We start from the raw sequence: 55,910 nt of genomic DNA on the forward strand, positions 1-55,910 counted from the left end.
CGCCGTGCACCTCGACCAGTCCGGCGAGGCGGGCGGTGTCCCAGTCGGCGCGGATCTGAGCGGCGCTCAGGCCGAGGTCGGCGGCCGCGCGTTCGGCGGTGGCGTCGGAGAGGGTGGCCTTTCCGTCGGCGGTGGCACCGTCACGGCCGGGACCGAGTGCGGCGTCGGCCCAGCGGGCGAGACGGGCCGCGCCGGCCAGACCGGTGCGGGCCATTCCGGCCAGTTCGGCGGGGGCGGGCGTGCCCTCCGGCGGCCGGGGTGCGGGGCGGCCAGGGCGCCGCTGGTTCACAGCTCTGGGGGCGGCGGCCAGGGGTCGCGGTCGGACGAGTCGGAGCCTGGAGTCGCGCGGGATACGGGACGTCACGGGTGCAGTCTTCCGGTTGACGGTCCGAAAACCCAAACGGAATGTCACGGCGGGCGACGGGGCTGGCCAAGGCACGGGGTGCGGTCAGGGTGGCACGGACGCGATCAGGCCAGTCGTACGGCCTTAAACGGAATGGTTCGCACCGGCGCCGGACGGGCCTGCGGGAGCCACGCCCCGGGCACCCGGCCGTCACATCAGCGGGACCAGGAAGCGGCGCAGCCGTTCCTCGTACTCCTCGGGGTCGGCGTTCCACATCGCGGCGTGCGGGGCGTGCGGGACGGTGTGCAGGGCGACGAGGTCGGGGCGGCTGCGGGTGAGCCGGCGGGAGAACTCCCAGGGGGCGACCTGGTCGTCCGGGCCGTGGACGATCAGCGTGGGGACCTGGAGCAGGCCGGGGTCGGTGGTCTCGGCGACCCGGTCGGCGTGCAGTCCGGCGCGGCCCTGCGCGGCCCGCACGGCGAGCGGCAGCAGCGGCTGCGGGGTGTGGCGGGCCCGGGCCAGGGCGCGCAGCGTCGCCTCCCAGCTGAGCACCGGCGAGTCGAGGACGAGCCCGGCGATGCGGTCGCGTACGGCGGAGTGCTCGGCGGCGCGCAGGGCCATGGTGGCGCCGGTGGACCAGCCGAGGAGGACGACCCGGCGGGCGCCGTAGCGGACGGCGTAGCGGATCGCCGCCTCGACGTCCCGCCACTCGGTCTCGCCGAGGTGGTTCAGTCCGTCCGGCGGGCGTGGGGCGCCGAGGTCGCCGCGGTAGGCGAGGGCGAGGACCGGCAGCCGGCGGCCGTGCAGGAAGCCCAGCACGTTCAGGACCTGTTCCCGGGTGGTGCCGAGACCGTGCACGGCGATCACCCAGGTGTCGCGGTGGCCGGGCACGAACCAGGCGGGCAGGGCGCCCAGGTCGCCGGGCACGTCGACGTCGGCGTGATCCAGGCCGAGGGCGGTGCGGGGGTTGCCGACGTACAGGTTGGGGGTGAGCCACACCCCGTCGCCGGCCTCGAAGGTGCCGTGGGTGACGCGCTCCAGGCGCCGTACGACGGTGTCGGCGGTGTGCGCGGCGTCCTGCAGCACGGGGCCGACGACGGCGTGGGAGCCGTCCCCGGCGAGGCCGTAGGTGCCGGGGCGCAGGGCGGCCAGGTCACGGGTGAGCGTGATCTGCCCGGCGGCCGTGCCGTGCACGGTGAGACGGGGCTCGGTGGGCAGGGGCCGGCCCGCGGGCGCCTTCAGCGCGGCGTCGCTCGCGAGCCGGCCGGCGGCCACGGAAGCCGTGCCGGCGGCCAGGACGGCGGTGAGTGCGGTGGCGGTCGCCTTGACGGTGCGCACGGCTCCAGTGTCGTGGGGGTTCGCGCCACCGGCCAGCGGAAGGGCCGGGCGGGGTGAGGGCCACCGGGGAGCGGGGGGGCTCGGCAGCGCCGGCCAGGTGCGCCGCGGCCGGGCGCCGGCGCGGCGGAACAGGGTGGGCCGACTCGGACCGGTGCGCCTGGCAAGGGTGCGGCGGAGCAGGGCGAGCGAAGTCGGCAGGGTGCGGAAGGGGCTGTTGCTCGGCAAGGGGTCACCTCCGTTGGCCGTACCCCTTCAAGCGTTCCCCGACCTCCGCGAGTTGTGCCTCGGTCAGCAAAGACGGTGTCAGGCCCGGCACCGAGGACGCCGTCAGCCACAGGCGGCACATCCACTCCAGCTGGGCGGTGCGGTCGTACGCCTGGCCGAGCGTGGCGCCGTAGGTGATCGTGCCGTGGTTCTGCAGCAGGCAGCCGGAGCGGCCGGCGAGGGCGCGGAGCATGTGCTCGGCCAGCTCGTCGGTGCCGTAGGCGGCGTAGGGGGCGACCCGCACGGGGCCGCCGAGAGCGGCCGCCATGTAGTGGACGAGCGGCAGCTCGGGCACGAGGACCGAGACGGCCGTGGCGTGCACGGCGTGGGTGTGGACGACGGCGCGGGCGTCGGTGGTGCGGTAGACCGCGAGGTGCATGGGCAGCTCGCTGGTCGGCACGAGCGTGCCGAGCACCTGGCGTCCGGTGAGGTCGACGCCGGTGATGTCGGCGGGGGTGAGCCGGTCGTAGGGGACGCCCGAGGGGGTGACCAGCACCAGGTCCCCGGTGCGGGCGGAGACGTTGCCGGAGGTGCCGACCACCAGCCCGTCGGTGACGCTCCGGCGTGCGGTCTCGACCAGATCCGCCCAGAGCCGTGCCGCGTCCTGCGGCACGACCGGCCGCGCTTCGGGACGCGAGGCCGTACGCGCGTCCCGCTGCGTGTCCTGTCGCCCGTCTGCCGTGTTCCGCCGCGGTTCAGCCATGCGGCGATCCTGCCAGCCGGGCCGGCGAAGAGCGGGCGGGCGGGCCGTACCGGGCCGGAATCCGTACGGCCGAACGGGCGCATTTCATGGCGAAACGCCTGAATTCTGCGCGTTTTCCGTGACCAGCGGGCCTTCAATGATCCCCCTTGCCCACTGGACGATCGCGGGGAGACGCATGGCTCGTGCACACACCTCGGTCCGTCGTCGCGCCGGCGTCCTGGCGACGGCCACGGCGGCGGCCCTGGCCCTCACGGGCACCGCGACCGCGTCGGCCGGGCCTCCGGGGTCGGCCGAGCCTCCGCTGTCGGGCGAAGCTCCGGGGTCCGCGGTGACCCGGCCGTTCTGGCCGACCGGACCGATGGAGCAGGCCGGGCCGACGGTACCCGCCGGGCTGCTGCCGGTGCCGGCCTCGGGCCGGTCCAAGGCGCCCAAGGGGCACGACGTGTCGTCCCACCAGAAGAGCGTGAACTGGGAGGCCGCCCGGGCCGAGGGCGCACGGTTCGTCTACATCAAGGCGACCGAGTCCACGGACTACCGCAACCCCTACTTCTCCGGGCAGTACACCGGCTCCCGCGCGGCCGGCCTGCTCCGGGGCGCGTACCACTTCGCCCGGCCGGACCGGTCCTCCGGCGCGAAGCAGGCCGGGTACTTCGTGCGGCACGGCGGCGGCTGGCGGGCGGACGGCTGGACGCTGCCGCCCGCGCTCGACATCGAGTACAACCCGTACAGCGCCACGCACAAGTGCTACGGGCTGGGCAAGGCGCGGATGGTCCGCTGGATCCGGTCCTTCAGCGACGAGATCGAGCGGGAGACCGGCCGCCGCCCGGTGATCTACACGACGACCCAGTGGTGGAAGCAGTGCACCGGCAACAGCCGCGCGTTCTCCTCCAGCCACGCACTGTGGATCGCCCGGCACGGCACCTCGCGGCCGGGGGCGCTGCCGGGCGGCTGGCGGTACTGGACGTTCTGGCAGTACGGCACGAGGGGAACGCTGCCGGGTGACCAGAATCTCTTCAACGGGTCGGTCAGCCGGCTGCGGATCCTCGCGCGGGGCCGGTAGCCAAGGGGCGTCTGGGCCGTCGGAGCAAAGCGGAACCCCCAACCCGCGTTACCGACACTCCCACGCCTGCCTCAGTTCATCTTCCGTTCACCCAGGTTGCCTACGTTCATCCAACCAATGACCTCGAACGATTGCCTGGGTAAATGGAAAGCTTCTCGCTGATCCTCGCGATTGTGGTGGTAACCGCACTCGCGTTCGATTTCACGAACGGTTTCCACGACACCGCCAACGCGATGGCCACCACCATCTCCACAGGCGCCCTGAAGCCCAAGATCGCGGTGGCCATGTCCGCCGTCCTCAATCTTGCGGGCGCCTTCCTCTCCGTGGAGGTCGCGAACACGATCTCCAAGGGTCTCGTCGACGAGACCGGCATCCGTCCCGAGGTCATCTTCGCCGCCCTGGTCGGCGCGATCCTCTGGAACCTGCTGACCTGGCTGGTCGGCCTCCCCTCCAGTTCCTCGCACGCCCTGATGGGCGGCCTGGTCGGCGCCACCGTCGCCTCCGCCGGCTTCGGCGCCGTCCACGGTGACGTCCTGGTCACCAAGGTGCTGCTCCCGGCGGTCGCCGCGCCGCTCGTGGCGGGCCTGGCCTCGATGCTGGCCACCCGCTTCTCCTACGGCATAGCCGGCAAGGCCGAGGGCGAGGCCACCCGCAAGGGCTACCGCGTCGGCCAGATCGCCTCCGCCGGCCTGGTCTCCCTCGCGCACGGCACCAACGACGCCCAGAAGACGATGGGCATCATCACGCTCGCGCTGATCGCGGGCGGCTCGATCGCCCCCGGTTCCAACCCTCCCACCTGGGTGATCCTCTCCGCCGGCCTGGCCATCGCGCTCGGCACCTACATCGGCGGCTGGCGCATCATCCGCACCATGGGCACGGGCCTGACCGACCTGGAGCCGCGCCAGGGCTTCGCCGCGCAGACCAGCGCCGCGACCGCCATCCTGGCCTCGTCCCACCTCGGCTTCTCCCTCTCCACCACGCACGTCGTCTCCGGCTCGGTGATGGGCGCGGGCCTCGGCCGCAAGGGCGGTGTGGTCCGCTGGTCCACCGCGACCCGCATGGTCGTCGCCTGGCTGCTCACCCTCCCGGCCGCCGCGCTGGTCGGCGCGGGCGCGGAGTCGGTCACCGACCTGGGTGACTGGGGCACCGCCGTCGTCGCCGTCTTCCTGATCGCCTCGAGCGCCGCGATCTGGAAGATCTCCCGCCGCGAGGTCGTCGACCACACCAACGTCGTCGCCGAGAACGCGGAGCCGGCCGGTGTCGTCACCACCGCCATCGCCGCCGTGACGCCGCCGCCCACGGGCACGGTCACCGAGGGCCTCACGGCCACGATCCCCGCACCGGCCGCCGAGCCGGCCTCCGCCACCCCGCCGGCCGCCACGGTCTGACGCCGGCCCCCGGTTACCGAAAGAAGCATCCCCATGAAGATCGACTGGGCGGCCATCGGCTCCGTCTTCGGCGTCAGCCTCGTGTTCACGGTGGGCCTGGTGGCCCTGTTCACCCTCGGCGTCAACGGTCTGGCCCGGCGCGAGAAGGCCGCGGCCGAGGGCGGCTCCGCCGGCCTCGCCGTCACCGGCGCCTACGTCTGCTTCGCCGCCTGCGCGGCGGCGGTGGCGTACGGCATCTACCTGATCGTGGCCAAGCCCTGACCTGCCGTTGAGCGGGGCGCGGGCCCGGCCCAGGCCGTGGCCGCGCCCCGGCCGCACATCTTTGAGGCTCCCCTCCGGTTGCTCCGGAGGGGAGCCTTCGGCATGCCCGCACGCCCCGTGATGTGGGGATCGGCACACTCTCCCTCCGCAGGTCAACGGCAAGTTGACGGCCCTTCCGGGCGCATGGTGGACTGCCCACGCCATGTACGGCGGCAAGAGAGGAAGCCGGTGCGAATCCGGCGCGGTCCCGCCACTGTGACCGGGGAAGAACCCCCGGGAGCCAGGAACTCTCACCGCCGAATCACGTCGAACCAGGGCGCGGACACCCTGAGTGAGGACACCGATCGCCATGCCCGGCTGCCGAAGGACCAGTACCAGGACCGCTCCTGTGCCCACGGCCGGCTGAGCCGATGGGTGCCGATCGCACATACGCGTACGGTGCCGCCGCCGGCGTTCTCGGTGACCTGCTCCTCGGCGATCCCCGCCGCGGGCATCCGGTCGCCGTTTTCGGCCGGGCGGCCGGAGCCGTGGAAGGCGCCTTGTGGCGCGACCACCGCGGCTGGGGCGCCCTGCACACGACTGTGTGCGCCGGCGGCGCCGTCGCTCTCGGCGCGCTGGCCGCACGTGCCGTACGCCCCTCCCGTTCCGCTTCCGTCGCGCTGACCGCCACCGCCGTCTGGGCCGTCGTCGGCGGCACCTCGCTGGCCCGGGAGGCCCTTACCGTCACACGCGCCCTGGAGGCCGGGGACATCGAGGCCGCCCGGGCCCGGCTGCCCCATCTGTGCGGCCGGGACCCGCAGGCGCTGGACGCCGACGGGATCGCTCGGGCCGTGGTCGAGTCGGTCGCCGAGAACACCTCCGACGCCGTGGTCGGCGCCCTCGTCTGGGGCGCCGTGGCCGGAGTCCCCGGACTCCTCGGGTTCCGGGCGGTCAACACCCTGGACGCCATGGTGGGTCACAAGTCGCCGCGCCACCGGCGCTTCGGCTGGGCCTCCGCCCGCCTCGACGACGTCGCCGGCTGGCCGGGCGCCCGGCTGACCGCCGTACTCGCCGCCGTGGCCGGACCCGATCCGCGCGGCGCCCTGCGCGCCTGGAAGGCCGACGCCCGCAGGCACCCCAGCCCCAACGCCGGGCCCGTTGAGGCCTCCTTCGCCGGTGCCCTCGGCGTCCGGCTGGGCGGGACGCTCTCCTACGGCGGCCGGGTCGAACACCGGCCCGTGCTCAACGGCGCCTCCGGACGGCCGGTCCGGGTCACCGACATCGACCGGGCCGTACGGCTCTCCCGCCGGGTCGGGCTGCTCGCGCTCGGCACCACGGTCGCCGCCCGCGCACTCCTGAAGGGACGTGGCAAGTGAACGGTGGTCTGCTCGTCGCCGGCACCACCTCCGACGCCGGCAAGAGCGTCGTGACGGCCGGCATCTGCCGCTGGCTGGTGCGCCAGGGCGTGAAGGTCGCGCCGTTCAAGGCGCAGAACATGTCCCTCAACTCCTTCGTCACACGGGAGGGCGCGGAGATCGGCCGGGCGCAGGCCATGCAGGCCCAGGCGTGCCGGATCGAGCCGACCGCGCTGATGAACCCGGTGCTGCTCAAGCCCGGTGGCGAACAGAGCAGCCAGGTCGTGCTGCTGGGCAAGCCGGTGGGCGAGATGAGCGCGCGGGGGTACCACGGCGGGCGCCAGCAGCGGCTGCTCGGCACGGTGCTGGACTGCCTGGCCGAGTTGCGGGGCACGTATGACGCGGTGATCTGTGAGGGGGCGGGAAGTCCGGCCGAGATCAATCTGCGCCGGACCGACATCGTCAACATGGGCATCGCGCGGGGTGCGCGGCTGCCCGTCCTCGTGGTCGGCGACATCGACCGCGGGGGCGTCTTCGCCTCGTTCTTCGGGACCGTGGCCCTGCTCTCCCGGGAGGACCAGGAACTGGTCGCCGGTTTCCTGGTGAACAAGTTCCGCGGGGACGTCTCCCTGCTGGAGCCCGGCCTGGACATGCTGCACGGGCTCACCGGGCGGCACACGTACGGAGTGCTCCCCTTCCGGCACGGGCTCGGCATCGACGAGGAGGACGGACTGCGCGTCTCGCTGCGCGGCACGGTCCGGGAGTCCACCGTGGCGCCCCCGGTCGGCGAGGACGTGCTGCGGGTCGCCGTGTGCGCGATCCCGCTCATGTCCAACTTCACGGACGTGGACGCGCTGGCCGCCGAACCGGGGGTCGTGGTGCGGTTCGCGGACCGCCCGGAGGAGCTGGCGGACGCCGACCTCGTGGTGGTCCCGGGCACCCGCGGGACCGTACGGGCCCTGGAGTGGCTGCGCGAACGCGGGCTGGCGCAGGCGCTGGTACGGCGGGCCGCCGAAGGACGTCCGGTCCTCGGCATCTGCGGCGGCTTCCAGATCCTCGGCGAGCACATCGAGGACGAGGTCGAGTCGCGCGCCGGCGCGGTCGACGGGCTCGGGATGCTGCCCGTGCGGGTGCGGTTCGCCCGCGAGAAGACCCTCACCCGGCCGAGCGGGGAAGCCCTCGGCGAGCGGGTCGACGGCTACGAGATCCACCACGGGGTGGCCACCGTCGAAAGCGGCGAACCCTTCCTGGACGGCTGCCGGGCCGGCCAGACCTGGGGCACCCACTGGCACGGTTCGCTGGAGTCGGACGGTTTCCGGCGGGCCTTCCTGCGCGAGGTGGCCGCCGCCGCGGGCCGCCGCTTCGTGCCCGCGCCGGACACCTCCTTCGCCGCGCTGCGCGAGGAGCAGCTCGACCGGCTCGGCGACCTGATCGAACAGCACGCGGACACGGACGCGCTCTGGCGGCTCATCGAGTCGGGCGCGCCGCAAGGACTGCCTTTCATTCCACCGGGAGCGCCCGCATGAGCACAGTGTTGTTGTTGTCGACCGCCGACACGGATCTGCTGGCGGCCCGGGCCTCCGGCGCCGGGTACCGCATCGGCAACCCCACCCGGGTCGACGTCGCCGGGGAGCTGCCGGGCCTGATCGAGGGCGCGGACCTGGCCGTCGTACGCCTGCTGGGCGGCAAGCGGGCCTGGGAGGACGGGCTGGCCGCGCTGAAGGCGGCTGGCATCCCGACCGTGCTGCTGGGCGGCGAGGCCGTGCCGGACGCGGAGCTGATGGCCGAGTCCTCCGTGCCGGCCGGCGTGGTCGCCGAGGCGCTGAAGTACCTGGTCGAGGGCGGCCCCGAGAACCTGCTGGAGCTGTCCCGGTTCCTGTCGGACACCGTGCTGCTGACCGGTGAGGGCTTCGAGGAGCCGCGCCGGATGCCGGAGTTCGGCGTGCACGGCTCGTACGAGACCCTGGACGGCCGCCCGACCGTGGGCGTGCTCTTCTACCGGGCGCACGAGCTGAGCGGCAACACCGCCTTCGTGGACACCTTGTGCGAGGCGATCGAGGCGCGAGGCGCCAACGCCCTTCCCGTCTACTGCGGTTCGCTGCGCGGCGCGGACCCCGCGCTGTACGCGCTGCTGGGGCGGGCGGACGCGCTGGTGGCCACCGTGCTCGCGGCCGGCGGCACGCACGCCTCGCAGGCGTCGGCGGGTGGCGACGAGGAGGCCTGGGACATCGGCGCCCTCGCCGACCTGGACGTGCCCGTCCTCCAGGGGCTCTGCCTCACCTCCTCGCGGGCCGCCTGGGAGGAGTCGGACGCCGCCCTGTCCCCCATGGACGCGGCGATGCAGGTCGCGATCCCGGAGTTCGACGGCCGCCTCGTCACCGTGCCCTTCTCCTTCAAGGAGCAGGGCCCCGACGACGTGCCGGTGTACGCCGCCGACCCCGAGCGGGCCGCCCGCGTCGCCGGGATCGCCCTCCGGCACGCCCGGCTGAAGCACAAGCCGAACGCCGAGAAGAAGGTCGCGCTCGTCTTCACCGCGTACCCGACCAAGCACTCCCGCGTCGGCAACGCCGTCGGCCTGGACACGCCCGCGTCGGCGGTGCGGGTGCTGGACGCGCTCCGGGACGCCGGGTACGGGCTGACCGAGTACCCGGACGCCGGCGACGAGTTGATCCACCGGCTCATCGAGGCCGGCGGCCACGACGTGGAGTGGCTGACCGAGGAGCAGCTGGCCGCCGCGCCCGCGCGGGTGCCGCTGGCCGACTACCGGGCCTGGTTCGAGAAGCTGGACCCGGAGCTGCGGGACGCGATGACCGAGGCGTGGGGCGAGCCGCCGGGCAGCCTGTACGTCGACGGCGACGACATCGTGCTCGCCTCCTTGCAGTTCGGGAACGTCGTCGTGATGATCCAGCCGCCGCGCGGCTTCGGCGAGAACCCGATCGCGATCTACCACGACCCCGACATGCCGCCCTCGCACCACTACATGGCGGCCTACCGCTGGCTGGACAACAGCTTCGGCGCCGACGCGATCGTGCACATGGGCAAGCACGGCACGATGGAGTGGCTGCCGGGCAAGGGCCTGGGACTGAGTTCCGGCTGCGCGCCGGACGCCGTCCTCGGCGAGCTGCCGCTGATCTACCCGTTCATCGTCAACGACCCCGGCGAGGGCACCCAGGCCAAGCGGCGCGGGCACGCCACGGTGGTCGACCACCTGGTCCCGCCGATGGCGCGCGCCGACACCTACGGCGACCTGGCCAAGCTGGAGCAGCTGCTGGACGAGTACGCGCTCGTCTCCGACCTGGACCCGGCGAAGGCCCCGGCCGTCCGCGCCCAGATCTGGACCCTGGTCAAGGCGGCCGAGCTGCACCACGACCTGCATGTGGACGAGCAGCCGGACGACGACGCCTTCGACGAGTTCGTCATGCACATCGACGGCTATCTGTGCGAGATCAAGGACGTGCAGATCCGCGACGGCCTGCACATCCTGGGCGGCGGACCCGTCGCCGAGCCGCGCGTGAACCTCGTGCTGGCCGTGCTGCGCGCCTCGCAGGTGTGGGGCGGCCAGGCGAACGCGCTGCCCGGTCTGCGGGCCTGTCTGGCGGCTCACTTCGGGCTGGACGAGAAGGAGCTGCTGGCCGAGCCCGGCGCTCCGGTGAAGGTGCCGGCCGAGCTGACCGGCCTGGCCGACGGCCCGTCCCGGACCGCCGCCGACGCGATCGACCTGCTGGAGCAGCTGTGCCGGGGGATCGCCGAGGGCATGGAGGCGCGGGCGTGGGGCCGTGCGGTCGTGCCCGCGGTGCTGCGGGGCGTGCTCGGCACCGAGCTCCCCGAGGCGGTCGCCGTGCTGGAGTTCGCGTGCGACGAGGTCGTCCCGCGGCTGGCGCGGACCACCGACGAGATCGGGCACATCCTGCGGGCCCTGGACGGCGGATACGTCCCGGCCGGCCCCTCGGGCTCGCCGACCCGCGGTCTGGTGAACGTGCTGCCGACGGGCCGCAACTTCTACTCGGTCGACCCCAAGGCGATTCCGTCCCGGCTGAGCTGGGAGGTCGGCCAGTCGCTCGCGGACTCCCTGATCGCCCGCTATCTCCAGGACACCGGCGAGTACCCGAAGTCGGTGGGTCTGACGGTGTGGGGCACGTCCGCGATGCGCACGCAGGGCGACGACATCGCCGAGATCCTGGCGCTGCTGGGCTGCCGGCCGGTGTGGGACGAGGCCTCGCGCCGGGTGACCGGTTTCGAGGTGATTCCCCTGGCGGAGCTGGGGCGTCCGCGCATCGACGTCACCGTCCGCATCTCCGGCTTTTTCCGGGACGCGTTCCCGCATGTGGTCGGGCTGATCGACGACGCGGTGCGGGCGGTGGCCGAGCTGGACGAGCCGGCCGAGTCCAACCACGTGCGGGCGCACGTGGAGGAGGACACCGCCGGGCACGGCGACCGGCGCCGGGCCACGGCCCGGATCTTCGGCTCCAAGCCGGGGGCCTACGGTGCCGGTCTGCTGCCGCTGATCGACGCCCGCAACTGGCGCTCCGACGCCGACCTGGCCGAGGTGTACGCGGTGTGGGGCGGGTACGCCTACGGGCGCGGGCTCGACGGGCGGGCGGCGCGCGGGGACATGGAGACCGCGTTCCGGCGGATCGCGGTGGCGGCGAAGAACGTCGACACCCGTGAGCACGACCTGGTCGACGCCGACGACTACTTCCAGTACCACGGCGGCATGGTCGCCATGGTGCGCCATCTGACGGGGGCCAGCCCCGAGGCGTACGTGGGCGACAGCGCCGTCCCCGACCAGGTGAAGACGCGCACGCTGGGCGAGGAGACGCACCGTGTCTTCCGCGCGCGCGTGGTCAACCCGCGCTGGATGGCGGCCATGCGCCGGCACGGCTACAAGGGCGCCTTCGAGATGGCGGCGACCGTGGACTACCTGTTCGGGTACGACGCGACGGCCGGTGTGGTCGACGACTGGATGTACGAGAAGCTCAGCGCCGAGTACGTCTTCGACCCGGAGAACCGGGACTTCATGAAGAAGTCCAACCCGTGGGCGCTGCGCGGGATCACCGAGCGGCTGCTGGAGGCGGCGGACCGCGGGCTGTGGGCGGAGCCGGACGCGGACACGCTGGAGCGGCTGCGTGCCACCTATCTGGAGCTGGAAGGCGACTTGGAGGGCGACCAGTGACCACCCCGTTCCCCTTTACGGCCGTCGTCGGTCAGGACGACCTGCGGCTCGCGCTGCTGCTGAACGCCGTGTCGCCGGCGGTCGGCGGTGTGCTGGTGCGGGGCGAGAAGGGCACCGCCAAGTCGACGGCCGTGCGCGCCCTTTCGGCGCTGCTGCCCGAGGTGGCCGTGGTGCCAGGCTGCCGGTTCTCGTGCGACCCGGCCTCCCCCGACCCGACCTGCCCGGACGGACCGCACGAGGCCGGCAGCGGCGGCGAGCGGCCCGCGCGGATGGTCGAGCTGCCCGTCGGCGCCTCCGAGGACCGGCTGGTCGGCGCGCTCGACATCGAGCGGGCGCTCGCCGAGGGCGTGAAGGCGTTCGAGCCGGGCCTGCTGGCCGACGCGCACCGCGGGATCCTGTACGTCGACGAGGTCAACCTCCTCCACGACCACCTGGTCGACCTGCTGCTGGACGCGGCGGCGATGGGTGCCTCGTACGTCGAGCGCGAGGGCGTCTCGGTGCGGCATGCGGCCCGCTTCCTGCTCGTGGGCACCATGAACCCCGAGGAGGGCGAGCTGCGCCCGCAGCTGCTGGACCGGTTCGGGCTGACCGTGGAGGTCGCGGCCTCGCGGGAGCCCGAGCAGCGGGTCGAGGTGGTGCGCCGCCGGCTGGCGTACGACGACGACCCGGCCGCGTTCGCGGCCCGGTGGGCCGAGGAGGAGGCCGCCGTACGGCAGCGGATCGTGGCGGCACGGCGGCTGCTGCCGCAGGTGCGGCTCGGCGACGGCGCGCTGCGGCAGATCGCGGCGACCTGCGCGGCCTTCGAGGTGGACGGCATGCGGGCCGACATCGTGATGGCGCGGACCGCCACCGCGCTGGCGGCGTGGGCCGGGCGGACCGAGGTGCTCGCGGAGGACGTACGGCAGGCTGCGCTGCTGGCGCTGCCGCACCGGCGCCGGCGCAACCCCTTCGACGCGCCGGGCCTGGACGAGGACAAGCTGGACGAGACGCTGGAGGAGTACTCCGGCGAAGGCGATGGCGAAGGCGACGACGACCCCGGTCCGGACGGTCCCGGGGGCGGCGGCGGACAGCCGGCGCCGGACAGCGGCCCGGGGGCCGACGGCGGCTCCGCCGCGCAGCCCGAGGCCGGTGAGGACGGGCAGCCGCAGGCGTCCGGCGCGCGGGAGCAGTCGGCGGTACGCGCCGCCGAGCCGTTCCGGGCCAAGGTGCTGAGCGTGCCCGGGATCGGCGAGGGCGCCGCCGGGCGGCGGTCGCGGGCGCGGACCGAGCACGGCAGGACCACCGGGGCCCGGCGGCCCCGCGGGACGCTGACCAAGCTGCACCTGGCCGCCACCGTGCAGGCCGCGGCCCCGCACCAGCGGGCGCGCGGCCGGTCCGGGCCGGGGCTGGTGATCCGCCGGGACGATCTGCGGCAGGCGGCCCGCGAGGGGCGCGAGGGGAACCTCGTGCTGTTCGTGGTGGACGCCTCCGGATCGATGGCCGCGCGGCAGCGGATGAGCGCCGTCAAGGGTGCCGTCCTGTCGCTCCTCCTCGACGCCTACCAGCGGCGGGACAAGGTCGGTCTGGTGACCTTCCGGGGCTCCGCCGCGGACGTGGCGCTGCCGCCGACGTCCTCCGTCGACGCCGCCGCCGCGCGGCTGGAGTCGCTGCCGACCGGTGGCCGTACGCCGCTGGCCGCCGGGCTGCTGAAGGCGCACGAGGTGCTGCGGGTGGAGCGGCTGCGGGATCCGGCGCGGCGGGCGCTGGTCGTGCTGGTGACCGACGGGCGGGCCACCGGTGGCCCGGAGCCGGTCGCCCACGCGGGGCGGGCGGCACGGCTGTTCGCGGCCGAGGGGATCGCCTCGGTGGTCGTGGACTGCGAGTCGGGTCCAGTGCGGCTCGGGCTCGCCGGGCAGCTCGCGGGTGAGCTGGGCGGTACGGCGGTGACGCTGGACGAGCTGCGGGCCGACTCGATCGCCGGGCTGGTCAGGAATGTGCAGGGGACGTCGAGGAGGGCCGCGTAATGCCGCAGGGACAGCCGAGTGTCGTACCGGACGACGGCCTGACGACCCGTCAGCGGCGGAACCGGCCACTCGTCGTCGTGCACACGGGCGTCGGCAAGGGCAAGTCGACGGCCGCGTTCGGGCTCGCGCTGCGCGCCTGGAACCAGGGGTGGCCCATCGGGGTGTTCCAGTTCGTCAAGTCGGCGAAGTGGAAGGTCGGCGAGGAGAACGCGCTACGGGTGCTCGGCGCCTCCGGCGAGGGCGGCACCGTCGACTGGCACAAGATGGGCGAGGGCTGGTCGTGGGTCCAGCGGGACGCCCAGATGGACAACGAGGAGAAGGCCCGGGAGGGCTGGGAACAGGTCAAGCGGGACCTGGCCGCCGAGACGTACCGGCTGTACGTGCTGGACGAGTTCGCGTACCCGATGCACTGGGGCTGGGTCGACACCGACGAGGTGGTCGAGGTGCTGCGCGGCCGGCCGGGCACCCAGCACGTGGTGATCACCGGGCGGAACGCACCGGAGAAGCTGGTGGACCTCGCGGACCTGGTCACCGACATGTCCAAGGTCAAGCACCCCATGGACGTGGGGCAGAAGGGCCAGAAGGGCATCGAGTGGTGACTGCCGTTCCCCGGCTGGTCGTCGCCGCGCCCTCCTCGGGCAGCGGCAAGACCACCGTCGCCACGGGGCTGATGGCCGCGTTCGCCGCGCGGGGGCTCGCCGTGTCCCCGCACAAGGTCGGACCGGACTACATCGACCCCGGCTATCACGCCCTCGCGACCGGGCGGACGGGGCGCAACCTGGACGCGTACCTGTGCGGGCCGGAGCTGATCGCTCCGCTGTTCCTGCACGGGGCGCGGGGCTGCGACCTGGCCGTGGTCGAGGGCGTGATGGGGCTGTACGACGGGGCCGCCGGGGAGGGCGAACTGGCGTCCACCGCCCATGTCGCCAAGCTGCTGCGCGCGCCGGTCGTGCTGGTCGTGGACGCGTCCTCGCAGTCGCGGTCGGTGGCGGCGCTGGTGCACGGGTTCGCGTCCTGGGATCCGGAGGTGCGGGTCGGGGGCGTGATCCTGAACAAGGTGGCGTCCGACCGGCACGAGGAGCTGCTGCGGGAGGCGCTGGATTCCGCCGGGGTGCCGGTGCTGGGGGTGCTGCGGAGGGTTCCCCAGGTGGACACGCCGTCCCGGCATCTGGGGCTGGTGCCGGTCGCCGAGCGGCGGTCGGCCGCGGTCGACGCCGTCGCGGCGATGGCTGCGCAGGTGGCCGCCGGGTGTGACCTGGACGCCGTCGAGGCGCTGGCCCGGGCTGCCGGGGACCTCCCAGGGGGCTCCGCCCCCTGGACCCCCGCCGGCCCACCCATCCACCCGACTCGCTCGGCTGAACGGCGGGACGAGGAGTCGGCCCGGTCGGCCGAAGGGCGGGACGGGCAGCGGGGGCAGTCCGCCGAGGGGCGGGGGGTGTCGTCGGTCCGGGGGCCTGTTGTCGCCGTCGCCGGGGGGGCCGCGTTCACCTTTTGCTATGCCGAACACACCGAGCTGCTCGTCGCCGCCGGTGCCGAAGTGGTCACCTTCGATCCGCTGCGGGACGAGCGACTGCCCGAGGGTACGGCCGGGCTGGTCATCGGCGGCGGCTTCCCCGAGGTGTACGCGAGTGAGCTGTCCGCCAACGAGCCGTTGCGCAGGGCCGTCGCCGAACTGGCGCTCTCCGGGGCGCCGGTGGCGGCGGAGTGTGCCGGACTGCTCTACCTGTGCCGGGAGCTGGACGGCCGCCCCATGTGCGGTGTGCTGGACGCCACCGCGCGGATGAGCGAGCGGCTGACCCTCGGCTACCGGGACGCCGTGGCCGTCGGCGACAGCGTGCTGGCGGTGGCCGGGACACGGATGCGCGGGCACGAGTTCCACCGCACCGTCGCCGAGCCGGGCGCCGGTGCCGCTCCCGCCTGGGGCGTACGGGCCCCGGTCCGGCGGGTCGAAGGTTTCGTACAGCAGGGCGTGCACGCGAGTTATCTGCACACGCACTGGGCGTCCGAGCCCGGTGTCGCCCGTCGGTTCGTGGAGAGGTGCCGGACGTCATGAGCAGCAGGCTGGTCGGAGTCGGGGTCGGTCCCGGTGACCCGGAGCTGGTGACCGTCAAGGGGGTCAACGCCCTGCGGGCCGCCGACGTCGTCGTCGTACCCGTGATGGACACCCTCGAGCGGGGGCGGGCCGAGGCGACCGTGTTGCACTACGTGCCCGCGGAGAAGGTCGTCCGGGTGGTGTTCGCGCTGAACGAGCGGACCGACCGGGCACGTCGGGAGGCGGCCTGGGACGCGGCCGGTGCGCAGGTCGCCGAGCTGCTCGGCCGGCACGGGTCCGTCGCCTTCGCCACCATCGGCGACCCGAACGTGTACTCCACGTTCACCTACCTCGCGCAGACCATCGTGGAGCTGGTGCCCGGCGTCGCCGTGGAGACCGTGCCCGGGATCACCGCGATGCAGGATCTCGCGGCGCGGTCCGGGGCCGTGCTGACCGAGGGCACCGAGCCGCTCACCCTCGTACCGGTCACCGCCGGGTCCGCCGTGCTGAAGGAGGCGCTCGCCGGGCCGGGGACGGTCGTGGCGTACAAGTTCGGCCGGCAGGCCGCCGAGGTCGCCGAGGCGCTCGCGGAGACCGGACGGCTCGGCGGCGCCGTGTGGGGCTCGGCACTCGGGCTGCCGGAGGAGTCCGTGCGGCCGGCCGCCGAGCTGGACGGGACGCCGCTGCCGTATCTGTCGACGCTGATCGCGCCGCCGCGGCGGGACGGCGGCCGGGGCGGGAAGCTGTGACACCGTCCGCGGGGTCAGCCGGAGATGCCGACCACCAGCCAGATGAACGCGGCGCCGGCCACCGTGCACAGCAGGGTGGAACGGGCCGGGTGCTCGTGGTGGGCCTCGGGCAGGATCTCGGCGGCGGCGAGATAGAGCAGTACGCCGCCGAAGAGGCCGAGATAGCCGCCGAGCACCGGCTCGGGGATGTGGAAGAAGGCCGTGGACAGCGCGCCCAGCACCGGTGCGCAGGCGTCGGCGACCAGCATCCCGATGGCCCGGCGGCGCGCGTTGCCGTACAGGCTGGTGATGGTGAAGGTGTTGAAGCCGTCGGCGAAGTCGTGGGCGATCACGGCGAGCGCCACGGCCGTGGCCATGCCGCCGCCCACCTGGAAGGCCGCGCCGATGGCCACGCCGTCCATGGCGCTGTGGCCCACCATCGCGCCGGCCGCCGCGAGCCCCACCTCGGGCGCCCGGTGGTGGTGTCCCTCGGCGCCGCCGTGCGCCGCCTGGCGCGCGGCCAGGGTGCGCTCCACCAGGTGGGCCAGCAGAAAGCCGGCCACGAAGAGCAGCAGGGCGGCGGGGACGCCGAAGATCTCGCGGTCGGCCGCGTGCAGTGCCTCCGGCAGCAGGTCCAGGCCGACCACGCCCAGCATCAGCCCGCCGGCCAGGCCCAGGACCAGGTGGCGGCGGTCGGTCACGCGCTGTGCCGTCCAGCCGCCGGCCAGCGTCATCAGGAACGCGCCGAGCGCGACGAAGACCGCCATAGGCCCTTGGTATCCGATGGACCGGCGTCCGCGCATATCCGACCGCAGCAGCCGCAGTACTCGTAGCACTTGTAGGAGAGGACCGATTCCCATGGCCGATGCCCCCACCGGCAAGGTGACCTTCGTCGGTGCCGGCCCCGGCGCCGCCGACCTGCTGACGTTCCGGGCCGCCCGGGCCATCGCCGAGGCCGACGTGGTGATCTGGGCCGCGAGCCTGGTCCAGGCCGAGGTGCTGGAACACGCCCGGGAGGGCGCCGAGATCCTGGACTCGGCGACGATGTCGCTGGAGGACGTCGTCGCCGTGTACCGGCGTGCGCGCGAGGAAGGGCTGAAGGTCGCCCGGATCCACTCCGGCGACCCGGCGCTGTGGGGCGGCACCCAGGAGCAGCTGGACCGCTGTCACGAGATCGGCATCGCGACCGAGGTCGTGCCGGGGGTGTCCGCCTTCTCCGCGGTGGCCGCGCTCGCGCAGCGCGAGCTGACGATCCCGGAGGTCGCGCAGTCCGTGGTGCTGACCCGGCTGGGCGGGGGCAAGACGCCGATGCCGCCCGGTGAGGAGGTGCGCGAGTTCGCCCGTCACGGCACCACGATGGCGGTCTTCCTGTCGGCGGCGCGCAGCGGGCAGCTGGTGCGGGAGCTGCTGGAGGGCGGCTACCCCACCGACACCCCGGTGGTGGTGGCGTACCAGGCGACCTGGCCGGAGGAGCTGGTCGTGCGGTGCACGGTCGGCACGCTGGAGGAGACGGTCAAGGAGCACAAGCTCTGGAAGCACACCCTGTTCCTGGTCGGCCCGGCCCTGGACGCGCGCGGCACCCGTTCGCACCTGTACCACCCGGGTCACTTCCACGGGTACCGCAAGGCCGACCCTCAGGCGCGGCGGGCCCTGCGTGAGCAGAGGGCGAAGAGTTGATCACGGTCGTCGGGACGGGGACGGGGGCGCCGGTCGCGGAGGACGTCCTCGCGGGGGCCGCGCTGGTCGTGGGCGGGCGGCGGCACCTGGACTCCGTGCGGGTGCCGGAGGGCGCCGGACGGATCGTGCTCGGGCCGCTGGCGCCCGCCCTGGACACCGTCGCGGAGTACGTCGGCAAGGAGCTGCCGGTCGTCGTGCTGGCCTCCGGTGACCCGGGGTTCTTCGGGATCGTGCGGGCGCTGGCCGAGCGGTTCGGTACCGGGCTGCTGGACGTACGGCCCGGGGTGTCCTCCGTGGCCACCGCCTTCGCCAGGATCGGGCTGCCCTGGGACGACGCGGTCGTGGTCAGCGCGCACGGCCGGGACCTGCGTACGGCGGTGAACGTGTGCCGGGCGCGGCCGAAGGTGGCCGTGCTGACCGGCCCGGGGGCCGGTCCCGCCGAGCTGGGCGGCGCGCTGCCCGGTGACCGGGTCCTGGTCGTGGCGAGCGCCCTCGGCGACCCGGAGCGGGAGCGCGTGGAGCGGGTGACGGCCGCCGAGGCGGCTTCCCGGGACTGGGGTACGGCGGTGAGCGTGGTGCTGTGCCTGGACGAGGCCCGGGCGCTCGGCGCGGTGCGTACGGTGGCCGGGGTGCCGCAGGCGCCGGACCGGTGGGCGCTGGACGAGGACGGGTTCACGCACCGGGACTCGATGATCACCAAGTTCGAGGTGCGGGCGCTGGCCCTGGCCCGGCTGGGGCCGCGCCTCGGCGACCTGGTGTGGGACGTGGGCGCCGGGTCGGGCTCGGTCGCGGTGGAGTGCGCGCGGCTCGGCGCGGCCGTCGTCGCCGTGGAGAAGGCCGCGGACGGGGTCGAGCGGATCCGTGCCAACGCGGACGCCCACGGCGTGGACGTGGACGTGGTGCACGGTTCGGCACCGTCCGCTCTGGCGGAGCTGGCGGATCCGGACGCGGTGTTCGTCGGCGGCGGGGGCCGGGAGCTGCCCGCCGTCGTCACCGCGTGCGCGCGGCGGGCCCGGCGGACGGTCGTCGTCGCCATGGCCGCGCTGGACCGGGTGCCGGCGGCGCGTGCGGCGCTGACGTCGGCCGGGTTCACCTGCGACGGGGTGCTGCTGCAGTCCTCGCGTCTGGCGCCGTTGCCGGGGGACGTGACCCGGCTGGCGGCGACCAATCCTGTGTTTCTGCTGTGGGGCGACAGAACCCCTGCCTCTAGTGAAGGAGTTGCCCAGTGATCGGCCTCATTTCCGCCACCGCGGCGGGAGCGGCGGCGCGGGACCGGCTGGCCGCGGCCTGGCCGGACCGTACGCGCGTGTACGAGGGTCCTGTCGGGGAGGCCGTGCGCGCCGCGTTCGCCGAGTGCGAGCAGGTGGTGTGCTTCCTGGCGACGGGGGCGGTGGTACGGCTGCTCGCGCCGCTGCTCGGCGACAAGGCGGCCGACCCGGGCGTGGTGTGCGTGGACGAGGGCGGCCGCTTCGCGGTGTCGCTGGTCGGCGGGCACGGTGGCGGGGCCAACGAACTGGCCCGCGAGGTCGGGGACCTGCTGGGCGCGGAGCCGGTGGTGACGACGGCGACGGACGCGGCCGGACTGCCCGGCCTGGACACGCTCGGGCTGCCGTACGAGGGATCGGTGGCCGTGGTCTCCCGCGCGCTGCTGGACGGCGAGCCGGTCGCGCTGGAGGCGGAGGTGGCGTGGCCGCTGCCGCCGCTGCCCCTCGCGGCCGAGGGGCGCTACACCGTGCGGCTCACCGACCGGGCCGTCGCGCCCGGCGAACGCGAGGTGCTGCTCAGGCCGCCGTCGCTGGTGGTCGGGGTCGGCGCGTCGAAGGGCGCGCCGGAGGCCGAGGTGCTGGGCCTGATCGAGGAGGCGCTGGCGGAGGCGGGGCTCTCGCCGAAGTCCGTGGCCCTGCTCGCCACCGTGGACGCCAAGGCCGGGGAGCCGGGCATCGTCGCCGCCGCCGAGCGGCTCGGGGTGCCCCTGGTGACGTACTCCGCCGAGGAGCTGGCCGGCGTCGCGGTGCCCAACCCGTCGGACGCGCCGCTCGCGGCCGTCGGTACGCCGTCGGTGGCGGAGGCCGCCGCGCTGGCGCAGGGCGGTGAACTCGTCGTCCCCAAGCGGAAGTCGGAGCGGGCGGACGGGCGGCCGGCGATGGCGACCTGTGCCGTGGTACGGCGTCCGGGGCGCGGGCGGCTCGCGGTGGTCGGGCTCGGGCCGGGCGCCCGGGACCTGCTCACCCCGCGCGCGGCGGCCGAGCTGCGGCGGGCGTCGGTGCTGGTCGGGCTCGACCAGTACGTGGAGCAGATCCGCGATCTGCTGCGGCCGGGCACCCGGGTGCTGGAGTCGGGGCTCGGCGCGGAGGAGGAGCGGGCCCGTACGGCGGTCGCGGAGGCCCGCAAGGGGCACGCGGTGGCGCTGATCGGCAGCGGGGACGCGGGCGTCTACGCGATGGCCTCCCCGGCGCTCGCGGAGGCGTCGGACGACATCGACGTGGTCGGGGTGCCCGGGGTGACGGCCGCGCTGGCCGCCGGGGCGATCCTGGGCGCGCCGCTGGGCCACGACCATGTCTCCATCAGCCTGTCCGACCTGCACACGCCGTGGGAGGTCATCGAGCGCCGGGTGCGCGCGGCGGCCGAGGCGGACCTCGTCGTCACCTTCTACAACCCGCGGTCGCGGGGCCGCGACTGGCAGCTGCCGAAGGCGCTCGGCATCCTCGCCGAGCACCGCACGCCGGCGACGCCCGTCGGCGTCGTCCGCAACGCGTCCCGGCCGGACGAGTCGAGCCGGGTCACCACGCTCGCCGCACTGGACCCGGCGACGGTCGACATGATGACGGTCGTGACCGTGGGCAACACCGCGACCCGGGACATCGCGGGACGCATGGTGACCCCGCGCGGCTACCGCTGGCAGGAGGAGCCGAAGTGAACCGTGTGGCCCGTGTGGTCCATCCCATCGAGCAGGAGTCCTACCGGCGGCTGCGCACCCGCCTGGACACCTCGCACTTCCCGCCGCTGACCCGGGCGGTGGTGGAGCGGGTCATCCACTCCGCGGCCGACCTGGAGTACGCGACCGACCTGGTCATGGCCGAGGACGACCTGGTGAAGGCGCACGCCGCGCTGCACGCCGGGGCGCCGGTCGTCGTGGACGTCGAGATGGTCGGCGCCGGCATCACGCGCCGGGAGACCGTCTGCCGGCTCGGGGACGCCACGGCCGGCCCCGGACTGACCCGTTCGGCGCACGGGATCCGGCTCGCCTACGAACAGGTCGGGCCCGGCGCCCTGTGGGTGATCGGCAACGCCCCGACCGCCCTGGAGGAGCTGCTGACCCTGGACGCCTCCCCCGCGCTCGTCATCGGCCTGCCCGTCGGCTTCGTCGGCGCGGTCGAGTCCAAGGAGGCGCTGCGCGCGAGCGGGCTGCCCGCCGTGAGCAACGTGTCCGAGAAGGGCGGGTCGGCGGTCGCCTCCGCCGCGCTCAACGCCCTGCTGTATCACCCCGTTTCGTCTGAGGAGACCCCGTGACCACGCCGCCCGCCCTGCTGATCGCCGGACACGGCACCCGTGACGACGCCGGAGCCGAGGCGTTCCGCGACTTCGTCCGGGAGCTGGGCCGCCGCCACCCCGAGCTGCCCGTCGCGGGCGGCTTCATCGAGCTGTCCCCGCCGCCGCTGGGCGAGGCCGTCACCGAGCTGGTCGAGCAGGGGGTGCGCCGGTTCGCCGCGGTGCCGCTGATGCTGGTGTCCGCCGGGCACGCCAAGGGTGACATCCCGGCCGCGCTGGCCCGCGAGAAGGAGCGGCACCCGGGCATCTCGTACACCTACGGCCGCCCGCTGGGCCCGCACCCGGCGCTGCTGAACGTGCTGGAGCGGAGGCTGGACGAGGCGCTGGGCGACCTGGACCGCTCGGAGGTGACCGTGCTGATGGTCGGGCGCGGCTCCACCGACCCCGACGCCAACGCCGAGGTGTACAAGGCCGCCAGGCTGCTGTGGGAGGGCCGCGGGTACGCCGGGGTGGAGACGGCGTTCGTGTCGCTGGCGGCGCCGGACGTGCCGAGCGGCCTGGACCGGTGCGTGGCGCTGGGGGCGCGCAGGGTCGTCGTCCTGCCCTACTTCCTGTTCACCGGGATCCTGCCGGACCGGGTGCGGCGGCAGACCGAGGAGTGGGCCGCCGCGCACCCGGGGACCGAGGTGCGGTCGGCCGATGTCATCGGGCCCGAGCCGGAGCTGCTGGACCTGGTGATGGAGCGGTACGCGGAGGCCGTCAAGGGCGATCTGCGGATGAACTGCGACTCGTGCGTGTACCGGATCGCGCTGCCGGGCTTCGAGGACAAGGTCGGGCTGCCGCAGCAGCCGCACTTCCACCCGGACGACGACGGTCACCACCACGGGCACGGGCACCACCATCACGGGGGGCACTCGCACAGTCATGCGCACTGAGGACACCGGCGCGGCCGGGCTGGATCTGCGGCATCACGGGGACGCCGAAGTGCGGGACGACGGGGCCGAGTTGGTGGACCTCGCCGTCAACGTCCGCGCCGACACGCCCCCGGCCTGGCTGCGGGAGGAGATCGCCGGGTCCCTGTCGTCCCTCGCGGCCTACCCGGACGGGCGGGCCGCGCGGGCGGCGGTGGCGGCGCGGCACGGGCTGCCGGTGGAGCGGGTGCTGCTGACGGCGGGGGCCGCGGAGGCGTTCGTGCTGCTCGCCCGCGCGTCGAAGGTGCGCCGGCCGGTGGTGGTGCATCCGCAGTTCACGGAGCCGGAGGCCGCGCTGCGGGACGCCGGGCACACCGTGGAACGGGTGCTGCTGCGGGAGGAGGACGGGTTCCGGCTGGATCCGGCGGCCGTGCCGGAGGAAGCCGATCTGGTCGTGATCGGCAACCCGACCAATCCGACGTCGGTGCTGCATCCGGCGGAGACGGTCGAACGACTGGCCCGGCCGGGGCGGACGCTGGTGGTGGACGAGGCGTTCATGGACGCCGTGCCGGGTGAGCGGGCGGCGCTGGCCGGGCGGACCGACGTGCCGGGGCTGGTCGTGCTGCGCAGCCTCACCAAGACGTGGGGGCTGGCCGGGCTGCGCATCGGGTACGTGCTGGCCGCGCCCGAGGTGATCGCCGAGCTGGAGCGGGCGCAGCCGCTGTGGCCGGTGTCCACGCCGGCGCTGGCCGCGGCCCGGGCGTGTGTGGCGCCGCGGGCGCTGGCCGAGGCGGGGCACGCGGCGCACCGCATCTCCGCGGACCGGGCGTATCTGGTGGCCGGGCTGGCGTCGTTCGCCGACCGGGGGGTACGGGTGGTGGCGCCCGCGGAGGGGCCGTTCGTGCTGATCCGGGTGCCGGACGCGGCCGGGGTACGGCGGCGGTTGCGCGACCTCGGCTACGCGGTGCGGCGTGGGGACACGTTTCCGGGGCTCGGTGCGGAGTGGGTACGGGTGGCCGTGCGGGACCGCGCGACGGTGAACGCCTTCCTGAAGGCCCTGTCGGCGGCCCTCACTCCGCCCACCGCCCCACCCGTCCCGCCTGGCTGAGAGGCCGGACTACGGGCACACCACCGCCCAAGAGCCCGAGCCCTGCGCGGCCGAGGCGGTTACGAGATCGCTCTGAGTCTCGGGCGTTCCCGGAGGCGGGCGATGGCCGTCTCCGTCTCCTCGTCGGCCGGGAGGAACACCACGATCTGCTGGGCGTCCGCCGGGACGTCCAGCGTCTCGCGGGTGAGCCGGAGTCCGGGGCCCGCCGGGTGGTTCAGCCGGAGTGTTCCCCGCCGCGGCACCACATGCCGGTTCAGGCGGCTGGTGAAGTCGGGGCCGGCCACGGGGGCCAGTTCCGCGCTGAGCCACTCGGAGTTCTCGACGGACGGGCCGAGCCACAGGTCGAAGGCCTGCTCGTCGGCGACGTCGTCCCAGTCGGCGAAGAACGCGCGGGCGCGCGGATCGGTGAAGACGTACCGGGTGAGGTTCGGGACGCCGTCGCCGTCGCCGGCGTGGGCGTGGGCGTCGAGCAGCCCGGTGCCGCCGGTCAGCGTCGCGTAGCCGGTGGTGTGGGCGAGGATGTCGCCGAGCCGGTTCGTGACCACGGCGATGCCCGGTTCCAGCAGGTGCAGGGTCCGCAGGACCGAGGGGCGGACGTCCCGCCGGGGCGGGGCCGGGCGGGCGTGCGCGGTGCACTCGCCGCCGGTGATCTTCGCGAGGTAGCGCAGATGGCCGCGCTCCGCCGCATCGAGGCTGAGCGCGTCCGCGAGGGCGTTGATCACCGCGATCGAGGGGTTGCGGTCCCTGCCCTGCTCGATCCGGGTCAGGTACTCGACGCTGATCCCGGCCCGCGCGGCCAGGTCCAGCCGGCGCAGTCCCGGCGACCGGCGGCGGCCGCGCTCCGGCAGCCCCAGCGTCTCCGGCTGGATGCTGTCGCGCTTGGTCCGGACGAAGTCCCCCAGTGGTGTGCCCATGGGGCGAGGGTAGTGGGGCCCTCCGGCTCCGGTGGAGGGCTCAGCGTGGCCCTGCGGGGGCCAGCCTGAGCCCGGCCTGGCTACCGGGAGCCCGGGGCTCGATCGTGGTCGGCATGGAGAACACCACGCACAAGCTGCTGATCATCGTCGGAAGCGTCCGGGAGGGCCGGTTCGGTCCGGTCGTGGGCTCATGGGTGGCCGAACAGGCCCGGACCCACGGCGGGTTCGAGGTGGACGTCGTCGATCTCGCCGACATCGAACTGCCGTTGGCGCTGCCGGCCGCCCCGCCGAAGTTCGCCGGCGCCGGCTACCCCCGGCCCGCCGGGATGGCCGCGCTGACCTCGGCCCTGGAGGAGGCCGACGCGTTCGTCGTCGTCACCCCGGAGTACAACCACAGCTACCCCGCCTCCCTGAAGGCGGCCATCGACTGGCACTTCACCCAGTGGACGGCCAAGCCCGTCGCGTTCGTCAGCTACGGCGGCGCGGCCGGCGGCCGGCACGCCGTCCTGCACCTGGAGAACGTGCTGAGCGAACTGCACGCGGTGACCGTCCGCGACGGACTGGCCTTCCCGAACTACTTCACCGCCTGGCAGGACGGCGAGCCGCTCGACACCGAGGCCCCGGGGTACGCCAAGGCCCTGCTGGACCAGCTGGCCTGGTGGTCCGCCACGCTCCGGGCGGGCCGGGAGGCCGCTCCCTATCCGGGGTGACGCCGGACGGGAGCGGCCGGGGGGACGTCAGCCCTTGCGGCGGCGGGCCACCGTCACCGCTCCCCCGCCGGCCAGCAGCAGGGCCAGCGCGCCGCCCGCGAGATAGGGGGTCGCCGAGCTGCCGCCGGTCTCCGCGAGGTCGGCCTGGGCCGGGGCGCCCTGCGGGCGGACGTCGGCGGCCGGGTCGTGGCTCGGCACCGGCTTCCCGGTGGGCGGGACCGCCGGGGACTCACAGGTGGCCCTGGCCAGGGTGACGGTGCCCTCGACGTCGGCCACGTTGAGCTTCAACGGGTTGACGGAGACCTTGAGTTCGAGGGCGGTGGCGGCGGCCGTACGGGTCGTGGTGGTGCGCTGGGCGAGGTCGAGGCGGACCTCGCCGACGCCGGGGACCTTCACCTCGGTCGGGCCGCCGGCGGTGAGCGTGACACGCTTGCCGAGGACGGTGACGGTGCCGAGGACGTCCGCGGCGGCGGCCGGTGCCCTGCCGGCCTCGCAGGTGGCCTTCGCGGTGATCGTCTCGGCCTCGATCAGGGACAGCAGGGGCAGGCCGGGGACGTGCAGCTTGGCGTGGGCGAGCCGGACCGAGCCCTCGGCGCGCTTCGCCGTGACGGTGGCCCTGGCCTCGGCGACGTCCGCGCCGAGGACGGTGAACGGCTTGCCGCCGTTGATGCCGTCGAGCCGGGCGGAGAGCGCGGTTCTGTCGGCGCTGTGCGGTGCCTGGACCTCGTTCAGGGTGACCGCGAGCGGGACGTTCACGGTCTTGTCGAGCAGGGACACGTCGAGCCCGGTGCGCAGGACGACGGCGGATGCGCGGCCGTGCGCGCCGGTGGCGTGCGCCGCGCCCGCGCCCAGGACCACGGGCGCCGCGGTGAGGGCGGTGACCGTCGCGAGGGCGGCGAGGCGGCGTGCGGGCATACGGAAGTTGTTGCTGTTCAAGGCGGTGGGACCCCCCAGACGGGACATGCTTGGGACCCGTCAACCTTGTACGCACTGCGGGTGAACGGTCAGCGTTCCTGGGTCACTTCACTCAAACGTGGATAATCAGCACGCCGATTCGAATCACGGGCACATCTACTCGATGACATGTCCGTTGAGCACCACCCGTCGCGGCGCCGCGAGCACCCGTACGTCCGCCCGGGGATCGGCCTCGTACACCACCAGGTCGGCCGGGGCGCCCTCCTCCAGACCCGGCCGGCCGAGCCAGGCGCGGGCGCCCCAGCTCGTCGCCGAGAGGGCCTCGACGGGCGGAATGCCGGCCGTGACCAGCTCGGCGACCTCCTCGGCGACCAGGCCGTGGGCGAGCGAGCCGCCGGCGTCCGTGCCGACGTAGACCGGAATGCCCGCGTCGTAGGCGCCGCGGACCGTGTCGTAGCGCCGCTCGTGCAGCCGGCGCATATGGGCCGACCAGCGCGGGAACTTCTGGTCGCCGCCGTCCGCGAGCCGGGGGAAGGTGGCGATGTTGACCAGGGTGGGGACGATCGCGACGCCCCGCTCTGCGAACAGCGGGATCAGGTCCTCGGTGAGGCCCGTCGCGTGCTCGACGCAGTCGATGCCCGACTCGACCAGGTCGCGCAGGGAGCTCTCGGCGAAGCAGTGGGCGGTGACGCGGGCGCCGAGCCGGTGGGCCTCGGCGATGGCCGCCCGCACCGCCTCGCGGGGCCAGCAGGGAGACAGGTCGCCGAGGTCGCGGTCGATCCAGTCGCCGACCAGCTTGACCCAGCCGTCGCCGCGCCGGGCCTCCTGGGCGACGTACGCCACCAGGTCGTCGGGCTCGATCTCCCAGGCGTAGTTGCGGATGTAGCGGCGGGTGCGGGCGATGTGCCGGCCCGCGCGGATGATCTTCGGGAGGTCGTCCCGGTCGTCGACCCAGCGGGTGTCGGAGGGCGAGCCCGCGTCGCGGATCAGCAGGGTGCCGGCCTCCCGGTCGGTGAGTGCCTGCTTCTCGGCGGTCTCCGCGTCGACCGGGCCGTGCGCGTCGAGGCCCACATGACAGTGGGCGTCGACCAGGCCGGGCAGCGCCCAGCCCTCGACGGTCCGGACGTCCCGGGCACCGGCGGGGCGGTCGTAGGAGACCCGGCCGCCCACCACCCACAGTCCGTCACGGACGTCGTCCGGCCCCGCCAGGACCCGGCCCTTCACGTGCAGCACCGTGCGATCGCTCATGTACCGCACCTTAGGGCCTCCCGTTCGGACCGTGCCGGGCCCGGGGGCCCGGTCCGCACGAGAGGCCCTGGTGAGCGGGCTACTCGCCGGACTTCCCCACCTGGTCGGAGGTCTCCTCCTCCACCTCGGCCATCGCCGGGTCGAGGAGGCGGGAGAGGAAGTGCCGGGTGCGTTCGTGCTGCGGGTCGCCGATGACCCGCCCGGGGCTGCCGTCCTCGACGACCACACCACCGTCCATGAAGACGACCCGGTCGGCGACCTCGCGCGCGAAGGTCATCTCATGGGTGACGACCATCATCGTCATGCCCTCCCGGGCGAGCATGCGCATGACGGCGAGGACGTCGCCGACCAGCTCGGGGTCGAGGGCGGAGGTCGGCTCGTCGAAGAGCATCACCTCGGGGCCCATGGCGAGCGCGCGGGCGATGGCCACGCGCTGCTGCTGGCCACCGGAGAGGGAGGACGGGTAGGCGTCCGCCTTCTCCGAGAGGCCGACCCGGGCCAGGTTCTCGGCAGCGATCCGCGCGGCGGCCGCCTTGTCCCGCCCGAGGACGCGGCGCTGCGGCAGCGTCAGGTTCTCGGTGACGCTCAGGTGCGGGAAGAGGTTGAACTGCTGGAAGACCATGCCGATGCGGCGGCGTACGGCGTCGATGTCGACGTCCGGGTCGGTCACCTCGGTGCCGCCGACGAAGACCTGGCCCTCGGTGGGCTCCTCCAGCAGGTTCACACAGCGCAGCAGCGTCGACTTGCCGGAGCCGGAGGGGCCGATGACACAGACGACCTCGCCCTGGCCGATCTCCAGGTCGATGCCGCGCAGCACCTCGTTGTCGCCGAAGGACTTGTGCAGTCCGCGTACCTCGATCTCGGGGCGGCTCACCGGATCGCCTCCTGGGCCTTGGACTCCATACGGCGGACGACGAAGCTGAGCGGGACGGTGACCAGCAGGTAGCACAGGCCCGCGACCAGGATCGGCGTGGAGTTGGCGGTCGTACTGGCGAGGTCCCGGCCGAACTTGGACAGTTCCCGCTCCTCCAGGGTGACGCCGAGGAACAGCACCAGCGAGGAGTCCTTGAAGAGCAGGACGAGTTCGTTGGTGAGCGGCGGCAGGATGATCCGGAAGGCCTGCGGAATGATGATCGAGACCATCGCCTTCGCCGGTGAGAAGCCGAGCGAACGGGCCGCCTCCATCTGCCCCTTGGGCACGGCCTGGATGCCGGCGCGGATGGTTTCGGCCATGTAGGCGGCCGAGACCAGGCCGAGCGCGAGGGCGACCTTTCCATAGGTCCCGCCCGGGATCTCCGTCCCCGGGAACGCGAGCGGGACGGCCACGCCGACGAAGATGAAGATCAGCAGCGCGGGCAGGCCGCGGAAGATCTCGATGTAGACGCCCGCCAGCCAGCGGTACGGGCCCACGGAGGACAGCCGCATCAGCGCGATGACCATGCCGAGGACGAGTCCGACGACGAAGCCGGACAGCGTGTACAGCACGGTGTTCTTCAGCGCCAGCGTGATGACGTCCGGGAACATCTGCTTGGCGATGTCGGCCTGGGCGAACTGGTTCTGCAGCCGGTCCCAGTCCGCCGAGACCGCGAACGCGATCACGGCGGCGGCGAAGACGGCGTACTGCACGCCGCGCGACAGGCTGCGCTTCTGGCGCCTGGTCAGTCCCTTTTTCTTCGGCTGGAGGTCTACGTCCGTATCGGTCATGAGGCGGCGGGAGAGGCGACGGAGGCGTCGTACGGGCCGATCCACTGCTCGTAGATCTTCTTGTAGGTGCCGTCGGCCTTGGCGGTCTTGAGCGCCTTGTTGACGGCGTCCAGCAGCGCCTTGTTGCCCTTCTTCACGGTGAAGCCGTACTGCTCACCGGTCTTGAGGTTGTCGACGACCTTGAACTTGTCCGCGTTGGCCTTGTCCTTCAGCCAGCCCTGGACGACCGGGTAGTCGATGACGACGGCCTGGACCTGGCCGGTGCGCAGGCCGTTGAGGACGGCGTCGGAGGACTCGAAGGAGATCGGGTCGTAGCCCTTGCCCTTGACGTAGTCCTCGCCGGTGGTCTGTGCCTGGGCGCCCAGCTTCTTGCCCTTGGCCTTGACGTCGGCGAGCGAGTTCACGCCGCTGCTCTTGTCGACCAGGACGGCCTGGGTGGCCTCGAAGTACGGGTCGGAGAAGTCGACGTTCTTCTTGCGCTCGGCGGTGATGGTCATGCCGGCGGCGGCCAGGTCGCACTGCCCGGAGTTGAGGAAGGCGCCGGTCTTGAAGTTCTCGAAGGGCGTGTCGAGGATCTGCTGCTTGACGCCGAGGTCCTTGGCGACCAGGTCGATGAGGGAGACGTCGAAACCCTGCACCTTGCCGTCGATCTCCGACTGGAACGGCGGGTACGGCAGGTGGGTGCAGGTGGTCAGCTGACCGGCCTTGGCGAGGTGGACGCCCTTGACGGTGGTCTTGCCGCTCCCCGAGTCGCTGGAGGAGCAGCCGGCCACGACGAGCACGAGCGCGGCGGTCGTGGTGGTGGCGGCCAGAAGGCGGGCCCGGCGCCCTGCGAGCGTTTTCATGGGGAGATCTCCTGTGGGGAACTGTGGCTTCCGATTATAAGGAAGGGTTTGAGTCTCTCAAATCAAACCCATGGTTACGAAGCCTTTCGACCTAAGATCGGTGGAGCCGACCCTCCGAGAGCGAAGAGAGCACCGCCGTGACCCACCCCTTCCTCGACCTGCCCCCGCTGAGTGCCGAGCGCTTCGCCGCCATCGAGGACGCGGTGGCCCGGCTGCTGGACACCCGGCAGGACGTCCTGATCACCCAGGGCGAGGCACTGCTGCCGCTGGAGGGCGCGATCCGCGCGGCGGCCGGTCCGGGCACGGTGGCCCTGAACGTGATCACGGGCCCGTACGGCCAGACCTTCGGCAACTGGCTCCGGGACGCCGGCGCCACCGTGCACGACCTCTCCGTCCCCTTCCACACGGCGGTGACGGCCGAGGAGATCCGCGAGGCGTTCGCCCGGTATCCGGAGATCGACTTCGTGTCGCTGGTGCACGCCGAGGCGGCGACCGGCAACACCAACCCGGTCGCGGAGATCGGCGAGGCGGTACGGGAGCAGGGCGCCCTCTTCTACCTGGACGCGGTGGCCTCCGTGGGCGCGGAGCCGGTGCTGCCGGACGCGTGGGGCGTGGACCTGTGCGTGATCGGAGCACAGAAGGCGATGGGCGGCCCGGCGGGCGTTTCGGCGATCTCGGTGAGCGAGCGGGCGTGGGCCCGGATGGCCGCCAATCCGAACGCCCCGCGCCGGTCCTACCTCTCCCTCCTGGACTGGAAGGAGCGCTGGACCGACGCCGGCCGCAAGGCGCTGCCGCACGCTCCGGCGCAGCTGGAGATGCTGGCGCTGGAGGCGTGCCTGGAGCGGATCGAGTCGGCCGGCCCGGAGACGGTGATGGCCCGGCACCGCAGTGCCGCGCTGGCCACGCGGGCCGGGGCGGTGGCGCTGGGCGGGGGCCTGGAGCCGTATGTGCGCCAGGAGCGGGACGCGGCACCGGTCGCCACGACGCTGCGGGTGCCGTCCGGTGCGGTGGCCTCGGAACTGGTGGCGCGTGCGCTGTCGAGCGACCCGGCGCTGCCGCTGGCGGCCGGTGGCGGCGCCCTGGCCAAGGAGATGATCCGGGTCAACCACTACGGGCCCGACGCGACCCCGGGCGCGGTGCAGGGTTCCCTCGCGGCACTCGGCACTGCTCTCGCCGAGAAGGGTCTGACGGTGGATCCGGCCGCCGCCCGCCGGGCCGCGGAGGACGCCTGGCGTTAGGGCCTTGTTTCCCGGGGGCCGCGCCCCGGGAAACCTTCCGCCCGGAGAACCGGCGAACACCGAATTCAATTCACTTTCACAATTCCCGCCAATTTCCCGTACGATAGCTTCCCGTCTTCTTCTGCCCGCTTTTTGCAGGGCTAAACGGGGGAGTTTTCCGGCAGATTTCCCGGGCGCTTCCGGCTGTGACACACTCCACAGCGGGGGCGATTTGCCCCCATTTTCCATAGGGCAAGGCGGACATTTCACTCAGTCGCTGGAGCAGTGCCGCGTCGACTCCCGTGCATTTTCGAATTTGCCTCGCTAAATTCGTGCCGCATGACTGCCGCACCCGCAGACCTTCTCATCGACCGACCGGCGATGACCGACGGAGCCTCGCTCTGGCGTCTCGCCAAGGACTCGAAAACCCTCGACCTGAACTCTTCGTACAGCTATCTGCTGTGGTGCCGGGACTTCGCCGGCACCTCGGCGGTGGCGCGCGGTGCGGACGGAGAGCCGGTCGGCTTCATCACCGGCTATGTGCGACCGGACCACCCCCGGACACTGCTCGTCTGGCAGGTGGCCGTCGACTCCGCCCACCGGGGTCACGGCATCGCCGCAAAGCTGCTGGACGGACTGACCGCACGGCTCGTCACCGAGCGCGGCATCACGGAGGTGGAGACCACCATCACCCCCGGCAACACCGCCTCCGAGCGCCTGTTCACCTCGTTCGCCGCCCGGCACGGCGCACAGGTCGAGCGCGAGGTGCTGTTCGGCGCCGAGCTGTTCCCGGACGGCCCGCACGACCCCGAAGTCCTGTACCGCATAGGCCCGCTGACCGACTCCACCCCCCACTGAGGAGCGAATCACCGTGACCATCACCCAGCCCGACCTCAGCGTGTTCGAGACCCTCGAGTCCGAGGTGCGCAGCTACTGCCGCAACTGGCCCACCGTCTTCGACCAGGCGCGGGGCAGCCGGATGTACGACGAGGACGGCCATGCGTACCTCGACTTCTTCGCCGGTGCCGGCTCACTCAACTACGGCCACAACAACCCGGTGCTGAAACGGGCGTTGCTCGACTATCTGGAACGGGACGGCGTCACGCACGGCCTCGACATGTCGACCACGGCCAAGCGGACCTTCCTGCGGACCTTCCAGGATCTGGTGCTGCGTCCGCGTGATCTGCCGTACAAGGTCATGTTCCCGGGCCCGACGGGGACCAATGCGGTGGAGTCGGCGCTGAAGCTGGCGCGGAAGGTGAAGGGACGCGAGGCGATCGTGTCGTTCACCAACGCCTTCCACGGCATGTCGCTGGGCTCGCTCGCCGTGACCGGCAACGCCTTCAAGCGGGCCGGAGCGGGCATTCCGCTGGTGCACGGCACGCCGATGCCGTTCGACAACTACTTCGACGGCCAGGTCGCGGACTTCCTGTGGTTCGAGCGGCTGCTGGAGGACCAGGGGTCGGGCCTGAACAAGCCGGCCGCGGTGATCGTGGAGACCGTGCAGGGCGAGGGCGGCATCAACGTCGCCCGGCCCGAGTGGCTGCGCGCGCTGAAGGAGCTGTGCGAGCGGCAGGACATGCTGCTGATCGTCGACGACATCCAGATGGGCTGCGGCCGTACCGGTGCCTTCTTCTCCTTCGAGGAGGCGGGCATCACCCCCGACATCGTCACGGTGTCGAAGTCGATCAGCGGCTACGGGCTGCCGATGTCGCTGTGCCTGTTCGCGCCGGAGCTGGACGTGTGGGAGCCGGGCGAGCACAACGGCACCTTCCGCGGCAACAACCCCGCCTTCGTCACCGCCACCGCCGCGCTGGAGACGTACTGGACCGACGGCTCGGCCATGGAGAAGCAGACCCGCACCCGCGGCGAACAGGTCGAGCAGGCACTCGTCTCCATCACCGAGGAGAACCTCGCCGACGTCAAGGAGTACCGCGGCCGCGGCCTGGTCTGGGGCCTGGAGTTCCACGACAAGGCACGCGCCTCACGGGTCGCCCGGCGCGCCTTCGAGCTCGGACTGCTCATCGAGACGTCCGGCCCGGAGAGCGAGGTCGTCAAGCTGCTGCCCGCCCTGACCATCACGCCCGACGAGCTGGACGAGGGTCTCAGCGTCCTCTCCCGCGCCGTCCGCGAAACCGTCTGAACCGCCCGCATCGCAAGGAGGAGACACAGCACGTGATCGTCCGATCGTTCAAGGACATCGAAGGCACCGACCGGCACGTCAAGGCCAAGTCGGGGACCTGGGAGAGCAAGCGGATCGTCCTCGCCAAGGAGCGGGTCGGCTTCTCCCTGCACGAGACCATCCTGTACGCCGGGACCGAGACGTCGATGTGGTACGCCAACCACATCGAGGCCGTCGTCTGCACCAGGGGCGAGGCCGAACTCACCGACCACGAGACCGGCGAGACGCACACCATCACGCCCGGCACCATGTACCTCCTCGACGGGCACGAGCGGCACACGCTGCGTGTCAAGGAGGACTTCCACTGCCTCTGCGTGTTCAACCCGCCGGTCACCGGACGGGAGGACCACGACGAGAACGGCGTCTACCCGCTGCTCACCGAGCCCGAGGAGGTGTGACACCCATGACCACTGTCACCGACCTGTACCCCACCCGCGGCGCCGGCGAGGTGACCGTCCCCCGCCAGGACCCGGTCGTGTGGGGTTCCCCGGACGCGCCCGGCCCGATCGCGACGGCCGACCTCCAGTCCTACGAGCGCGACGGCTTCCTCGCCGTCGACCAGCTGATCACCCCGGACGAGGTCGAGGTGTACCGGCGTGAGCTGGAGCGGCTGGTCACCGACCCGGCGATCCGCGCCGACGAGCGCTCCATCGTCGAGCCGAAGTCCAAGGAGATCCGCTCGGTCTTCGAGGTGCACCGGATCAGCGAGGTGTTCGCGAAGCTGGTGCGCGACCCGCGCGTGGTCGGCCGCGCCCGGCAGATCCTCGGCTCGGACGTGTACGTCCACCAGTCCCGGATCAACGTCAAGCCGGGCTTCGGCGCGAGCGGCTTCTACTGGCACTCGGACTTCGAGACCTGGCACGCCGAGGACGGCCTGCCGAACATGCGCACGGTGTCCGTCTCGATCGCGCTGACCGAGAACCTCGACACCAACGGCGGGCTCATGATCATGCCCGGCTCGCACAGGTCCTTCCTCGGCTGCGCCGGGGAGACGCCGAAGGACAACTACAAGAAGTCCCTCCAGATGCAGGACGCGGGCACGCCGTCGGACGAGGCGCTGACCAAGTTCGCCAGCGAGCACGGGATCCGGCTGTTCACCGGCCGGGCCGGTTCGGCGACCTGGTTCGACTGCAACTGCATGCACGGCTCCGGCGACAACATCACGCCGTTCCCGCGCAGCAATGTCTTCATCGTCTTCAACAGCGTGGAGAACACCGCCGTCGAGCCGTTCGCGGCGCCGGTGCGGCGGCCGGACTTCATCGGGGCGCGGGACTTCACTCCCGTGCGGTGAGCCGATGACGGCGTCCGGCGCTTCGCCCCGGTGAAGCGCCCGTGAGCCACCGGGCCGGGGCCTCCTCGTGTGGGACGGGAGGCCCCGGCCCGGTCGTGTCAGCCGGACAGGGCGTCCAGCAGGCGGTCCACGTCCGCGGCCGTGTTGTTGACGTGGAAGGCCGCGCGCAGGTTGCCCGCGCGGTCGGAGACCTCGATGCCCGCCTCGCTCAGGGCGGGCTGCCGGGAGCCGAGCCCGGGGACCGAGACGATCGCCGAGCCGGGTGCGGGCACCGGCTCGTGGCCGAGGTCGGCGAGACCCGCGCGGAACCGGTCGGCGAGGGCGACGTCGTGGGCGTGGATCGCCGGCACGCCGAGTTCCTCGACGAGTTCCAGGGAGCGGCGCAGGCCGGCGAAGGTGAACAGGGCGTGGGTGAGGTCGAAGCGCCGCGCGGAGCGGGCGAGTTCGGCCACCGGGCCGTAGCAGCTGTCCCACGGCCGCTCGGCCGCGACCCAGCCCGCGAGCAGCGGGGACAGTCCGCCGAAGTCCTCGGGCACGGTGAGGAAGGCCGCGCCGTGCGGGCCCAGCAGCCACTTGAAGGAGACGCTCGCGGTGAAGTCGTACGCGCCGGCGTCCATCGGCAGCCAGCCGGCGGCCTGGGAGAAGTCGACGTAGGTGCGGGTGCCGTGGGCGCGGGCGGCCTCGCGCAGGGCGGACAGGTCGGCGACCCGGCCGTCGGCGGACTGCGCGGCGCTGACCGCGACGAGTGCGGTGCCCGGCCGGACGGACTCGGCGATCCGTTCCAGCGGGACGGTGCGGACCTTGAGGTCGCCGCGGACGTGGAACGGGTTGAGCACGGAGGTGAAGTCGTCCTCGGCGGTGAGGACTTCGGCACCCGCGGGCAGCGAGGCCGCGATCACGCCGGTGTGCGCCGCGACCGAGGCGCCCGCGGCGACCCGGGTGGCCGGGACGCCGGCGAGCCGGGCGAACACGGCCCGGCTCGTCTCCACGTCCTCGTACAGCGGGGTCAGCGGCCGGCCCTCGGCCCGCAGCAGTGCCGCCTCCTGGAGGGCGGCGACGGTGCGGGCCGGCAGCAGGCCGTTGCTCGCGGTGTTGAGATAGATGCTCTTCGGGCGGAACTCGGCGCGGACGAGGCTGTCGAACGTCTCCGTGGTGTCCATGGGTCCACTCTGCGTCCCAGGGAACTACCCGTCCATTGCGATTCTTTACGTGGTTTCCCTTAGGAACGCTTATACGACCTCGCCGACCTGCGGTTTCAGTGGTTCTGCGGGACCGCGCACCCGTCCGGGCCGCAGGCTTCGGTGTCACCCCCGCCGACCAGCCGCAGCGGGGAGCGGTCGCCCCAGGCCTGGGTGAGCGCCTGGGTGAAGACCTCGGCGGGCTGGGCACCGGAGACGCCGTACGCCCGGTCGAGGACGAAGAAGGGCACCCCGTTCGCGCCGAGCTGGGCGGCCTCCCGCTCGTCGGCGCGGACCGCGTCGGCGTAGGCGTCCGGGTCGGCGAGCACCGCGCGGACGGCCCCCTCGTCCAGTCCGGCCCCGACGGCCAGCTCCACCAGGCGTTCGTCGCCCTCGGTGAAGACGGACCGCTCCTCGGCGAAGTTGGCCCGGTAGAAGGCCTGGATCAGCTGGTCCTGCCTGCCGTGCTCCTTGGCCAGGTGCAGCAGGCGGTGCATGTCGAAGGTGTTGCCGTGGTCGCGGTCCCGCGTGCGGTAGTCCAGGCCCTCCGCGGCGGCCTGGGCGCCCAGGTTGTCCTCGCCGGCCTGGGCCTGCGCCTCGCTCATGCCGTACTTCCTGGTCAGCATGGTGATCACCGGCTGGACGTCGCCCTTGGCGCGATCCGGGTCCAGCTCGAAGGAGCGGTGCACCACCTCGACCTCGTCGCGGTGCGGGAAGGCAGCGAGCGCCTTCTCGAAGCGGGCCTTGCCCACATAGCACCAGGGGCAGGCGATGTCGCTCCAGATCTCGACGCGCATGTCTTCGGCTCTCTCCAGGTCGTACGGGTGCGGGGGCCTTCCCCCCGCCGATGCGTGAACGTTCAAGCAGGCTGCTTCATTCCCGCGGCGGACGCGGCCGTGTGCCTGCTGAACTGGGCGCGGTAGGCGCTCGGGGTGAGGCCGGTGCGGCGGACCAGGTGGGCGCGGAGCGAGTCTGCGGTGCCGAGACCGCTGGCGGCGGCCACCTGGTCCATGGGCAGCCGGGTGGTCTCCAGCAGTTCCCTGGCGCGCTCGATGCGCTGGTGCAGCAGCCACTGCAGCGGGCTGACCCCGCTCTCCGCGTGGAAGCGCCGGGTGAGGGTGCGGACGGAGACCCCGGCGTGCCGGGCCAGGTCGGTCAGGGTGAGGGGCTTGTCCAGGTTGCGCATGGCCCAGCCGCGGGTGTCGGCGCAGGCGGTGCCGCGCTCGGGCGGCAGCGGGGTCCGGGTGAACTGGGTCTGGCCGCCGGGCCGGACCGGCGCGACCAGGGCGAGCCGGGCGACCTCGTTGGCGACGGCGGCGCCGTAGTCGGTGCGGATGATGTGCAGGCACAGGTCGATGCCGGCGGCGTAGCCGGAGGAGGTCAGGAACTGGCCGTCCTGCGCGTAGAGGACATCGCCCCGGACGTCGACGTCGGGGTGGCGGCGGCGCATCTCCTCGGCGTGTTCCCAGTAGGTGGTGGCCTTGCGGCCCTTGAGCAGGCCGGCCTCGGCGAGCGAGAAGGCGCCGGAGCAGATGGAGGCGATGCGTACGCCCGTCGCGGCGGACTCGCGCAGGGCCTCCAGGACCCGCGGGTCCGGGGCGAAGGGCTCGCCGGTGCCGGCGACGATCACGGTGTCCGCCTCCCGCAGGGCCTCCAGGCCGTGCGGCACATGGAGCGCCAGCGCGCCGGTGGTGGGCACGGGCCCGGGGTCGGGCGCGCAGATCACCACCTGGTAGCCCGGCTCTCCGTCGACCCGCACCTTGTCGAACAGCAGCTCGGGGATGGCGAGGTTGAACATCGACACGGGCGGGGACGCGACGACCGCGACACGCAGCATGGCCAGAACCTCCGGATGCATGGCATTCAGGTCACTACTGTACGCCGGGAAAGATCAGCAGCATGGGGGGCATGTCAACGAACAGCACCACGCGCACACCACAACTCCCCTCACAATCAACTGATTTGGCGCCGCCCAGCAGCACTCCCACCCTGGTCGCCGCCGTGCTCGGCTTCGCGCTGATCACCCTCGACGCCTCCGTGGTGACCGTGGCCCTGCCCTCGATCGGCTCCGCGCTCGGGGGCGGGCTGTCCGGGCTGCAGTGGGTCGTGGACTCCTACACGCTGGTCTTCGCCGCCCTGATGCTGTCCACCGGGGCCTTCGCGGACCGGGCCGGGGCGAGTCGGGCCTACGCCCTGGGCATCACGGTGTTCGCGCTCGCCTCGGCCGCCTGCGGTCTCGCGCCGGACCTCCCGGCGCTGATCGGCGCGCGGGTGGTGCAGGGCGCGGCGGCGGCCGTCGTGCTGCCCGCCTCGCTGTCCCTGGTGCGGCAGGCCTGCCCCGACCCCGGGCGGCGGGCCGGGGCCGTGTCCCTGTGGGCGGCCGGCGGCTCGGTCGCGGTGGCGCTGGGCCCCGTGGCGGGCGGCGCGCTGACCACGGCCTGGGACTGGCGGGGGATCTTCTTCATCAACCTGCCGCTGGGTGTCCTCGCCCTGCTCCTGCTGCTGCGGGCGCCGCGTTCGGTCCGCCGGCCGGCGCCGCTGGACGTACCCGGGCAGCTGACGGCCGTGGTCGCCCTGGCCGCCCTGACGTTCGCGGTGATCGAGGGCGGCGCGACGGGCGCCGCGGCCCTCGCCGTGGCCGTGGTGGCCGGCGCCGTGTTCGTGCGGATCGAGGGCAGGCAGCCGCATCCGGTCGTTCCGCTCGGGCTGTTCCGGGACCGGGCGGTGCGCGTGGCGGTCGCGACGGGAGCCGCGTGCAGCGTGGCGTTCTACGGGACGGTGTTCGTCTTCGCCCTCTTCTTCCAGCAGGTGCAGGGCCGTTCGGCGCTGTTCGCCGGGCTGATGTTCCTGCCGATGTCCGGACTGATCCCGGTGACGAACGTGGTGTCCGGGAAGCTGGCCGGACGGTACGGCCCGCGCCTGCCGATGCTGGTGGGGCAGACACTGACGCCGGTGGGCCTGCTGGGGCTGCTGTACGTCGACGCCGGCACGTCCGCCGTCGTGGTGGCCGTGCTCCTCGTGCCGATGGCGCTCGGCTGCGCGCTGACCGTCCCGCCGTTGACGGCGGTGATGATGGACGCCGTGCCGGCCGAGCGGACCGGACTGGCGGCCGGGGTGCTCAACGCGGCACGGCAGGTGGCCGGCGGACTGGGCATCGCGGTGTTCGGGGCGCTGGTGAACGACGGCTTCGAGGCGGGGTTGCGGGCGAGCCTGGCCGGCTCCGCGGCCCTGTTCGCCCTGACGCTGTTCCTGAACCGCCGCCCCCTGGGCCCTACCGCTGCAACGCCCCGTTGAACCGCCGCGGAAGGCCCAGCGGGTTGTCGTCCCGCAGCTCGGCCGGCAGCAGTGCCTCGGGCGCGTTCTGGTAGACGACCGGCCGCAGCCACCGTTCGATGGCCGTACCGCCCACGGAGGTGGACGTGGAGGTGGTCGCCGGGTACGGCCCCCCGTGGTGCTGGGCCGGTGCCACGGCGACACCGGTCGGCCAGCCGTTGACCAGCACGCGCCCGGCCAGCGGGGTCAGCTCGGCGAGGAGCTCCGGGCCGCGGCCGCGGCCGGCGGCCTCGTCCGAGGACAGCTGGACCGTCGCCGTGAGGTTGCCCGGCAGCCGCGACAGGACGGTCCTCGCCTCGTCCTCGTCGGCGTAGCGGGCCACCACGGTCACCGGCCCGAAGCACTCCTCCAGCAGCAGGTCGTACGCGCCCTCCGCGGCCAGCCGCTGCGCCGGCACGGTGAGGAAGCCCGCGCTGACCGCGTGCTCGCCGCCCGCGCCCGGGGTGACCGGGGAGTCCACGTCCGGGAGCTGCGCGCGCTCGGCCACGCCCGCGAGGAAGTTGTCCCGCATGCGGTGGTCCAGCAGCACTCCCGCGTCGGTGTCGCTGACGGCGTCGGTCAGGGACTTCACCAGCCGGTCGCCCGCCCCGCCGGACGGCACCAGCACCAGGCCGGGCTTGACGCAGAACTGGCCGACGCCGAGGGTCATCGACCCCGCGAGGCCGCCGCCGATCTCCTCGGCCCGCTCGGCCGCGGCGGCCTCGGTCACCAGGACCGGGTTCAGCGAACCCAGTTCGCCGTGGAAGGGGATCGGCACCGGGCGCGCGGCGGCGGCGTCGAAGAGGGCCCGTCCGCCCCGTACCGAACCGGTGAAGCCCGCGGCGGCGACCAGCGGGTGCCCGATCAGCCCGACGCCCGCCTCGAACCCGTGCACCAGCCCGATCACGCCCTCGGGGATCCCGTGTTCGGCGGCGGCCCGGCGCAGCACCTTGGCGACCAGCTCGGACAGGGCCGGGTGGTCGGGGTGGGCCTTGACGACGACCGGGCAGCCCGCGGCCAGCGCGCTCGCGGTGTCGCCGCCGGCGACGGAGAAGGCGAAGGGGAAGTTGGAGGCGGAGTAGACGGCGACGACGCCGAGCGGCACCTTGTAGCGGCGCAGGTCCGGGACGGGCGGGGTCGCCGTGTCGTCGGGGTGGTCCACGACGACGTCGAGGAAGGCGCCCTCGTCGACGATGCCGGCGAAGGACCGCAACTGGTACGTCGTACGGGCGAGTTCGCCGGTCAGCCGGGCCGGGCCGAGCGCCGTCTCGGCGTCGGCGGTCTCCACCAGGCCGTCCCGGGCCGCGTCCAGGCCCGCGGCGGCGGAGCGCAGGAAGGCGGCGCGGACCGCGCGGTCGGCGAGGGCGCCGCGCGCGGCGTGGGCCGCCCGGACGGCCTCGTCCACTTCCTCGGCTGTGGCCTCCACCGCAACCTGTTCACGCTGCTTCCCGGTGCGCGGGTCGACACTCCAGACTGGTGCTGCTGCCACCGCGGGTCCCTCCCATAAAAGGCCGCACTGTCCCAGAACTATCCGGTTCACCCATCAGTCGCGTTCGATATACTGAACACTGTCTCTGATGATGAATACGCTGCTCGGAGACTATATATCTCAGGTCCTCGTCGAACGAAGGGGTCAAGGGCGATGACGGCAGCCGACGCAGGGGGCGGGGCGCAGGTCAAGTCCGCGGTACGGACCGTGGAACTGCTCGAATATTTCGCCGGACGGCCCGGTATGCACTCCCTCGCGGCCGTGCAGGAGGCCGTGGGCTATCCGAAGTCCAGTCTGTACATGCTGCTGCGCACGCTGGTGGAGCTGGGCTGGGTGGAGACGGACGCCACGGGCACGCGATACGGCATCGGGGTGCGGGCGCTGCTCGTGGGCACGTCGTACATCGACGGCGACGAGGTGGTGGCCGCCGCCCGCCCGACCCTGGACCGGCTCTCCGACGACACCACGGAGACCATCCACCTGGCCCGGCTCGACGGCACCAACGTGGTCTACCTGGCCACCCGCCAGTCCCAGCACTACCTGCGGCCCTTCACCCGGGTCGGCCGCCGGCTGCCGGCCCACTCCACCTCCCTCGGCAAGGCGATCCTGGCCAGCTACCCGGACGAGCAGGTGCGCAAGCTGCTGCCGGAGACGCTGCCCGCGCTCACCGAGAACACCCTCACCGACCGGGAGGAGCTCATCGAGGAGCTGCACCAGGTCCGGGAGCAGGGCTTCGCCGTCGACCGCGAGGAGAACACGCTGGGCCTGCGCTGCTTCGGTGTCGCCATCCCCTACCGCACGCCCGCCCGGGACGCCATCAGCTGCTCGGTCCCGGTGGCCCGGCTGACCCCGGCGCACGAGCAGATGATCAAGGACGCGCTGTTCGACGCGCGGGACCGGCTGACGCTGGCGACGCGCAGGCTCTGAGCTCTCCGGAGCACGGGTCCGGATCGTAGGCTCGGAGCCATGGAGATCGCGCTGCGGGCCGTCCGGGACAGTGACCTGCCGGAGTTCCACCGGCAGATGACCGACCCGGAGGCCGCCCGGATGGCCGCGTTCGGCCCGGCGGACCTCGGCGGCCCGGGCGCCTTCCGGGACTACTGGAAGCGCCTGCGGGACACCTCCCACGTGCTGCGCACGGTCGTGGCCGACGGGACGGTGGCCGGCACCGCGGCGGTCTACGGCGTGGCCGGCGAGCGCGAGGTGACGTACTGGATCGACCGTGCGTACTGGGGCCGGGGCGTGGCGACGGCCGCGTTGCGGGCCCTGCTCGCCGAGGTTCCCGAACGGCCGCTGTACGCGCGTGCGGCGGCCGACAACGCCGGCTCGCTGCGCGTGCTGGAGAAGTGCGGGTTCCACGAGACCGCCCGGGCGCGGGGGTTCGCCGACGCGCGCGGGCGTGAGATCGAGGAGGTCGTACTCATCCTGGAGGCCCGGACCGGCGGTCGGTGAGCCGGGCGGACCGGCGGGCGGTGAGCCGGGGCGGGGCGGGTCTCCTCCCCTCGGGGGAGGGAGATCGTCACGGGGCAGGACGCGGATCGGCCGTCCGTGCGGGAACCTTCGGCCATGACCGCCTCGACTGTGTCCCTGTTCGGCCGGCGGGCGCGGCGGCGCTGGGTGCATCTGATCCTGGGCGGTGCGCTCGCCATGCCGTACGTCTTCCTCGGCTCGGTGATCCTCGGGCCGTTCACCGGCTCCGCCGGCGTCTTCACCTCGCTGCCGCTCCAACTGGCCTCGTTCGCCATCGGGTTGCCGGTCGCGGCCGTCACCTCCCTGTTCCCGCCGACCCGCCCGCTGGAGTCCGGTGCGGTCCGCGCCCTGTGCGGGACCGACGGGGACGCCCTGGCCCACGGTCCGGCCCGGACCCGGGGCGAACGGGCGCGCACCGCCGCCTGGTTCACGCTCCACCTGGGACTCGGCGGGATCGTCTCCGGGATGTCGCTGGCCGTACCGTCGCTCGCGGTCTTCCTGATCGTCCTGCCGCCGTTCGCCTGGCTGGGCGGCACCCGGCTCGGGCTGCCCGGAGCGCTCGACGCGTGGTGGGTGCGGGCCCTCACGCCGGTCGCCGGTGTGGCCATGCTGCTGGCGCTCGCCGCCTGTGCCGCCGGCTGCGGGGCGCTGCTGGCCCGCTGGGCGCCCGTGCTGCTCGGGCCCAGCCCGCGGGACCGGCTGGCCGCCGCCGAGGCCCGCGCCGCCGACCTCGCCGTGCGCAACCGGCTCGCCCGTGAGCTGCACGACTCCGTCGGCCACGCCCTGAGCGCGGTCACCCTCCAGGCGAGCGCCGCCCGCCGGCTGCTGGACACCGACCCGGGGTTCGTCCGGGAGGCGCTCGCCGCCATCGAGGACACCACCCGCCGCACGGTCGGGGAACTCGACGCCGTCCTGGGCGTGCTGCGGGACGGCGACGCGCCCGGCACCGCTCCCGCCCCGACCCTCGCCGCCGACCTGGACGGGCTGCTGCGCCGCACCCGCGCCGCCGGGCAGCGGGTGACGGCCGTCGTCGGCACCGACCCCGCCACGCTGCCCCCGCTGGTCTCCCGTGAGGCGTACCGGATCGTGCAGGAGGGCCTCACCAACGCCCTCAAGCACGCCGGTGAACCGGTCAGCGTACGGATCGGCAGCGCCGGCGGCCGGCTGGAGATCACCGTGGAGAACCCTCTCGCCACCGCCCCGGCCCCCCGCCGTCCCGGTGGCGGCCACGGGCTGTCCGGCATCGCCGACCGGGTGCGGCTGCTGGGCGGCAGCGCGCACGCGGGGGCCGCCGGCGGACTCTGGCGGCTGCGGGTGCTCCTGCCCCTCGGCACCACGTGACCGCACCGGCACCCCGTGACCCCGGCCGCCCCGGCGGCCCTTCCGCACCCCGACCGTGAGGAACCCCCATGCCCCAGCCCGCCATCCGGATCGTCCTCGCCGACGACGAGCGCATGGTCCGCACCGCCCTGCGCGCCATCCTCGCCGCCGAGCCCGGCCTGGATGTGGTCGGCGAGGCGGCGACCGGCGCCGAGGCCGTGTCCGTGGTCCGGGAGCTGCGGCCCGACGTCGTGCTCATGGACGTCCGGATGCCCGGGACCGACGGCATCCGGGCCACCGAGCGGATCGTCGGCACGATGGCGGACCCGCCGCGGATCGTCGTCGTGACGACCTTCGAGAACGACTCCTATGTGTACGACGCCCTGCGCGCCGGCGCCGCGGGCTTCCTGCTCAAGCGGTCCGACGCCGACACCCTCGTGCAGGCGGTACGGCTGGTCGCCCGCAGCGACAGCCTGCTGTTCCCGTCGGCGGTACGGGCCCTCGCGGCCGAGCACGCCCGGGCGGACGCCCCGCCCGCGCCCTGGGTGAGCCGGCTCACCGGCCGCGAGGGCGACGTGCTGCGGCTCATGGCCGCGGGGCTGGCCAACGCGGAGATCGCCCGGCGCCTGGACGTGGGACCGGCCACGGTGAAGACGCACGTGGCGGCCGTGCTCGCGAAGACCGGCACCCGGGACCGCACCCAGGCGGTGATCGCGGCGTACCGGGGCGGCTTCCTGAACGCCGGATGAGAAAGCCGGGCGTACGGGAACGATTGCCCCCTACCGATCGTCTTCCGGGCGGGATGAACAAGACGATCAGGCGGGCGTCCGTCTTCGCGCTGCTGCTCGTGCTCGCCCTGTTGGCCAGGGCGACATGGGTGCAGTACTACGACGGCAAGGCCCTCGCAGAAGACAACCACAACCGGCGGAACGCGATCGACACGTACTCGGCGCCGCTCGGGAACATCATCGTGGCCGGGAACGCCATCACCGGTTCGGCGCGGACGAAAGGCGGCGACCTCGCCTACAAACGCACGTACAAGGACGGCAAGCTGTACGCGGCGGTGACCGGTTACGCCTCGCAGGCCTACGCGCCCACGCAGCTGGAGGGCATCTACGCGGACCTGCTCAACGGCACGGACACCCGGCTGAAGACGATGATGGACACCGTCACGGACCGGCGCGCCGACCCGGGCAACATCCTCACGACGATCGACCCGGCCGTGCAGAAGGCGGCCTACCGGGCGCTCGGCGGCAACAAGGGCGCGGCCGTGGCGATGGACCCCAAGACCGGCAGGATCCTCGCGGTCGTGTCCACCCCGTCGTACGACCCCGCCACGCTCACCGACGCGAACGAGGCCGGATCGGCCTGGAAGGCGCTCAACGCGGACAAGGACAAGCCGCTGACCAACCGCGCGCTGCGGCAACCGCTGCCGCCGGGCTCGACGTTCAAGCTGGTCGTGGCGGCGGCCGCGCTGGAGGACGGGCTGTACAAGAACGTGGACGCGCACACCGACAGCCCGGACCCCTACATCATGCCGGGCACGGTGCGCCCGCTGCCGAACGAGAGCAAGTCGGCGCCGTGCAGGAACGCCTCGATCCGGGTCGCCCTGCGGTACTCCTGCAACAACGTCTTCGGTCACATGGCCGTGGAGCTCGGGCAGGAGAAGGTGAAGGCGATGGCCGAGAAGTTCGGCTTCAACGACCAGGAGCAGGACGTTCCGGTGCGGGCGTACGCGAGCGTCTACCCCTCCGACATGGACAAGGCCCAGACCGCGCTGTCCGGCATCGGCCAGTTCGACGTCACGGCGACCCCGCTCCAGATGGCCATGGTGTCCGCTGCCATTGCCAACGGCGGCAAGCTGGTCTCGCCGCACATGGTGTCGCAGATCACCGACAGTGGCGGCGATGTGCTGGAGGACTACGACGAGAAGGCCGGCGCCGAGGAGATCATCAGCTCCACCACCGCCGAGCAGCTCCAGTCGGCGATGGAGACGGTGGTGAAGGACGGCACCGGTACGAACGCGCTGATCGACGGCGTGACCGTCGGCGGCAAGACCGGTACCGCGCAGCACGGCGAGAACAACAGCAAGACGCCGTACGCCTGGTTCACGTCCTACGGCAAGTCCGACTCCAACGGCAAGGAGGTCGCCGTGGCGGTCATGGTCGAGCAGTCGGACGCGGCCCGCTCGGAGGTCAGCGGCAACGGGCTGGCGGCGCCGGTGGCCAAGGCGATGATGCAGGCGGCGCTCAAGTAGCGCCGCTCGCTTCCTCCGCGTCCCGTCGTCGAGTGGGGCCGGTCAGGCGCCCGGCCCCCGCCACGGCACGATGCTGCCGGTGACGGGGGCCGGGTGGGAGCGGCTCTCCGGACGTCTGTCCGGACGGGCTCAGCTGACGAAGTACGTCGGGTTCGGCAGCTTGTACGTGCGGTCGGCGTGACCGCCGTCCAGGTCCGAGTACTGGTCGCCGAAGTTGGCGATGATCTCGTAGCCGAGGTCGCGCTCGATGTGCCCCCGCGTCCCGCCCTTGTACTGCACGGTCGTGCAGTTCCAGGTGCCCGGGGAGGCGCAGTCCTTCAGGTAGGCCGGCGGGTTGGCCTTGTCCTTGAGGAACATGTGGTCGGCGTCGAGGTTCACATCGGCGCCGACCTTCTTCAGGTTCTCGACCGCGCCGGCGCGCTGCGCCTCGCTCAGGCCGGAGTTGTAGAAGACCTCGACGCCCTTGGACTCGGCGTACCGCACCAGCTCCGGGCTGCCGAAGACGGCCGGGCGGTCGGCCTTGTTCACGTAGTCGCTCCACGTGGTGGAGTTGTACGTGTAGTTGTAGCGCTTCTCGTAGTCGAGGCTGAGCAGCAGCGTGTCGTCGATGTCGAAGACGACGGCCGGCTTCTCGCCCCGGTGGTGCGCCTTGCGGGCGGCCTTGTCGATGTAGCGCTTGGCGTCGGCGTCGATGCGCGCCAGGTCCTCGGCGTACGGGCTGTCCGGGGACGCCTGGTAGACGCCGTTGCCGTCGGCGGTGGTGCCGTAGTAGGTGTCGATGTCCTTCACCAGGAGACCGATGTTGTACGGCTCGTGGGTGGAGTTCGCCGTCGACTGACCGGCGGTGGCCGCGCCCGCGCCGTACAGCGCCGCACCGGCGACGACACAGGCGGCGCCGGCCGCGACCGCCTTGAGGGACTTCCGCATGGATTCTCCGGATCTGATGGTGAGAGTGATGTGCCAGCTCAGAGATTGTCTACGCGCATAACACCCGGCTCTGCGAGGGCTGTTATCCGATCGATACGCACGTCTGTTCCACTCACGCCGGAGCCTTACCCTCCGGTTTCGCCCCGTCAGCGCTCCCTCCAGGGCGTCGTCTCGACCGCACAGCGCCGTGTCATGAGCGCGGAGCCGGGGTGCGGGTCCACTCCGCCCTGCGGCGCGCCAGTTCGTCGTCCACGTCGAGCCGGAAGGTGCGCGCCCGGACGTCGAGCGTGACGGGGTCTCCGGTGCGGACGAGGGCCATCGGACCATCGACGTGGGACTCGGGCGCCACGTGCAGCACGCACGCGCCGTGACCCGTGCCGCTCATCCGGGCGTCGGAGATCCGGACCATGTCCCGCACCCCCTGCTTGAGCAGGGGGTCCGGGAGGGGAAGCATGCCGTACTCGGGCATGCCCGGTCCGCCCTTGGGACCGGCGCCCCGCAGCACCAGCACGCTGTCGGCGGTGATGCCGAGCGCCGGGTCGTCGATGGTGCGCCGCATGGTCCGGTAGTCGTCGAAGACGACGGCCGGGCCGGTGTGCCGGAGCAGACGGGGCTCGGCGGCGATGTGCTTGATGACCGCACCGTCCGGGCAGAGGTTGCCGCGCAGCACCGCCACCCCGCCCTCGCTCGCGACCGGGTTGTCCCGGGGGCGGATGACGTCGTCGTCGTGCACCCGGGCGCCCGCCAGCTGTTCCCGCAGGGTGTCGTGGGAGACCGTCGGCCGGTCCAGGTGGAGCAGGTCGGTGATCCGGGAGAGGAAGCCGGGCAGGCCGCCCGCGAAGTGGAAGTCCTCCATCAGGTACCGCTGTCCGCCGGGCCGGACGTTCGCCGGCACGGGACCGTGCGGGCGATCCGGTCGAAGTCGTCCAGCGTGAGCCGTACGCCCGCCCGGCCGGCCATGGCGATCAGATGGATCACGGCGTTGGTGGAGCCGCCGAGGCCGAGCACGGTGGTGACGGCGTCCTCGAAGGCCTCCCGGGTGAGGATGCCGGAGAGCTTCCGGTCCCGCTGGACCAGTTCGACGACGGTCAGGCCCGCCCGTGCGGCCATCCGGTCGTACCCGGAGTCCACCGCCGGGATGCTGGACGCGCCCGGCACGGTCACGCCGAGGGCCTCGGCCGCCGCGACAAAAGAACTCGGGGCCGCCGACGGGCGGTTCACACGGTCCGGATGTCACCCTCGACGGCGGCGTAGGTGGGCCGGCCGGAGATCTGCGCCGCGCGGACGGTGGCCGCCTCGCGGCTGAGCGTGGGGCCGACATGGGTGACGAGCAGCTCGCGCACCCGGGCGTCCCGGGCGATACGGCCGGCGTCCTCGGGCGTCAGATGGACCTGCCGGGGGTGTTCGCCGTCGCGATGCTCGTCGATGTCGGCCTCGCACAGGAACAGGTCGGCGCTGGAGGCGAGTTCGGTCAGCGCGGGGCAGGGTCCGCTGTCCCCCGAGTACGCCAGCACGCTGCCCTGGCACTCGGCGCGCAGCCCGTACGCCTCGGTGTCGTGGGCGACGGCACGGGCGGTCAGGCGCAGGTTCCAGTGCCGGACGTCGTGGCCGTCGTACAAGGTCCGGAAGTCGAAGACGCCCTTCAGGAACCCGACGTCCGGGCGGCCGAAGAAGCCGGCGAGGCGGGGCGCGCACTCCTGGGGCGCGTAGACGGGCACCGGCGCGGGCGGGGTCATGCCGCCGAAGGCGAACGCGTAGGCGGCGGCGAGCAGGTCGGCGCTGTGGTCGGCGTGCAGATGGGAGATCCAGATCGCGGTGAGCCGGGCGGGATCCGTGTGCCGCTGCAACGCGGCGAACGAACCGGGGCCGGCGTCCACCCACACCTCGGCGCCGCCGCCGGACACCAGGTACCCCGAGCAGGGCCGGTCCGGGCCCGGGTGCGGGGAGGCGGTACCGAGGACGGTGAGGGTGAGCGGCATAGCAGGGAGCGTACGGTGCCCGGCGGCCCGCTCCGGCTCGTTTCGGCAAGGTGGGACCGGGCCGGCGGGTTCCGGGGCGCTCCGGCTCGTTCCGGCTCTCTCCGGCGCGGTGGGACCGGGCTCGCGGGGCTGCGGGTGGCGGGTCAGGTCTCCATCACGTCGTCGCAGTCGGGGCAGACCAGGGACGCGTGCTCGGCGGGGTACCACGACGCCGGGGCGGCGTCGGAGGGTGCCGGGCCGGCCGTCTCCATGGCGAAGGTGTCCTTGCCGCACAGGGTCCGTGGTCCCGCGGCGTCGGTCCGGCCGGGGGCGGTGGGCGCCGCGTGCACCCGGCGGGGGTGAGGCCGGGCGTCGGCCGCCGGCCGGTCCAGCTCGTACACGACGACGATCCCGCTCATGTCGGCGTCGTTCACCCGCGGCCGACGCCCGGGAGGCTGAGTTCACGGCCGCGGTAGAAGCCTTCGCGTTCCTCGACGACGTACGGGGCCATGGCCGCCCGCCGTCGCGCCTCCGGCTCGGAGGAGCGCCAGGAGTCGCAGGCGTCCCGGGAATCCCAGAAGGACACCCCGGTGACCTCCTGTCCGTCCTCCGACCAGTACGCGTAGGCACGGAGCATGCCCTGCGGGGCGGGGGCCGGACGCCACGCGTTCTCGAACTCCTCCAGCCTGCCCGGCTGCAGGCGGCGCGTCGTCACCCACACGTAGTGCTCCTCCATTGCGGCTTCCTCCGTAGTTCTGGGGCCGGCCGATGCTGGTGCAGGCCAGGGGTCGAAGGCCGGTCGCGGCCCTGCTCCGGGACGACGAGGGTCCGGTCGTCCGATCATGCCCGCCCGCCGGCGACGGCGCTCGTCCGAGGACTCCGTTCAGGCGTGCTCCCGCCGGTCCCGCACCCCTGGTCCCCCTCGGGACGGGACCGGAACACGGAGCGGTGTCGGGCGCGCGGGCCCGGCGTGATCGAACGAGAGGCCCTACGGCCGCCACCCCGGGTCGCGTCCGCTCAGCCCCACGGCCCGGTCCAGCGACGACGCTCCCGGCGGGACGGGCACGACGGGGCCGAAGAGGCCGTTGCCGCGGTCCGGGTCGTCGGCCGCGGCCAGCAGGAAACCGTGCGCCGAGGCCAGGGCGGCCGGATCGGGGGTGTAGTCCTGGCCGGTGGCGCGGGCCAGGTCCCAGCCGTGGATCACCAGTTCGTCGGCGACGACCGCACCGGCCACCGCGCCCGGCAGGTCCACCCCGCCGGCGCGGGTGTCACCGGTCCAGGCGGCCGGCTCGCGCCAGGCGGCGGCCAGCTCCTCCAGCGCCTCGGGCAGCCGCTCGCGCCAGCCGGGACCGAGTTCCCAGGCCGCGGAGTCCGGGCTGGTGTCGGTCGTCGCGCCGAGGTCCTTGCGGGCGGCGTCCCGGAAGGCCACGGACAGGCCCAGCAGGTGGGCCAGCAGGTTGTGCACCGCGCAGTCCGGGCACGGTGTGGCGGCCGTCAGCTGCTCCTGGGTGACGGCCTCGGCGAGCCGGGCCACGACGGCGGTCTGCGGGCCGAGGTCCACGAGGGTCATGACTCATTCCTCCAGCGGTGTGCCTACCCGTACGAAGGACTGACCGGCCGGCTCCCGCGAACTCATCGGTGCCGCCCGCCGCACGCGCCGCGGACGGCCGTCCCGGGCACCACCGCGGGGACTCCACCGCCCCCCGCCGGTGCCGTGGCGCCACCGTCGCACCGACCTGGCACGCCCTGTCGCCGCCCCGCCCCGGCCTAGGGCGCCTTTTCTCCGCCGCCCTGCCCGGTGCCGGAAACCGGGCATCCTCCCGATCCGCGCGCCCCTGCCTTAGACACACGATGACCAGCCATGACGACTTCCCTGACCGTGCTGCGGGACCGCAATGCGGGGCTGTACCTCACGGGTGTGGTGGTGTCCGCGTTCGGCACCACCTCGCTGTCGCTGGCCGTGGGCGTGTGGGTCAAGGACCTGACCGGGTCCGACAGCCTGCCCGCCCTGTGCATGCTCGCCGCGTGGGCGCCCACCTTCGCCGGCCCGCCGCTGGGCACGATCGCCGACCGCGTGCGCCGCAGGCCCCTGCTCATCGCCCTGAACCTGGGGCTCGCCGCCGCGCTCGCGACGCTCTTCACCGTCCGCTCGCCGGACGGGCTGTGGCTGCTGTTCACCGTTCTGCTCCTGTACGGCACCGTCGGCGTCGTCGCCGAGGCCGCGGAGTCCGCCCTGGTCACCGCGGCCGTCCCGGGCCGGCTTCTGGGCGACTTCAACGGGCTGCGGATGACCGCCGCGGAGGGCACGAAGCTCGTCGCCCCGCTGGCCGGCGCGGCGCTGTACGCGGCCTTCGGCGGGCCGGCCGTGGCCTGTCTGGACGCGGTCACCTTCGTGCTCGCCGCCGGGCTGTGCGCGCTGCTGCGGGTGCACGAGGAGCGGCCCGTCCGGTCCGGCGCCGGCTGGTCGAAGGAGACCGCCGAGGGCGTCCGGCACCTGTGGGGCGACCCCGAGCTGCGCACGCTGGTCCGGGCGGGCGGTACGACGATGCTGTTGACCGCGCTGAGCAGCACGACGACGTACGCCGTCGTGGACCGCCTCGGCCACTCCCCCGCCTGGACGGGTGTGCTGTACGCCGCCCAGGGCGCCGGTTCGGTGACGGCCGGGCTGGTCTCGGGGGCCGCGCTGCGGCGGCTCGGCGGGCGCCGGTTCGCGGCGGCGGGGACGGCGCTGACGGCGTGCGCGGTCGCCGCGCGGGCGCTGCCCTGCGACGCCGTCGTGCTCGCCTCCGCCGCCGGGATCGGCCTGGGCCTGCCCTGTGTGCTCGTCGCGGCGTTCACCGCCGTCCAGCGGCGGACGCCCGGCCCGCTGCTGGGCCGCGCCACGGCCACCGCGAACACCCTCGTGTTCACGCCCAACATCGTCGGGCTGGGCGCGGGCGCCGGGCTGGTCGAACTGGCCTCCCCCGCGCTGCTGTTGCCGCTGTACGGCTGCGGGCTGCTGGTGACGGCCGCCGCGCTCGCTCAGCGCGCGGACAGCGCCTCCCGCACCGCCACCAGGTCCCCGTCCGACGCCAACCCGGCGTGATACAGCCGCAGTTCCGTCGCGCCTTGGGCACGCGCGCGTGCCGCGTCCGCCGCGAGCGTGCCGGGGCTGCCGCCCATGCCCGTGACGACGGTGAGGTTGGCGGCCAGCACCGTCCCCTCCCGCGCGTGCCCGGCGAAGGGCGCCAGCAGGGCCGTACCGCCCGTGCAGGGGACCACCACGCCATCGGCCACGGACAGGATGCGGGCGGGGTCGACGCCAGCGTTGGCGCCGCAGTGGTAGGAGACGGGGTCGGCGTGCAGCAGGACACGGAAACCGGCGGGCGCGGCGGCGCGGACGGCGGCGACGGCCTCCTCCTGGAGGGTGCGGGCGGTGCTGTCGCGCCACGCGCGCGTGGCGGCCGCCGTCTCATCGCCGAGCAGTTTCACGGCCGTCGGCCAGCCCTCGTCACCGGCCGTGCCCCGCCACAGCGGCTCCAGCGCCTCCCGCACCGCCGCCGCGAGGGCGTCCGCGTCCAGGCCCCGGTCGCCGTAGCCGGCCCGGCAGGACGGGCAGAAGCACAGGGACATCAGGTACTGGCCGGCGTCACCGAGGCCCACGCCGGCCGTCTTGTCGTGGGCGTGCAGGTGCTGCAGCCCGTACCAGCCGAGGGACTCCAGTTCGGTGCCGTGCGCGCCGGGGCGTACCGCGGCCTCGGCGGCCAGGTCGACCAGGTACGCGCGCGTGGCGGGCTGGGCGATGCAGGGCGCCCATGGGTAGCGGTCGCCGTAGGCGTTGACGACCGAGGTGTCGGGGTGTTCGGCGCCCAGCCGGGAGTTGTGGGCGAGGACGACCCAGGTGTGCACCTCCAGGCCGGCCGCGGCGAGGGCCTCGGCCGCCTCGCCGTAGGCGTTGCCGGGTGCCCAGCGGCCGGCCGGATAGGGGCGCAGGCCGCGGCCCGCCCAGCGGTCGCCCGGCGGGTAGAGGACGGCCGCGTACTCGGCGGTGACGATGCGGTGCCGGGGGTGGCGGGGGGTCAGCGCGCGGGTGGAGTGGTAGGCGGCGGCGAGGGTGACCTGACCGACGCCGAGTCCGGCGATGCGCGCGGGGGCCGCGGGGTCCCCGTTGACGTCCCAGGGGTAGACGAACGCCGATGCCTTCACGTGTCGTCCCCGTCCAGCGCCGTGGCGTGCTCGCTCACGCGTCCTCCTCCAGCAGGGCGTGGCCCCGCTCGATCAGCTGGGCCAGTTGTCTGACGTGCTCCTCCGCAGGCTCGTGCAGCGGGGGCCGGACCTCGCCTACGTCCAGTCCGCGCAGCCGTACGCCCGCCTTGACGAGGGAGACGGCGTAGCCGTGGCCCTGGGAGCGCAGCTCGACGAACGGGAGGTAGAAGCCGTCCAGGAGGCGCCGCAGGGCCGCCCGGTCGCCCGCGGTCAGGACCCGGTGGTAGGCGAGGGCGATCTCGGGGGCGAAGCAGAAGACGGCCGAGGAGTACAGGGTGACGCCGAGGGCGTGGTAGGCGAGCTGGGTCTGCTCGGCGGTGGGCAGTCCGTTGAAGTACAGGAAGTCGCCCGGGACCCCGGTGCGCACGGCGCTCACGATCCGCTGCATCAGGCCGAGGTCGCCGAGGCCGTCCTTGAGCCCGGTGATCCCCTCGGTGCGGGCGAGCTCCACCACCGTCCGCGGGGTGAAGACGGCGTTGTCGCGCTGGTAGACGATGACCGGCAGCGCGGTGGCCGCGGCGATCTCGCGGTAGTGCCGCAGCAGGCCCTCCTGGCCGGCGTGCACGAGGTACGGCGGCATCGCGAGGAGGCCGTCGGCGCCCGCGTCCGCGGCGAGGCGGGCGTAGCGGACGGCGAGCGCGGTGCCGTAACCGGCGCCCGCGACGACCGGGACGCGGCCCCCGGCCGCCTCGACGGCCACCCGGACGCAGGCCTCGAACTCCTCGGGCAGCAGCGCGTGGAACTCCCCCGTGCCGCAGCAGGCGAAGACGGCGGCGGCACCGGCCTCGACGCCCTGGCGCACATGGGTGCGGTAGACGTCCGGGTCGAGCGAGCCGCCGGGGCCGTAGGCCGTCACGGGGAAGAAGAGCGGCCCGCTCGGCTCGCGGAGCCGGGCGGCGAGAGGGGCTGGCGTCACAGGCGCTCCCTGTCGGTGCATGCTTCTGATCGGCGTCTATATTTCTGAACGACTTCACGCTACGGGCCGGTATCGGAGCGGGTCAAGCGGACGAACGAGCAACACACCAGCGGATTTACCCCGGTCGGCGCACACTTGACGGGGCCCGTCACCGCTTCTAGCGTGTCCACGAATGTGAATGCTGTCCACGCATACGGCCGCTGGCTAGAGCACACAAGGAGATCGAAGGATGCCCGCTCCCCGCACCGTCCTGCTCACCGGCGCCGCCGGCGGGCTCGGCACCCTGATGCGGTCCCTGCTGCCGGAGTACGGCTACACGCTGCGCCTGTTCGACGTCCGTCCGGTCGAGGGCGAACCGGACGCGATCACCGCGGACCTCGCCGACCGGGACGCGCTGCGCGAGGCCGTCCGGGGCGTGGACGCGGTCCTGCACCTCGCGGGCATCTCCCTGGAAGCGCCCTTCGAGAAGATCCTGAGGTCGAACGTCGAGGGCACCTACCACCTGTACGAGGCCGCCCGCCAGGAGGGTGTGCCGCGGATCGTCTTCGCCTCCTCCAACCACGCGGTCGGCTTCACCCCCGCCCCGCGCGCGGGCGAGCCGCTCATCCCCGTCGACACCCCGCGCCGGCCGGACACCTTCTACGGCCTGTCGAAGTCCTTCGGCGAGGACCTGGCCCAGCTGTACTGGGACAAGCACGGCCTGGAGACCGTCTCCGTACGCATCGGCTCCTGCTTCCCCGAGCCCACCAGCGTCCGCATGCTCTCGGTGTGGATGAGCCCGGCCGACGGCGCCCGCCTCTTCCACGCGGCCCTGACCGCCGAGGAGGTCGGCCACACGGTCGTCTACGGCTCCTCCGCCAACACCCGCCTGTGGTGGGACCTGACCAGCGCGCGGGCGCTCGGCTACGAGCCGCGCGACGACTCCGAGCCGTACGCCGGGAAACTCGTCGCCGAGCAGGGCGAGCTGGACCCGGAGAACCCGGCCCACAGCCACCTGGGCGGGCACTTCGTGAACGACCCGCCGATCTGGCCGCACTGACCCTTCCGGCGGCCTCCGGCGGCCGGAAGGGAAACCCCCACGCGTACGGGCGGGCACCGATCGGGCCCGGCCGCCGTCATGTCCGGGCATCCGCCGTGCCCGATCACACTCCCTCCCGGACAGCCGCGCAGGTCCGCGCCGGGCACGGCCCCCGCGGAACGGGCACAAGCGGGCACTACCGGGCACCCGGCAGGCCTGGCCAGCGTCGCGCACCGACGGTAGAACTTCCTCCATGAGCCCGAACGGGCAGTTCCACAGGGAAGTGGGTGACGACATGAGCATGTGGACCACGGAGGAACGCCGACGCGAGATCGTGCGGGCCGCGCGCGCCACCGGCTCGGTGGACGTCACCGCACTCGCCGCCGAACTGGGCGTGGCCAAGGAGACCATCCGGCGCGACCTGCGCGCTCTGGAGGACCACGGCCTGGTCCGCCGCACCCATGGCGGCGCCTATCCGGTGGAGAGCGCCGGCTTCGAGACGACGCTCGCCTTCCGCGCCACCAGCCATGTGCCGGAGAAGCGCCGGATCGCCGCCGCGGCGGCCGACCTGCTGGGGGACGCCGAGACGGTCTTCGTCGACGAGGGCTTCACCCCGCAGCTCATCGCCGAGGCGCTGCCGAAGGACCGGCCGCTGACCGTGGTCACCGCGTCCCTGCCGGTCGCGGGCACCCTCGCGGAGTCCGACCGGATCTCCGTGCTGCTGCTCGGCGGCCGGGTCCGCCCGGGCACCCTGGCCGCCGTCGACCACTGGACCACGAAGATGCTGGCCGGCTTCGTGATCGACCTCGCCTACATCGGGGCCAACGGCATCTCCCGCGAGTACGGCCTGACCACCCCCGACCCGGCGGTGAGCGAGGTCAAGGCACAGGCCGTCCGGGCAGCGCGCCGTACGGTCTTCGCCGGCGTGCACACCAAATTCGGCGCGGTCAGCTTCTGCCGCTTCGCGGAGATCGGCGCGCTG

General features: G+C 73.4%; 52 protein-coding genes, 1 pseudogene and 1 riboswitch (2 of these 54 running past the window's edge). Of the genes and pseudogenes, 31 read left to right on the top strand and 22 right to left on the bottom strand.

The genetic code is table 11. The annotated features are described in order from the left end of the window. The 3 genes from FHS34_RS32960 to FHS34_RS32970 all read right to left on the bottom strand — a co-directional run. On the bottom strand, positions 1 to 364 hold the 5' end (the start) of the coding sequence (locus tag FHS34_RS32960) for a hypothetical protein (protein WP_184972335.1). 1,049 nt of this gene lie to the left of the window's left edge; 364 of the gene's 1,413 nt are visible here — the first part of the coding sequence; it begins with the start codon at positions 362 to 364; the stop codon falls past the left edge of the window. A 189-nt stretch (positions 365 to 553) separates the two neighbouring features. Beyond that, positions 554 to 1,681, bottom strand: a complete 1,128-nt coding sequence (locus tag FHS34_RS32965; RefSeq protein WP_184972337.1) for an alpha/beta hydrolase — start codon at positions 1,679 to 1,681, stop codon at positions 554 to 556. Positions 1,682 to 1,910: 229 nt separating this feature from the next. After that, on the bottom strand, positions 1,911 to 2,648 hold the full coding sequence (locus FHS34_RS32970) for a class II aldolase/adducin family protein (RefSeq protein ID WP_184972339.1): 738 nt from the start codon (positions 2,646 to 2,648) through the stop codon (positions 1,911 to 1,913). A 175-nt stretch (positions 2,649 to 2,823) separates the two neighbouring features. Between FHS34_RS32970 and FHS34_RS32975 the strand changes: the two genes are divergently transcribed. From FHS34_RS32975 to cobI, 10 genes are all read left to right on the top strand, one after another. Then, a complete protein-coding gene (locus FHS34_RS32975) occupies positions 2,824 to 3,708 on the top strand; it encodes a lysozyme (RefSeq protein ID WP_184972341.1) in 885 nt (294 codons plus the stop codon). Between the two features lie 143 nt (positions 3,709 to 3,851). Continuing rightward, positions 3,852 to 5,096, top strand: coding sequence for an inorganic phosphate transporter (locus FHS34_RS32980; protein WP_184972343.1), 1,245 nt, complete (start codon positions 3,852 to 3,854; stop codon positions 5,094 to 5,096). Between the two features lie 33 nt (positions 5,097 to 5,129). Continuing rightward, complete coding sequence (locus tag FHS34_RS32985; protein WP_184972345.1) at positions 5,130 to 5,357, top strand: hypothetical protein; 228 nt, start codon at positions 5,130 to 5,132, stop codon at positions 5,355 to 5,357. Positions 5,358 to 5,527: 170 nt separating this feature from the next. Further along, a riboswitch (cobalamin riboswitch) is annotated at positions 5,528 to 5,669 on the top strand. A 98-nt stretch (positions 5,670 to 5,767) separates the two neighbouring features. Then, positions 5,768 to 6,712, top strand: a complete 945-nt coding sequence (locus tag FHS34_RS32990; RefSeq protein ID WP_184972347.1) for a cobalamin biosynthesis protein — start codon at positions 5,768 to 5,770, stop codon at positions 6,710 to 6,712. After that, entirely contained in the window at positions 6,709 to 8,217 is a 1,509-nt protein-coding gene (locus FHS34_RS32995; RefSeq protein WP_184972349.1) for a cobyric acid synthase, read from the top strand. Before FHS34_RS32990 ends, FHS34_RS32995 begins: the two co-directional genes overlap by 4 nt. Further along, on the top strand, positions 8,214 to 11,864 hold the full coding sequence (cobN, locus tag FHS34_RS33000; protein ID WP_184972352.1) for a cobaltochelatase subunit CobN: 3,651 nt from the start codon (positions 8,214 to 8,216) through the stop codon (positions 11,862 to 11,864). The genes FHS34_RS32995 and cobN overlap by 4 nt, the downstream gene beginning before the upstream one ends. Next, positions 11,861 to 13,867 carry a putative cobaltochelatase gene (locus FHS34_RS33005; protein ID WP_184972354.1) on the top strand — a complete coding sequence of 669 codons (2,007 nt, stop codon included), beginning with the start codon at positions 11,861 to 11,863 and terminating at the stop codon, positions 13,865 to 13,867. The genes cobN and FHS34_RS33005 overlap by 4 nt, the downstream gene beginning before the upstream one ends. After that, positions 13,867 to 14,466, top strand: a complete 600-nt coding sequence (gene cobO, locus FHS34_RS33010) for a cob(I)yrinic acid a,c-diamide adenosyltransferase (RefSeq protein ID WP_184972356.1) — start codon at positions 13,867 to 13,869, stop codon at positions 14,464 to 14,466. Before FHS34_RS33005 ends, cobO begins: the two co-directional genes overlap by 1 nt. Then, positions 14,460 to 15,920 carry a cobyrinic acid a,c-diamide synthase CobB gene (locus FHS34_RS33015; RefSeq protein ID WP_184972358.1) on the top strand — a complete coding sequence of 487 codons (1,461 nt, stop codon included), beginning with the start codon at positions 14,460 to 14,462 and terminating at the stop codon, positions 15,918 to 15,920. Before cobO ends, FHS34_RS33015 begins: the two co-directional genes overlap by 7 nt. Then, positions 15,917 to 16,648 (top strand): precorrin-2 C(20)-methyltransferase, encoded by a 732-nt coding sequence (gene cobI / locus FHS34_RS33020; RefSeq protein ID WP_184972360.1) that lies wholly within the window; start codon positions 15,917 to 15,919, stop codon positions 16,646 to 16,648. Before FHS34_RS33015 ends, cobI begins: the two co-directional genes overlap by 4 nt. 14 nt (positions 16,649 to 16,662) lie before the next feature. Here the strand turns inward: cobI and FHS34_RS33025 are convergent, their stop codons facing one another. After that, positions 16,663 to 17,394, bottom strand: coding sequence for a ZIP family metal transporter (locus FHS34_RS33025; protein WP_184972362.1), 732 nt, complete (start codon positions 17,392 to 17,394; stop codon positions 16,663 to 16,665). A gap of 91 nt (positions 17,395 to 17,485) precedes the next feature. Between FHS34_RS33025 and cobM the strand changes: the two genes are divergently transcribed. Genes cobM through cobC form a run of 6 tightly spaced genes read left to right on the top strand, consistent with a single transcriptional unit; the run spans position 17,486 to position 23,812 of the window. Continuing rightward, complete coding sequence (gene cobM, locus FHS34_RS33030) at positions 17,486 to 18,304, top strand: precorrin-4 C(11)-methyltransferase (RefSeq protein ID WP_184972364.1); 819 nt, start codon at positions 17,486 to 17,488, stop codon at positions 18,302 to 18,304. Further along, positions 18,301 to 19,533 (top strand): precorrin-6y C5,15-methyltransferase (decarboxylating) subunit CbiE, encoded by a 1,233-nt coding sequence (cbiE, locus tag FHS34_RS33035; protein ID WP_184972366.1) that lies wholly within the window; start codon positions 18,301 to 18,303, stop codon positions 19,531 to 19,533. The genes cobM and cbiE overlap by 4 nt, the downstream gene beginning before the upstream one ends. Next, positions 19,530 to 21,221 (top strand): precorrin-3B C(17)-methyltransferase, encoded by a 1,692-nt coding sequence (gene cobJ, locus FHS34_RS33040; protein WP_184972368.1) that lies wholly within the window; start codon positions 19,530 to 19,532, stop codon positions 21,219 to 21,221. The genes cbiE and cobJ overlap by 4 nt, the downstream gene beginning before the upstream one ends. 5 nt (positions 21,222 to 21,226) lie before the next feature. After that, the gene (locus tag FHS34_RS33045) at positions 21,227 to 21,814 is read left to right on the top strand and encodes a precorrin-8X methylmutase (RefSeq protein ID WP_184972680.1); all 588 of its coding nucleotides are present in this window, start codon (positions 21,227 to 21,229) and stop codon (positions 21,812 to 21,814) included. Next, entirely contained in the window at positions 21,811 to 22,728 is a 918-nt protein-coding gene (locus tag FHS34_RS33050; RefSeq protein ID WP_184972369.1) for a sirohydrochlorin chelatase, read from the top strand. Before FHS34_RS33045 ends, FHS34_RS33050 begins: the two co-directional genes overlap by 4 nt. After that, positions 22,718 to 23,812, top strand: a complete 1,095-nt coding sequence (gene cobC, locus FHS34_RS33055) for an Rv2231c family histidinol phosphate aminotransferase CobC (RefSeq protein WP_184972370.1) — start codon at positions 22,718 to 22,720, stop codon at positions 23,810 to 23,812. Before FHS34_RS33050 ends, cobC begins: the two co-directional genes overlap by 11 nt. 59 nt (positions 23,813 to 23,871) lie before the next feature. Here cobC and FHS34_RS33060 read toward each other — a convergent pair whose 3' ends face one another. Then, on the bottom strand, positions 23,872 to 24,726 hold the full coding sequence (locus FHS34_RS33060; protein ID WP_184972371.1) for a helix-turn-helix domain-containing protein: 855 nt from the start codon (positions 24,724 to 24,726) through the stop codon (positions 23,872 to 23,874). A 113-nt stretch (positions 24,727 to 24,839) separates the two neighbouring features. Between FHS34_RS33060 and FHS34_RS33065 the strand changes: the two genes are divergently transcribed. Further along, positions 24,840 to 25,436, top strand: coding sequence for an NADPH-dependent FMN reductase (locus FHS34_RS33065; RefSeq protein WP_184972372.1), 597 nt, complete (start codon positions 24,840 to 24,842; stop codon positions 25,434 to 25,436). A 27-nt stretch (positions 25,437 to 25,463) separates the two neighbouring features. On the opposite strand, the gene FHS34_RS33070 is transcribed toward FHS34_RS33065, so the two are convergent. From FHS34_RS33070 to FHS34_RS33090, 5 genes are all read right to left on the bottom strand, one after another. Further along, complete coding sequence (locus tag FHS34_RS33070) at positions 25,464 to 26,372, bottom strand: SCO1860 family LAETG-anchored protein (RefSeq protein WP_184972681.1); 909 nt, start codon at positions 26,370 to 26,372, stop codon at positions 25,464 to 25,466. A gap of 135 nt (positions 26,373 to 26,507) precedes the next feature. Continuing rightward, positions 26,508 to 27,599 carry an amidohydrolase family protein gene (locus FHS34_RS33075; RefSeq protein ID WP_184972373.1) on the bottom strand — a complete coding sequence of 364 codons (1,092 nt, stop codon included), beginning with the start codon at positions 27,597 to 27,599 and terminating at the stop codon, positions 26,508 to 26,510. A 79-nt stretch (positions 27,600 to 27,678) separates the two neighbouring features. Next, positions 27,679 to 28,473, bottom strand: coding sequence for an amino acid ABC transporter ATP-binding protein (locus FHS34_RS33080; RefSeq protein ID WP_184972374.1), 795 nt, complete (start codon positions 28,471 to 28,473; stop codon positions 27,679 to 27,681). Next, on the bottom strand, positions 28,470 to 29,303 hold the full coding sequence (locus tag FHS34_RS33085; RefSeq protein WP_184972375.1) for an amino acid ABC transporter permease: 834 nt from the start codon (positions 29,301 to 29,303) through the stop codon (positions 28,470 to 28,472). The genes FHS34_RS33080 and FHS34_RS33085 overlap by 4 nt, the downstream gene beginning before the upstream one ends. Next, on the bottom strand, positions 29,300 to 30,148 hold the full coding sequence (locus tag FHS34_RS33090) for a transporter substrate-binding domain-containing protein (RefSeq protein ID WP_184972376.1): 849 nt from the start codon (positions 30,146 to 30,148) through the stop codon (positions 29,300 to 29,302). The genes FHS34_RS33085 and FHS34_RS33090 overlap by 4 nt, the downstream gene beginning before the upstream one ends. Before the next feature lie 137 nt (positions 30,149 to 30,285). Between FHS34_RS33090 and FHS34_RS33095 the strand changes: the two genes are divergently transcribed. The 5 genes from FHS34_RS33095 (at position 30,286) to thpD (ending at position 34,838) form a co-directional block, all read left to right on the top strand. Further along, positions 30,286 to 31,386: a pyridoxal-phosphate-dependent aminotransferase family protein gene (locus FHS34_RS33095; protein WP_184972377.1), complete on the top strand. Its 1,101-nt coding sequence runs from the start codon at positions 30,286 to 30,288 to the stop codon at positions 31,384 to 31,386. 318 nt (positions 31,387 to 31,704) lie between these two features. After that, positions 31,705 to 32,223 carry a diaminobutyrate acetyltransferase gene (gene ectA / locus FHS34_RS33100; protein ID WP_184972378.1) on the top strand — a complete coding sequence of 173 codons (519 nt, stop codon included), beginning with the start codon at positions 31,705 to 31,707 and terminating at the stop codon, positions 32,221 to 32,223. Positions 32,224 to 32,236: 13 nt separating this feature from the next. Beyond that, positions 32,237 to 33,508 carry a diaminobutyrate--2-oxoglutarate transaminase gene (ectB, locus tag FHS34_RS33105; RefSeq protein WP_184972379.1) on the top strand — a complete coding sequence of 424 codons (1,272 nt, stop codon included), beginning with the start codon at positions 32,237 to 32,239 and terminating at the stop codon, positions 33,506 to 33,508. Between the two features lie 32 nt (positions 33,509 to 33,540). After that, positions 33,541 to 33,945, top strand: coding sequence for an ectoine synthase (locus tag FHS34_RS33110; RefSeq protein ID WP_184972380.1), 405 nt, complete (start codon positions 33,541 to 33,543; stop codon positions 33,943 to 33,945). Positions 33,946 to 33,950: 5 nt separating this feature from the next. After that, positions 33,951 to 34,838 carry an ectoine hydroxylase gene (gene thpD, locus FHS34_RS33115; RefSeq protein ID WP_184972381.1) on the top strand — a complete coding sequence of 296 codons (888 nt, stop codon included), beginning with the start codon at positions 33,951 to 33,953 and terminating at the stop codon, positions 34,836 to 34,838. 98 nt (positions 34,839 to 34,936) lie between these two features. On the opposite strand, the gene FHS34_RS33120 is transcribed toward thpD, so the two are convergent. The 3 genes from FHS34_RS33120 to FHS34_RS33130 form a co-directional block, all read right to left on the bottom strand. Beyond that, on the bottom strand, positions 34,937 to 35,998 hold the full coding sequence (locus FHS34_RS33120; protein ID WP_184972382.1) for an aminotransferase class V-fold PLP-dependent enzyme: 1,062 nt from the start codon (positions 35,996 to 35,998) through the stop codon (positions 34,937 to 34,939). Between the two features lie 95 nt (positions 35,999 to 36,093). After that, positions 36,094 to 36,813, bottom strand: coding sequence for a DsbA family oxidoreductase (locus FHS34_RS33125; RefSeq protein ID WP_184972383.1), 720 nt, complete (start codon positions 36,811 to 36,813; stop codon positions 36,094 to 36,096). 62 nt (positions 36,814 to 36,875) lie between these two features. Further along, positions 36,876 to 37,874 (bottom strand): GlxA family transcriptional regulator, encoded by a 999-nt coding sequence (locus FHS34_RS33130; protein WP_225817748.1) that lies wholly within the window; start codon positions 37,872 to 37,874, stop codon positions 36,876 to 36,878. Positions 37,875 to 37,924: 50 nt separating this feature from the next. Here FHS34_RS33130 and FHS34_RS33135 point away from each other — a divergent pair, with 50 nt between their 5' ends. Beyond that, positions 37,925 to 39,310 (top strand): MFS transporter, encoded by a 1,386-nt coding sequence (locus FHS34_RS33135; protein WP_184972384.1) that lies wholly within the window; start codon positions 37,925 to 37,927, stop codon positions 39,308 to 39,310. Here FHS34_RS33135 and FHS34_RS33140 read toward each other — a convergent pair. After that, entirely contained in the window at positions 39,288 to 40,817 is a 1,530-nt protein-coding gene (locus FHS34_RS33140) for an aldehyde dehydrogenase (NADP(+)) (RefSeq protein WP_184972386.1), read from the bottom strand. The genes FHS34_RS33135 and FHS34_RS33140 overlap by 23 nt on opposite strands. A 153-nt stretch (positions 40,818 to 40,970) precedes the next feature. On the opposite strand from FHS34_RS33140, the gene FHS34_RS33145 reads away from it, so the two are divergent. The 5 genes from FHS34_RS33145 (at position 40,971) to FHS34_RS33165 (ending at position 45,864) form a co-directional block, all read left to right on the top strand. Then, a complete protein-coding gene (locus FHS34_RS33145; protein ID WP_184972388.1) occupies positions 40,971 to 41,744 on the top strand; it encodes an IclR family transcriptional regulator in 774 nt (257 codons plus the stop codon). Between the two features lie 39 nt (positions 41,745 to 41,783). After that, the gene (locus FHS34_RS33150; RefSeq protein ID WP_184972390.1) at positions 41,784 to 42,269 is read left to right on the top strand and encodes a GNAT family N-acetyltransferase; all 486 of its coding nucleotides are present in this window, start codon (positions 41,784 to 41,786) and stop codon (positions 42,267 to 42,269) included. Between the two features lie 114 nt (positions 42,270 to 42,383). Beyond that, positions 42,384 to 43,628 carry a sensor histidine kinase gene (locus tag FHS34_RS33155; RefSeq protein ID WP_184972392.1) on the top strand — a complete coding sequence of 415 codons (1,245 nt, stop codon included), beginning with the start codon at positions 42,384 to 42,386 and terminating at the stop codon, positions 43,626 to 43,628. 68 nt (positions 43,629 to 43,696) lie between these two features. Beyond that, the gene (locus FHS34_RS33160; RefSeq protein WP_184972394.1) at positions 43,697 to 44,356 is read left to right on the top strand and encodes a response regulator transcription factor; all 660 of its coding nucleotides are present in this window, start codon (positions 43,697 to 43,699) and stop codon (positions 44,354 to 44,356) included. Between the two features lie 53 nt (positions 44,357 to 44,409). Beyond that, positions 44,410 to 45,864: a peptidoglycan D,D-transpeptidase FtsI family protein gene (locus FHS34_RS33165; RefSeq protein WP_184972396.1), complete on the top strand. Its 1,455-nt coding sequence runs from the start codon at positions 44,410 to 44,412 to the stop codon at positions 45,862 to 45,864. Positions 45,865 to 45,993: 129 nt separating this feature from the next. Here FHS34_RS33165 and FHS34_RS33170 read toward each other — a convergent pair whose 3' ends face one another. From FHS34_RS33170 to FHS34_RS33195, 6 genes and pseudogenes are all read right to left on the bottom strand, one after another. Then, entirely contained in the window at positions 45,994 to 46,791 is a 798-nt protein-coding gene (locus FHS34_RS33170) for an HAD family acid phosphatase (RefSeq protein WP_184972398.1), read from the bottom strand. A gap of 202 nt (positions 46,792 to 46,993) precedes the next feature. Then, positions 46,994 to 47,988 (bottom strand): annotated as a pseudogene (locus tag FHS34_RS33175) (dihydroxy-acid dehydratase domain-containing protein); the annotation flags it as partial. Positions 47,989 to 48,008: 20 nt separating this feature from the next. Continuing rightward, positions 48,009 to 48,770: an MBL fold metallo-hydrolase gene (locus FHS34_RS33180; protein ID WP_184972400.1), complete on the bottom strand. Its 762-nt coding sequence runs from the start codon at positions 48,768 to 48,770 to the stop codon at positions 48,009 to 48,011. A 143-nt stretch (positions 48,771 to 48,913) separates the two neighbouring features. Then, the gene (locus FHS34_RS33185; protein WP_184972402.1) at positions 48,914 to 49,168 is read right to left on the bottom strand and encodes a hypothetical protein; all 255 of its coding nucleotides are present in this window, start codon (positions 49,166 to 49,168) and stop codon (positions 48,914 to 48,916) included. Positions 49,169 to 49,179: 11 nt separating this feature from the next. Beyond that, positions 49,180 to 49,485 carry an antibiotic biosynthesis monooxygenase gene (locus FHS34_RS33190; RefSeq protein ID WP_184972404.1) on the bottom strand — a complete coding sequence of 102 codons (306 nt, stop codon included), beginning with the start codon at positions 49,483 to 49,485 and terminating at the stop codon, positions 49,180 to 49,182. A gap of 252 nt (positions 49,486 to 49,737) precedes the next feature. Then, positions 49,738 to 50,319, bottom strand: a complete 582-nt coding sequence (locus tag FHS34_RS33195) for a TIGR03086 family metal-binding protein (protein WP_184972406.1) — start codon at positions 50,317 to 50,319, stop codon at positions 49,738 to 49,740. A gap of 291 nt (positions 50,320 to 50,610) precedes the next feature. Here FHS34_RS33195 and FHS34_RS33200 point away from each other — a divergent pair, with 291 nt between their 5' ends. Further along, positions 50,611 to 51,834, top strand: a complete 1,224-nt coding sequence (locus FHS34_RS33200; RefSeq protein WP_184972409.1) for an MFS transporter — start codon at positions 50,611 to 50,613, stop codon at positions 51,832 to 51,834. Here the strand turns inward: FHS34_RS33200 and FHS34_RS33205 are convergent. Continuing rightward, entirely contained in the window at positions 51,771 to 52,934 is a 1,164-nt protein-coding gene (locus tag FHS34_RS33205) for a hypothetical protein (RefSeq protein WP_184972411.1), read from the bottom strand. The genes FHS34_RS33200 and FHS34_RS33205 overlap by 64 nt on opposite strands. 34 nt (positions 52,935 to 52,968) lie before the next feature. Beyond that, the gene (locus tag FHS34_RS33210; protein ID WP_184972413.1) at positions 52,969 to 53,910 is read right to left on the bottom strand and encodes a 5-dehydro-4-deoxyglucarate dehydratase; all 942 of its coding nucleotides are present in this window, start codon (positions 53,908 to 53,910) and stop codon (positions 52,969 to 52,971) included. A 229-nt stretch (positions 53,911 to 54,139) separates the two neighbouring features. Between FHS34_RS33210 and FHS34_RS33215 the strand changes: the two genes are divergently transcribed. Both FHS34_RS33215 and FHS34_RS33220 read left to right on the top strand, forming a co-directional pair. After that, the gene (locus FHS34_RS33215; protein ID WP_184972415.1) at positions 54,140 to 54,949 is read left to right on the top strand and encodes an NAD-dependent epimerase/dehydratase family protein; all 810 of its coding nucleotides are present in this window, start codon (positions 54,140 to 54,142) and stop codon (positions 54,947 to 54,949) included. A 274-nt stretch (positions 54,950 to 55,223) separates the two neighbouring features. Then, a protein-coding gene (locus tag FHS34_RS33220) for a DeoR/GlpR family DNA-binding transcription regulator (RefSeq protein ID WP_184972685.1) crosses the window boundary here: on the top strand, positions 55,224 to 55,910 show its 5' portion. Its footprint extends 84 nt past the window's final position; only the first 687 of its 771 coding nucleotides appear in the window; it begins with the start codon at positions 55,224 to 55,226; its stop codon lies off the right edge, out of view.

Source organism: Streptomyces echinatus, assembly GCF_014203595.1.
Classification (GTDB): Bacteria; Actinomycetota; Actinomycetes; order Streptomycetales; family Streptomycetaceae; genus Streptomyces; species Streptomyces echinatus.

Excerpts from the sequence above, each read along its gene's own strand:
- FHS34_RS32970 (WP_184972339.1), bottom strand. The coding sequence starts at position 2,648 with ATGGCTGAACCGCGGCGGAACACGGCAGACGGGCGACAGGACACGCAG.
- FHS34_RS32975 (WP_184972341.1), top strand. The coding sequence starts at position 2,824 with ATGGCTCGTGCACACACCTCGGTCCGTCGTCGCGCCGGCGTCCTGGCG.
- FHS34_RS32980 (WP_184972343.1), top strand. The coding sequence starts at position 3,852 with ATGGAAAGCTTCTCGCTGATCCTCGCGATTGTGGTGGTAACCGCACTC.
- FHS34_RS32985 (WP_184972345.1), top strand. The coding sequence starts at position 5,130 with ATGAAGATCGACTGGGCGGCCATCGGCTCCGTCTTCGGCGTCAGCCTC.
- FHS34_RS32990 (WP_184972347.1), top strand. The coding sequence starts at position 5,768 with ATGGGTGCCGATCGCACATACGCGTACGGTGCCGCCGCCGGCGTTCTC.
- cobN (WP_184972352.1), top strand. The coding sequence starts at position 8,214 with ATGAGCACAGTGTTGTTGTTGTCGACCGCCGACACGGATCTGCTGGCG.
- cobO (WP_184972356.1), top strand. The coding sequence starts at position 13,867 with ATGCCGCAGGGACAGCCGAGTGTCGTACCGGACGACGGCCTGACGACC.
- cobI (WP_184972360.1), top strand. The coding sequence starts at position 15,917 with ATGAGCAGCAGGCTGGTCGGAGTCGGGGTCGGTCCCGGTGACCCGGAG.
- FHS34_RS33025 (WP_184972362.1), bottom strand. The coding sequence starts at position 17,394 with ATGGCGGTCTTCGTCGCGCTCGGCGCGTTCCTGATGACGCTGGCCGGC.
- cobM (WP_184972364.1), top strand. The coding sequence starts at position 17,486 with ATGGCCGATGCCCCCACCGGCAAGGTGACCTTCGTCGGTGCCGGCCCC.
- cobC (WP_184972370.1), top strand. The coding sequence starts at position 22,718 with ATGCGCACTGAGGACACCGGCGCGGCCGGGCTGGATCTGCGGCATCAC.
- FHS34_RS33060 (WP_184972371.1), bottom strand. The coding sequence starts at position 24,726 with ATGGGCACACCACTGGGGGACTTCGTCCGGACCAAGCGCGACAGCATC.
- FHS34_RS33065 (WP_184972372.1), top strand. The coding sequence starts at position 24,840 with ATGGAGAACACCACGCACAAGCTGCTGATCATCGTCGGAAGCGTCCGG.
- FHS34_RS33075 (WP_184972373.1), bottom strand. The coding sequence starts at position 27,599 with ATGAGCGATCGCACGGTGCTGCACGTGAAGGGCCGGGTCCTGGCGGGG.
- FHS34_RS33085 (WP_184972375.1), bottom strand. The coding sequence starts at position 29,303 with ATGACCGATACGGACGTAGACCTCCAGCCGAAGAAAAAGGGACTGACC.
- FHS34_RS33090 (WP_184972376.1), bottom strand. The coding sequence starts at position 30,148 with ATGAAAACGCTCGCAGGGCGCCGGGCCCGCCTTCTGGCCGCCACCACC.
- ectA (WP_184972378.1), top strand. The coding sequence starts at position 31,705 with ATGACTGCCGCACCCGCAGACCTTCTCATCGACCGACCGGCGATGACC.
- thpD (WP_184972381.1), top strand. The coding sequence starts at position 33,951 with ATGACCACTGTCACCGACCTGTACCCCACCCGCGGCGCCGGCGAGGTG.
- FHS34_RS33120 (WP_184972382.1), bottom strand. The coding sequence starts at position 35,998 with ATGGACACCACGGAGACGTTCGACAGCCTCGTCCGCGCCGAGTTCCGC.
- FHS34_RS33125 (WP_184972383.1), bottom strand. The coding sequence starts at position 36,813 with ATGCGCGTCGAGATCTGGAGCGACATCGCCTGCCCCTGGTGCTATGTG.
- FHS34_RS33130 (WP_225817748.1), bottom strand. The coding sequence starts at position 37,874 with ATGCATCCGGAGGTTCTGGCCATGCTGCGTGTCGCGGTCGTCGCGTCC.
- FHS34_RS33135 (WP_184972384.1), top strand. The coding sequence starts at position 37,925 with ATGTCAACGAACAGCACCACGCGCACACCACAACTCCCCTCACAATCA.
- FHS34_RS33145 (WP_184972388.1), top strand. The coding sequence starts at position 40,971 with ATGACGGCAGCCGACGCAGGGGGCGGGGCGCAGGTCAAGTCCGCGGTA.
- FHS34_RS33150 (WP_184972390.1), top strand. The coding sequence starts at position 41,784 with ATGGAGATCGCGCTGCGGGCCGTCCGGGACAGTGACCTGCCGGAGTTC.
- FHS34_RS33155 (WP_184972392.1), top strand. The coding sequence starts at position 42,384 with ATGACCGCCTCGACTGTGTCCCTGTTCGGCCGGCGGGCGCGGCGGCGC.
- FHS34_RS33160 (WP_184972394.1), top strand. The coding sequence starts at position 43,697 with ATGCCCCAGCCCGCCATCCGGATCGTCCTCGCCGACGACGAGCGCATG.
- FHS34_RS33165 (WP_184972396.1), top strand. The coding sequence starts at position 44,410 with ATGAACAAGACGATCAGGCGGGCGTCCGTCTTCGCGCTGCTGCTCGTG.
- FHS34_RS33170 (WP_184972398.1), bottom strand. The coding sequence starts at position 46,791 with ATGCGGAAGTCCCTCAAGGCGGTCGCGGCCGGCGCCGCCTGTGTCGTC.
- FHS34_RS33180 (WP_184972400.1), bottom strand. The coding sequence starts at position 48,770 with ATGCCGCTCACCCTCACCGTCCTCGGTACCGCCTCCCCGCACCCGGGC.
- FHS34_RS33185 (WP_184972402.1), bottom strand. The coding sequence starts at position 49,168 with ATGAGCGGGATCGTCGTCGTGTACGAGCTGGACCGGCCGGCGGCCGAC.
- FHS34_RS33190 (WP_184972404.1), bottom strand. The coding sequence starts at position 49,485 with ATGGAGGAGCACTACGTGTGGGTGACGACGCGCCGCCTGCAGCCGGGC.
- FHS34_RS33195 (WP_184972406.1), bottom strand. The coding sequence starts at position 50,319 with ATGACCCTCGTGGACCTCGGCCCGCAGACCGCCGTCGTGGCCCGGCTC.
- FHS34_RS33200 (WP_184972409.1), top strand. The coding sequence starts at position 50,611 with ATGACGACTTCCCTGACCGTGCTGCGGGACCGCAATGCGGGGCTGTAC.
- FHS34_RS33215 (WP_184972415.1), top strand. The coding sequence starts at position 54,140 with ATGCCCGCTCCCCGCACCGTCCTGCTCACCGGCGCCGCCGGCGGGCTC.